Annotated in this window: 35 protein-coding genes and 1 pseudogene; 21 read left to right on the top strand and 15 right to left on the bottom strand. The window is 72.5% G+C overall.

The genetic code is table 11. The annotated features are described in order from the left end of the window. The first annotated feature begins 678 nt into the window (after positions 1-678). The 4 genes from H9623_RS04230 to H9623_RS04215 all read left to right on the top strand — a co-directional run bounded on the left by H9623_RS04230 (position 679) and on the right by H9623_RS04215 (position 9,873). Complete coding sequence (locus H9623_RS04230; protein WP_193718797.1) at positions 679-1,755, top strand: multicopper oxidase domain-containing protein; 1,077 nt, start codon at positions 679-681, stop codon at positions 1,753-1,755. Positions 1,756-1,931: 176 nt separating this feature from the next. Further along, the gene (locus H9623_RS04225) at positions 1,932-5,906 is read left to right on the top strand and encodes a ThuA domain-containing protein (RefSeq protein ID WP_193718796.1); all 3,975 of its coding nucleotides are present in this window, start codon (positions 1,932-1,934) and stop codon (positions 5,904-5,906) included. A gap of 102 nt (positions 5,907-6,008) precedes the next feature. Next, complete coding sequence (locus H9623_RS04220) at positions 6,009-8,174, top strand: OmpL47-type beta-barrel domain-containing protein (RefSeq protein WP_193718795.1); 2,166 nt, start codon at positions 6,009-6,011, stop codon at positions 8,172-8,174. Positions 8,175-8,334: 160 nt separating this feature from the next. Further along, positions 8,335-9,873 (top strand): aminopeptidase P family protein, encoded by a 1,539-nt coding sequence (locus H9623_RS04215; RefSeq protein ID WP_193718794.1) that lies wholly within the window; start codon positions 8,335-8,337, stop codon positions 9,871-9,873. A gap of 135 nt (positions 9,874-10,008) precedes the next feature. On the opposite strand, the gene H9623_RS04210 is transcribed toward H9623_RS04215, so the two are convergent. Further along, positions 10,009-10,758, bottom strand: coding sequence for a class I SAM-dependent methyltransferase (locus H9623_RS04210; RefSeq protein ID WP_193718793.1), 750 nt, complete (start codon positions 10,756-10,758; stop codon positions 10,009-10,011). Between the two features lie 127 nt (positions 10,759-10,885). Here H9623_RS04210 and H9623_RS04205 point away from each other — a divergent pair, with 127 nt between their 5' ends. From H9623_RS04205 to H9623_RS04195, 3 genes are all read left to right on the top strand, one after another. Beyond that, complete coding sequence (locus tag H9623_RS04205; RefSeq protein ID WP_193718792.1) at positions 10,886-11,911, top strand: ATP-binding cassette domain-containing protein; 1,026 nt, start codon at positions 10,886-10,888, stop codon at positions 11,909-11,911. Then, positions 11,908-12,744 carry an ABC transporter permease gene (locus H9623_RS04200; protein WP_227748111.1) on the top strand — a complete coding sequence of 279 codons (837 nt, stop codon included), beginning with the start codon at positions 11,908-11,910 and terminating at the stop codon, positions 12,742-12,744. The genes H9623_RS04205 and H9623_RS04200 overlap by 4 nt, the downstream gene beginning before the upstream one ends. 75 nt (positions 12,745-12,819) lie before the next feature. Beyond that, positions 12,820-13,815, top strand: a complete 996-nt coding sequence (locus tag H9623_RS04195) for a TetR/AcrR family transcriptional regulator (RefSeq protein ID WP_193718791.1) — start codon at positions 12,820-12,822, stop codon at positions 13,813-13,815. Between the two features lie 111 nt (positions 13,816-13,926). Here the strand turns inward: H9623_RS04195 and H9623_RS04190 are convergent, their stop codons facing one another. The 9 genes from H9623_RS04190 to H9623_RS04150 all read right to left on the bottom strand — a co-directional run bounded on the left by H9623_RS04190 (position 13,927) and on the right by H9623_RS04150 (position 22,825). Next, positions 13,927-14,763 (bottom strand): general stress protein, encoded by an 837-nt coding sequence (locus H9623_RS04190; RefSeq protein ID WP_227748110.1) that lies wholly within the window; start codon positions 14,761-14,763, stop codon positions 13,927-13,929. A gap of 135 nt (positions 14,764-14,898) precedes the next feature. Beyond that, complete coding sequence (locus H9623_RS04185) at positions 14,899-15,735, bottom strand: class II fructose-bisphosphate aldolase (RefSeq protein ID WP_193718790.1); 837 nt, start codon at positions 15,733-15,735, stop codon at positions 14,899-14,901. Continuing rightward, entirely contained in the window at positions 15,736-16,716 is a 981-nt protein-coding gene (locus tag H9623_RS04180) for a 1-phosphofructokinase family hexose kinase (protein ID WP_193718789.1), read from the bottom strand. Then, positions 16,713-17,762 carry an ROK family protein gene (locus H9623_RS04175; protein ID WP_227748109.1) on the bottom strand — a complete coding sequence of 350 codons (1,050 nt, stop codon included), beginning with the start codon at positions 17,760-17,762 and terminating at the stop codon, positions 16,713-16,715. The genes H9623_RS04180 and H9623_RS04175 overlap by 4 nt, the downstream gene beginning before the upstream one ends. Continuing rightward, a complete protein-coding gene (locus tag H9623_RS04170) occupies positions 17,759-18,655 on the bottom strand; it encodes an SIS domain-containing protein (RefSeq protein ID WP_193718788.1) in 897 nt (298 codons plus the stop codon). Before H9623_RS04170 ends, H9623_RS04175 begins: the two co-directional genes overlap by 4 nt. Positions 18,656-18,760: 105 nt before the next feature. Beyond that, positions 18,761-19,627, bottom strand: a complete 867-nt coding sequence (locus H9623_RS04165) for a DeoR/GlpR family DNA-binding transcription regulator (RefSeq protein WP_321575272.1) — start codon at positions 19,625-19,627, stop codon at positions 18,761-18,763. Further along, positions 19,624-20,538, bottom strand: a complete 915-nt coding sequence (locus H9623_RS04160) for a carbohydrate ABC transporter permease (protein WP_321575271.1) — start codon at positions 20,536-20,538, stop codon at positions 19,624-19,626. Before H9623_RS04160 ends, H9623_RS04165 begins: the two co-directional genes overlap by 4 nt. Next, complete coding sequence (locus H9623_RS04155) at positions 20,535-21,479, bottom strand: carbohydrate ABC transporter permease (RefSeq protein ID WP_193718787.1); 945 nt, start codon at positions 21,477-21,479, stop codon at positions 20,535-20,537. The genes H9623_RS04160 and H9623_RS04155 overlap by 4 nt, the downstream gene beginning before the upstream one ends. 104 nt (positions 21,480-21,583) lie before the next feature. Beyond that, positions 21,584-22,825 carry an extracellular solute-binding protein gene (locus H9623_RS04150; protein ID WP_193718786.1) on the bottom strand — a complete coding sequence of 414 codons (1,242 nt, stop codon included), beginning with the start codon at positions 22,823-22,825 and terminating at the stop codon, positions 21,584-21,586. A 319-nt stretch (positions 22,826-23,144) separates the two neighbouring features. Here H9623_RS04150 and H9623_RS04145 point away from each other — a divergent pair, with 319 nt between their 5' ends. The 13 genes and pseudogenes from H9623_RS04145 (at position 23,145) to galK (ending at position 38,291) form a co-directional block, all read left to right on the top strand. Then, positions 23,145-24,467 (top strand): magnesium transporter MgtE N-terminal domain-containing protein, encoded by a 1,323-nt coding sequence (locus H9623_RS04145; protein WP_193718785.1) that lies wholly within the window; start codon positions 23,145-23,147, stop codon positions 24,465-24,467. Next, positions 24,460-25,152, top strand: a complete 693-nt coding sequence (locus H9623_RS19270) for a DUF1003 domain-containing protein (protein WP_407671829.1) — start codon at positions 24,460-24,462, stop codon at positions 25,150-25,152. Before H9623_RS04145 ends, H9623_RS19270 begins: the two co-directional genes overlap by 8 nt. Before the next feature lie 9 nt (positions 25,153-25,161). After that, a complete protein-coding gene (locus H9623_RS04135; protein WP_193718784.1) occupies positions 25,162-26,367 on the top strand; it encodes an Mrp/NBP35 family ATP-binding protein in 1,206 nt (401 codons plus the stop codon). 279 nt (positions 26,368-26,646) lie between these two features. Further along, the gene (locus tag H9623_RS04130) at positions 26,647-27,669 is read left to right on the top strand and encodes an efflux RND transporter periplasmic adaptor subunit (RefSeq protein ID WP_193718783.1); all 1,023 of its coding nucleotides are present in this window, start codon (positions 26,647-26,649) and stop codon (positions 27,667-27,669) included. After that, a complete protein-coding gene (locus H9623_RS04125) occupies positions 27,666-28,553 on the top strand; it encodes an ABC transporter ATP-binding protein (protein WP_193718782.1) in 888 nt (295 codons plus the stop codon). The genes H9623_RS04130 and H9623_RS04125 overlap by 4 nt, the downstream gene beginning before the upstream one ends. Continuing rightward, on the top strand, positions 28,550-29,749 hold the full coding sequence (locus tag H9623_RS04120) for an ABC transporter permease (protein ID WP_193718781.1): 1,200 nt from the start codon (positions 28,550-28,552) through the stop codon (positions 29,747-29,749). The genes H9623_RS04125 and H9623_RS04120 overlap by 4 nt, the downstream gene beginning before the upstream one ends. A 428-nt stretch (positions 29,750-30,177) precedes the next feature. After that, positions 30,178-31,146 (top strand): hypothetical protein, encoded by a 969-nt coding sequence (locus H9623_RS04115; RefSeq protein ID WP_193718780.1) that lies wholly within the window; start codon positions 30,178-30,180, stop codon positions 31,144-31,146. Further along, positions 31,143-32,765 carry an efflux RND transporter periplasmic adaptor subunit gene (locus tag H9623_RS04110; protein WP_227748108.1) on the top strand — a complete coding sequence of 541 codons (1,623 nt, stop codon included), beginning with the start codon at positions 31,143-31,145 and terminating at the stop codon, positions 32,763-32,765. The genes H9623_RS04115 and H9623_RS04110 overlap by 4 nt, the downstream gene beginning before the upstream one ends. Positions 32,766-32,908: 143 nt before the next feature. Further along, positions 32,909-33,565: an ABC transporter ATP-binding protein gene (locus H9623_RS04105; protein ID WP_193718817.1), complete on the top strand. Its 657-nt coding sequence runs from the start codon at positions 32,909-32,911 to the stop codon at positions 33,563-33,565. After that, the gene (locus H9623_RS04100) at positions 33,562-34,860 is read left to right on the top strand and encodes an ABC transporter permease (protein ID WP_193718779.1); all 1,299 of its coding nucleotides are present in this window, start codon (positions 33,562-33,564) and stop codon (positions 34,858-34,860) included. Before H9623_RS04105 ends, H9623_RS04100 begins: the two co-directional genes overlap by 4 nt. Positions 34,861-34,935: 75 nt before the next feature. Next, entirely contained in the window at positions 34,936-35,769 is an 834-nt protein-coding gene (locus H9623_RS04095; RefSeq protein WP_227748107.1) for a DeoR/GlpR family DNA-binding transcription regulator, read from the top strand. Further along, positions 35,766-36,956 (top strand): annotated as a pseudogene (galT, locus tag H9623_RS19265) (galactose-1-phosphate uridylyltransferase); the annotation flags it as partial. The gene H9623_RS04095 and the pseudogene galT, both read left to right, overlap by 4 nt. Continuing rightward, complete coding sequence (galK, locus tag H9623_RS04090) at positions 36,933-38,291, top strand: galactokinase (RefSeq protein ID WP_407671831.1); 1,359 nt, start codon at positions 36,933-36,935, stop codon at positions 38,289-38,291. The pseudogene galT and the gene galK, both read left to right, overlap by 24 nt. Here galK and H9623_RS04085 read toward each other — a convergent pair. From H9623_RS04085 to H9623_RS04075, 3 genes are all read right to left on the bottom strand, one after another. Next, positions 38,268-40,457 (bottom strand): MMPL family transporter, encoded by a 2,190-nt coding sequence (locus H9623_RS04085; RefSeq protein WP_193718777.1) that lies wholly within the window; start codon positions 40,455-40,457, stop codon positions 38,268-38,270. The two genes, galK and H9623_RS04085, sit on opposite strands and share 24 nt — an antisense overlap. A gap of 195 nt (positions 40,458-40,652) precedes the next feature. Beyond that, on the bottom strand, positions 40,653-43,961 hold the full coding sequence (locus H9623_RS04080) for a family 16 glycoside hydrolase (RefSeq protein ID WP_193718776.1): 3,309 nt from the start codon (positions 43,959-43,961) through the stop codon (positions 40,653-40,655). Between the two features lie 178 nt (positions 43,962-44,139). Beyond that, positions 44,140-44,730, bottom strand: a complete 591-nt coding sequence (locus tag H9623_RS04075; protein ID WP_193718775.1) for a winged helix-turn-helix domain-containing protein — start codon at positions 44,728-44,730, stop codon at positions 44,140-44,142. A gap of 53 nt (positions 44,731-44,783) precedes the next feature. Between H9623_RS04075 and H9623_RS04070 the strand changes: the two genes are divergently transcribed. Continuing rightward, positions 44,784-46,076 carry an MFS transporter gene (locus H9623_RS04070; RefSeq protein ID WP_193718774.1) on the top strand — a complete coding sequence of 431 codons (1,293 nt, stop codon included), beginning with the start codon at positions 44,784-44,786 and terminating at the stop codon, positions 46,074-46,076. 51 nt (positions 46,077-46,127) lie between these two features. Here H9623_RS04070 and H9623_RS04065 read toward each other — a convergent pair whose 3' ends face one another. Continuing rightward, positions 46,128-46,931, bottom strand: a complete 804-nt coding sequence (locus H9623_RS04065; RefSeq protein WP_193718773.1) for an exodeoxyribonuclease III — start codon at positions 46,929-46,931, stop codon at positions 46,128-46,130. 98 nt (positions 46,932-47,029) lie between these two features. Next, on the bottom strand, positions 47,030-48,526 hold the full coding sequence (locus H9623_RS04060) for an MFS transporter (RefSeq protein ID WP_193718772.1): 1,497 nt from the start codon (positions 48,524-48,526) through the stop codon (positions 47,030-47,032). Positions 48,527-48,602: the final 76 nt, after the last annotated feature.

The raw sequence follows: 48,602 nt of genomic DNA, 5'->3' as shown, positions 1-48,602 counted from the left end.
GACTTCGACATCTCCACTAAGCCCGGAGGTCCTCCCTTCAACAACCGGAACTGACACCAACCTCCTGGCCGGGTACACCTAGTCGGCACCTGGGCGCGGCCTCGTGCCGCGCTCGTCGTCCCGGCGGCCGCACCCGCCCAGGAGCCCGGACGACCGGGCGGGCGGCACCGTCGGGTGTCACGTCGTCGCGCTCCCTGGCACAGGGCATTCCTTGATGACGACCCGAAGAACAGGGTCGTATTGTCGCCCCACAATTCGAAGTTTGCCACCTAAAGAACACCTTTTGCGTGTTCACAGCAGAACTTTCGCCTATCTGTTGACATAGCCCCAGACGTGCGTTCTGATGATTGACAGTTGCTCCTGGAAACCACCGGGAGTCCTGGATCTCCGGCTCGGGGCACGCCGGACGTCCGGACCGACGGTCGGCTCGCACGCATCGTCGCGTGCACCGGCTCGGCCACCCGTGGCCGCCTACCTCGCCCCGCGACGCGGGTCCCCACCGGTCATCGGTGGCCCCCGTCGCTGACGTCCGGCGAGCGAGGCCTGTCACGCACGCGGGACCGACTTCCTGCCCCGGGGTCGCTGCCCCGGGGTCCGTCGACCGAGAGGCGTGGCGCGGTGCGCCGCGGCGCACCGTCGCGCCGTGGGGACTCGCCGTCCGCGTCCGGAAGGACATCCATGAGCGACCCGACGTCAGAGCTCCAGCCCGCGAACCCGCTCTCCAGACGTTCCCTGCTCCTCGGAGCGGGCGTCCTCGCAGCGGCTCCGGTCGCCGCCTACGTGCTCGGGCCCGGCGGAGCCGTCGCACCGGCCGCCGCCGCGGCGCCCGCGCCGAGCGCCACCGTCCGGCGCATCACGATGTACGCCGAACGGCTCCCGGGCGGCATGGTCGGTTACGGGCTCGCCGCGGGGACGGCGACGGTCCCCGGACCGGTGCTCGAGATGTGGGAGGGCGAGACCCTCGAGATCACCCTCGTCAACACGACCGATCAGCGCCTGTCCATCCACCCGCACGGCGTCAACTACGACGTGGACAGCGACGGCAGCCCGTTCAACGACTCGTTCAACGAGCCCGGGGAGACGCGCGTCTACGTCTGGTCGACCGTCCCCATGGCCCGCGACCGCGGCATCTGGATGCCAGGGAGCGCGGGCTACTGGCACTATCACGACCACGCGTGGGGCGAGCACGGCACTCCCGGTGTCGCGGCCGGGCTCTACGGAGCCCTCGTCGTGCGCAGGGTGGGCGACGTCCTCCCCCAGAAGCAGTTCACGGTGGTCTTCAACGACATGCTCGTGAACAACAAGGCCGCACCGGACACCCCGATGTTCGAGGCGAAGCTCGGCGAGCGCGTCGAGTTCATCTGCATCGGCCACGGCAACACGTTCCACACGTTCCACCTCCACGCGCACCGTTGGGCCAACAGCCGCACCGGTCTGCTCCAAGGCAGGGACGACCCGAGCCAGGTCGTCGACAACCGCGACCTCAACCCCGGCGACTCGTTCGGGTTCCAGGTCGTCGCCGGGCTGGGCGTCGGGCCGGGCGCCTGGATGTACCACTGCCACGTGCAGTTCCACGCCGACGGCGGGATGGCCGGGATCTTCCTCGTCCGCAACGCCGACGGCAGCATGCCCCCCGGCGCGCAGGAGTCCATCGACCGATTCCGAGGCCACGGCGGGCATGCGGGCGCAGCCGTCGACCCCGTCGCGCCGCCCCTTCCCGACGAGAGCGGGCAGGCGGGACACCCGGGGCACTGACGTCCCCGCGTGTCCCCTGCACCGTGCACCACGACCTTCCACCTCGCACCACCTGTCCGGCGTCCGGGTCCCCCCGGAGCGCACCGCACTGATGACGAAGGAGTTGGAGAGTGCCATCCAGACGAGCTGTTCCCCCCACCACGAGAGGCCGTTCCCGACCAGGAGCCTGGCGAACCATGGCGGTCGGCCTGACGAGCCTCGCGCTCGTCGCCGTCGCGACCGTGACCCCCGCGGTCGGTCAGGTCGAGCGCTCCGTCGCAGCGGCCCCGCCGACGACGGCGACAGCGACCACCACGACCACCACGACCAGCACGGCACCCGACGCGGCGCGCGCTGCCGCAGCGGCGGCTGCTGCTGCTCCCGTGCGTGTCCTCGTGTTCCACGGAGCCCCTGACGCCCAGGACGATCCGGTCGTCGAGGCGACGCAGGCGTTCACCGAGCTCGGAGCGGAGCACGGGTTCTCCGTGGACGTCTCCTCCGACCCTGGCGTGTTCAGCCGGTCGGTGCTGGGCGAGTACCGCGGCGTCGTCTTCCTGTCCGCCGAGGGAGTCGAGCTCAGCGCCGCGCAGGAGGCGGACCTCAAGAGCTTCGTCAACGCGGGCGGCGGCTTCCTGGGCGTGCGCGACGCGGCGCGCGCCCAGGACTCCTCCCAGTGGTTCACGGGTCTGCTGGGTGCTCGGATCGCCGGTGCCCAGCCGGACGCCGAGGACGTCGCAGAGGTCACCGCGAGCGCCGAGAACGCCCCGAACGAGGGGGCCAAGAACCTGGTCGACGGCGACCCTGGCACCAAGTGGCTCGCGTTCAGGACGACGGCGACCATCACCCTGCGGCTCGAGGAGCCGGTCGCGCTCGCGCGCTACTCGCTGACGTCGGCCAACGACTTCGACGGTCGTGACCCGCGGTCGTGGACGCTCCAGGGCTCGACCGACGGCTCGACCTGGGTCGACGTCGACACCCGGAGCGACGAGGACTTCCCGCAACGCTTCCAGCGTCGGGACTTCGACGTCGCGAGCCCCACCGCGTACGGCTGGTACCGGCTCTCGATCACGCAGAACCGCGGCGAGAGCTCGACCCAGCTCGCCGAGATCTCGCTGTACGGTCCGGACGCGATCGAGCAGCCCGACCCCGAGCTCCCGGTCGAGGCGCGCACGGTCGACCTGATCGACCGCCAGCACCCGGCCACCGCGTCGCTCCCCCTCACCTGGGACCGCGAGGACAGGTGGCTGGGCTGGTCCGACAGCCCGGCCGGCGAGGTGCACACCGTCGCACAGCTCGAGCCGGGAACCGGCGCGGGGCCGACGACGTCACCGTTCGAGCCCGTGTCCTGGTGCCGTGACTACGACGGCGGACGCTCGTTCTTCACCGGCATGGGCGGCACGGCGGGCGGCTGGGCCGACGCGACGTTCCGCCAGCACCTGCTCGGCGCGCTGCAGTGGACGACCGGCGTCGTGCGCGGCGACTGCCAGGCGACGATCGCGTCGAACTACACCGTCGAACGCATCACCGCTCCGAACAGCGCCGGGGAGCTCGACCAGATCGGCGAGCCGCACGGCCTGACGGTCGCCCCGGACGGGAAGGTCTTCTACGTCGGGCGCGGCGCGTGCCCGACGGGTCCGATCGTCTCGTGGGAGAACCCCGACGTCGGCCTCGGTTGCGGCACGATCCACGAGTGGGACCCGGCCACGGGAGCGGTCAGCCTCCTGGGGACGCTCGACGTCATGGGCAACCGTGGCAGCGGCAGCGAGCTGGTCAAGAACGAGGAAGGCCTGCTCGGGATCGTCCCCGACCCGGACTTCGCCACGAACAGGTGGATCTACGTCTACTGGATGCCGCACGAGTCGATCGACCGCGAGCGCCGGGTCGGTCAGCGCACGGTGTCCCGCTTCACGTACGACCCGAAGGGCCCGCGCATCGACCAGAACACGCGTGTCGACCTGCTCGAGTGGGAGACGCAGATCCACAGCTGCTGCCACGCGGGCGGCGGCATGGCGTTCGACGACGCGGGCAACCTCTACGTCGGCTCGGGCGACAGCAACTCGTCGGGCGGCTCGGGCGGCTACTCCGGGAACAACTGGACCCAGGAGTACGCGGGCATCAGCTTCCAGGACGCGCGGCGCACGTCGGGCAGCACCAACGACCTCAACGGCAAGATCCTGCGGATCCACCCCGAGGACGACGGCACGTACACGATCCCGGAGGGCAACCTGTTCCCCGTGGGCGAGCACACGGCCGACAAGACCAGGCCGGAGATCTACGTGATGGGCGTGCGGAACATCTCGCGTCTGCAGATCGACCCCGACACCGACTGGCTGACGGCCGCCTGGGTGGGGCCCGACGCGACCCTGCCCGACCCGGAGCTGGGCCCCGCGAAGTACGAGACGGCGACGATCATCACGTCCGCCGGCAACCAGGGCTGGCCCTACTGCATGGGGAACGGCCAGCCGTACCGCGACCGGAGCAACGAGGACGCGAGCGTCCTCGCCGGGTGGTACGACTGTGACGACCTCAAGAACACGTCGCCCCGCAACACCGGCCTCGTGGACATCCCCCCGGCACGCGACAACATGATCTGGTACTCGCCCAGCGGCGGCGGACCGGTCTTCCCGGAGGGCGAGGGCGGCGTCCCGACCTACGTCGACGACGAGGCGACGTACACGATCCCGTGGCTGCGGGGAGGTGGACAGGCCGTCATGTCGGGACCGACCTACCGGACCTCGCAGGTCGACCCGAAGAGCGACGTCGCGTGGCCCTCGTACTGGGAGGGCAAGTGGCTGCTCGGGGACCAGTCGAACTCGAACAACCGCGTGGCCGTGACCGTCGACCCGCAGACCGTGAGCGAGCAGGGCGCCCCCGCGTTCATGGAGGACCTGCGCCGCATCGTCCCCGGCGGTCGCGGCGACGGCCTGGTGCAGAGCTGGATGGACGCGTCGTTCGGCGCCGACGGCGCGCTCTACCTGCTCGACTACGCGGGGGGCTTCTTCAGCCTCGACCCGAACCAGAAGCTGGTCCGCGTCACCTACCAGGGAGGGGCTCCCACCCCGGCCGTGGCCGCATCGGGGACGAGCGTCCAGGGGGACCCGCTCACGGTCGCCTTCTCCGGTGAGCGTTCCGGTGGCGTCGCCTACCACTGGGACTTCGGCGACGGCCAGACGTCACGTGAGGCGAACCCGCGACACACGTACGCGCGCGTCGGGTCGTACGACGCGACGCTCACCGTGACGTATGCCGACGGCAGCACGGCCACGGCCGGGACCGCCGCGGCCACGACGTGCACCCTGCCGGACACCCGGAGCACCGTGTGGTTCGGCGGGACCGACTCGGGCGTGACCAACGACGACCTGGGCGGGTGCACGATCAACGACCTGTTCCAGGACGAGAAGGAGTGGAAGAACCACAACCAGTTCCTGCGGCACGTCAAGGCCGTGGCGAAGGGCCTGGTCGACGACAGCCGCGTCACGGGCAAGGAGCGTCAGGCGCTCGTCAACGCCGCCGCGCGATCGCAGATCGGCGTGGAGCCCGGCGGGTACCGCACGATCTTCGACGGCACCCAGGAGTCGCTGTTCGACTGGGTCCAGCTGCCCGGTGGGAAGTTCGAGCTCCGAGACGACGGGTCGCTCCGGTCGTCCGGGGGGCTGGGGATGCTCTGGTACCAGGCGCAGGACCTCGGCGACTTCTCGGTCAAGCTGCTCTTCCGCGACGTCTCCCAGGGAACCGCGTACGCGAACAGCGGCGTCTTCACCCGGTTCCCCGACCCGACGGCACCCGGCGACGCCGAGTGCGCGCAGGGGCAGTCCCCGGCGTGGGTCGCGATCTCGTGCGGTCACGAGATCCAGATCTACGACGGCCCGACGGGTGAGCCGCAGAAGACGGGCTCGGTCTACAACTTCGACCCCGTCGCTCGTGGCGGGGCTGGGGTCACCCCCAAGGGCGAGTGGAACGAGTACGAGATCCGGGTGGTCGGACAGAAGTACACGATCATCCGCAACGGCGTCGTCATCAACGAGTTCGAGAACACGCCGGGCCAGCAGTCCTCGCGTGCGGGCGACCCGCCGACGGACCTGCGCCAGTTCGACCGCGGGTTCATCGGGCTGCAGAACCACGGGAACGCGGACCTCATCGAGTTCCGCGACATCCGGGTGGCAGACCTGTAGCACCCACCTGGTCGGCGGGGGCGGCCACGCCGCCCTCGCCGACCGGCACCCGACCCCGACCCCGACCCCGACCCATTGCACATCGACGAGGAGTGCACACCCATGGAACGAAGAAGCTCGAGAGCTCGCGGCGCACGACGGCTCGTGGCCGCCCTGGTCGCCGGCCTCACCGCCGCCACGGTCGTCTCCGTCGCCCCGGCGACGGCCGCCCCACCCGGTGCGAACCAGTCGTCCACGACGACCGCGACGACCGTCGCGGCCGAGCAGGTGCTGACCTGGACCGGTGACAACAGCGTCACCGACTACAAGACGTTCCCGGCGACGGCCACCGCCGGGAAGGCGACGATCGTGTTCGAGAACAGCGTCGCGACCGGCAGCACGTTCGGCATGAGCCACACACTGACCTTCGACACGTCGACCCCCGGCTACAACCACGACGTCACGCTCGACATCCTGGCGAGCCCGTTCGACACGAACGGCGGCAAGCACGTGGCCGAGGTCGTGCTGACTCCGGGCACGTACCGCTACTTCTGCGCGATCCCCGGCCACGGCGAGATGTGGGGCGAGCTCGTCGTGACCGAGGACGGCGGGGGCGGCGACGACACGACGGCACCGGCGGTCAGCGCCGAGGTGACGGGCGAGCGGGACGGCGCCGGTGCGTACGTCGGCGGCGCCACGGTCACGCTCGCCGCGACCGACGACGGGTCGGGAGTCGCGGGCGTGGAGTACGACCTGGACGGTGCCGGCTGGCGGGTGTACGACGCACCGTTCGTCGTCGAGACCGTCGGCGAGCACTCCCTCGGGTTCCGCGCCACGGACGAGGCGGGCAACACCTCGGCCCCGCAGACGGCGACGTTCACGGTCGTCGAGGGGGGCGGTGAGGAGGACACGGTCGCCCCGACCGTGACCGCCGAGGTCGCGGGCCACCAGGACGACGACGGTGCGTACGTCGACTCCGCGACCGTGACCGTCGCGGCCCAGGACGACGGGTCGGGTGTCGCCTCGATCGAGGTCGACGTGCACGGCGGGCACTGGATGCCGTACACCGCACCGGTCACCATCACCGAGCCGGGCGAGCACACCGTCTCCTACCGCGCGACCGACGTCGCGGGCAACGTCTCCGAGGTCGGTGCGTCGACGTTCGTCGTCGTCGCGGGTGACGGCGAGGAGGACACGACGGCACCGGTCGTGGCCGCCACGGTCAGCGGCGACCAGGACGGCGTGGGTGCGTACGTCGGGTCGGCGACCGTCACGCTCACGGCGACCGACGAGGGGTCCGGTGTCGCCTCGATCGAGTACGCGGTCGACGGCGGGGCGTGGACCGGCTACACCACGGCGGTCGTGCTGGACGAGCCGGGTGACCGCTCGCTCGCCTACCGTGCGACGGACGAGGCCGGGAACGTCTCCGAGGTCGCCTCCGTGACCCTGACGGTCGTTCCGGCCGACCCGGGCGACACCGTCGCTCCCGTGGTGACCGCCGGGGTCTACGGCGCCAGGAACAGCGCGGGCGAGTACGTGGGCAGCGCACAGGTCCGGTTGACCGCGACCGACGACGACTCCGGCGTCGCGACGATCGAGTCCCAGGTCGACGGCGGTACGTGGTACCGCTACGCGACCCAGGTGGTGGTCGCGACGCCGGGCTCGCACACGGTCGCGTTCCGCGCGACGGACCGAGCGGGCAACGTGTCGGCGCCGGGTACCGTCTCGTTCGTGGTGGAGTCGACCGTGCCTGCCGACACCGTCGCGCCCGAGGTGACGGCGACCCTCAGCGGGAGCCGGGACCTGCGCGGGGCGTTCCTCGGGAAGGTCACGATCACCCTGGTCGCGACCGACGCGGGCTCGGGGGTCGACCGGACCGAGCTCCAGGTCGACGGCGGCGCGTGGCAGCGCTATGCGGCGCCGGTGGTCGTCGCCACGGACGGCAACCACACCGTGACCTACCGCGCGACCGACGCCGCGGGGAACGTGTCGAAGGCCCGGTCGGTCATCTTCACGGTCGTCGTGCAGGGGCTGGACCGGTGCCCCGGCTCCGACGTCCGACCGACGGTCGTCATCGACGGCAACGACAGCACCGTGACGAACGTGGACACGGGCAACGGCTGCACCATCAACGATCTCGTCGCGGAGGACGACGACTACCCCAACCACCGGGCCTTCCTGCAGCACGTCAAGCAGGTCACGCGCGACCTCGTCGACGACGGCGTGATCCGGCCGGTCGAACGTCGACGGATCATCACCGCGGCCGAGCTGTCGGACGTCGGCCGCTGACGACGTCCACGCCCGCAGGGTGGACGACAGGTGGTCCCGAGCAGCTCGGGACCACCTGTCGCCGCTCCCCGCCCCTGCGAGGGCGACCTGACGGCCGGAGGGCGAGCGGCGCCGTCGGGCCGCACGCTCCCTCCCAGCGACCGATGGGACACTGGTACCCATGAGCAACGACACCACCCCCGTCAGCGCCCCGGTCACGGAGTCCGAGCAGGAGATCGCCGCCCGGAACGACAACCGGTCGCACCGCCCCGACTCCGAGGCCTTCAAGGCGTTCATCACGAGCGGCTGGGCCCCCCGTGCGAGCCACGACGTCGAGGCCGGCGTCGCCGCTCCGTACACGGCTGCCCGCCGCGCCGAGCTGTCCGCCGGCTTCCCCGGCGCGCGCCTCGTGGTCCCCGCCGGACCGCTCAAGGTCCGCTCGAACGACACCGACTACCGGTTCCGCCCGCACTCGGCGTTCGCGCACCTCACGGGCTTCGGCACGGACCAGGAGCCGGACGCGGTCCTGGTCCTGCACCCGGTCGAGCCCGGCACGGGTGACGACGGCTCGAACCACCACTCGGTCCTCTACGTGCGCCCCCTCGCGGCGCGCGACACCGAGGAGTTCTACGCGGACTCGCGCTACGGCGAGTTCTGGGTCGGCGCCCGCCCGAGCCTCGACGACGTCACCACCGTGACGGGCATCGAGGCCGCGCACATCGACGAGCTGCGCGACGCGCTCGCCAAGGACGTCGGCGAGCACGTCTCCCTGCTCGTCGTCACGGGTGCCGACGAGAACATCGAGGCCCTGGTCGAGGCCATCCGCCTCGAGAACGGCCAGGGCGACGACGTCGCCGACGCCGCGCTCGTCGAGGCCACCTCGGAGCTCCGCCTGGTCAAGGACGCGCTCGAGATCGAGCACATGCGCGAGGCCGTCGACGCGACGATCGCGGGCTTCGCCGAGGTCGTGCGGACCCTGCCCCGCGCGACCGAGCACCGCCGGGGCGAGCGCGTCATCGAGACGACGTTCGACGCGCACGCGCGCCTCGAGGGCAACACGGTCGGCTACGAGACCATCGCCGCCGCGGGCGAGCACGCCACGACGCTGCACTGGATCCGCAACGACGGCAAGGTCCGCCCGGGCGAGCTCGTCCTGCTCGACGCGGGCGTCGAGGTCGACTCGCTCTACACGGCCGACGTCACGCGCACCCTGCCCGTCGACGGCACCTACACCGACGTCCAGCGCCGCATCTACCAGGCCGTGCTCGACGCCGCCGACGCGGCCTTCGCGGTCGCCGTCCCGGGGGCCCGCTTCCGCGACATCCACGCGGCCGCGATGAAGGTCATCGCGGAGCGCCTCGCCGAGTGGGGTCTGCTGCCCGCGACGGCCGAGGAGTCCCTCGCCCCCGAGGGCCAGTTCCACCGCCGCTGGATGGTGCACGGCACGAGCCACCACCTGGGCCTCGACGTGCACGACTGCGCGCAGGCGCGTCGCGACCTGTACGTCGACGGCGTCCTGGAGCCGGGCATGGTCTTCACGATCGAGCCCGGCCTGTACTTCAAGAGCGACGACCTCACGGTCCCCGAGGAGTACCGCGGGATCGGCATCCGCATCGAGGACGACGTCCTGATCACGCAGGACGGCAACGAGAACCTCTCGGCGGCGCTCCCGCGTCGCCCCGAGGACATCGAGGCGTGGATGGCGTCGCTGCGCGACTGACGCACGCGTCGCGGCGGCGCTGCGCCGCACCACCGGCGCACCAAGGCGGCGGCCCCGAGGAGCTCCTCGGGGCCCCCGCCTTCGTCGTGCCCTGTGGTCGGCCCACGCGAGCGCGCCGTCCGGACGTCCGGCGGCTCAGACCGCGCGAGCGACCACGAGCAGCTCGCCGTCGCCCTGCCCGACGGCCTCCCTCCCCCACCCGCCGTCGACCTGCTCGACGACGAACCCGGCCGCCTCGACGCTCCGGCGCAGCGCGTCCTCGGTGCGGAACCGGAGCGTCGCGGTGCTCCTCAGCTCGTCCCCCTCCGGCATCGCGTAGCCGAGCGTGAAGTCGACGACGCCGTCACGCTCGCCGGTGACCTCGCTCCAGGTCAGCACCACGCGCCCGTCGCCCAGGTCGACCGGGTCGCGGTCGTCGGGCGCGTGCCACGACTCCCATGCGCGGTCACGGGGGTCGCGGGTGTCGAAGACGAGGACGCCGCCGGGCACCAGGGCCCGCCGGAGGTCGGCGAGGACGCCCGCCCACTCGTCGTCGGCGACGAAGAACTGGGCCACGTGACTCGTCATGAGGGCGACGTCGAACGCACCCGCGGGCGCGTCGGCGGAAGTCCCGTGGACCCAGGTCACGGTCTGGGCGCCGGGCCGAGGCCGGGCCGCGTCGAGCGACGCCCCCGCGGGGTCGACGCCGGTCACCGCGTACCCCGCGGCCGCGAGCGCCACGGTCAGCCGACCCGTGCCGCACCCGAGGTCGAGCACACGCCCGCCCGGGCCCTCGGCGGCGCGGGCGAGGAAGTAGTCGTCGTCCCGACCCCACGCGTTCTGGGCGTCGTAGACCTCGACGAGGCGGGCGTCACGGAACTCGGCCTGGTGCGTGGCGGTGTGCATGTGGTCACGCTAGCCAGCGGCTGCGGCCGTGGTCACGGGATTTCCCTCTTGTGTACGTCACACACAGTGCGTATGGTCTACACAGTGTAGGAGATACACACAGTCTGCGACGCACACGGAGGTAGCGATGTCCGACCCGATGATCGACGTCCGGGGGCTCACCAGGTCCTACGGAGACCACGCCGTCCTGCGGGGCGTGGACCTGTCCGTCCGACGAGGCGAGATCTTCGCGCTCCTCGGACCCAACGGCGCGGGCAAGACGACCGCCGTCAACGTCCTCACGACCCTCGTCCGGCCCGACGCCGGGACCGTGACCATCGCGGGGCACGACGTCGTCCGCCAGGCCGCCCGGGTCCGCGAGGTCATCGCGCTCACGGGTCAGTACGCCTCGGTCGACGAGTTCCAGACGGGCGAGGAGAACCTCGCGATGATGGCCACGCTCGCGCACCTGCCCCGCTCGACCGTCAAGGCCCGCACGGCCGCGCTCCTCGACCGCTTCGACCTGACCGACGCCGCCCGGCGACGCGTCGAGACCTACTCGGGCGGCATGCGACGCCGCGTCGACCTCGCGATCAGCCTGGTCGCGAACCCGCAGGTCCTCATCCTCGACGAGCCGACCACGGGCCTCGACCCGCAGTCGCGCTCCGAGCTCTGGGACGTGGTCCGCGAGCTCGCGGCCGACGGCATCACGGTCCTGCTCACGACGCAGTACCTCGAGGAGGCGGACCGGCTCGCCGACACCATCGCGGTGCTCGACGGCGGACGCGTCGTCGCGCGCGGGACCGCGAGCGAGCTCAAGGCCCTCGTCCCCGGCCAGCACGTGCGGGTCGACGTCGAGGACTCCCACGCGCTCGCGTCCGTCCAGAAGATCGGGCTGGAGATCTCCGGGATCGACGAGAAGGACCTCGCGGCGACGATCCCGACGACGGAGCCGCTCCGCACGGTCCGGGACGTCCTGGCACGTGCGGACGAGCAGGGCATCCCCGTCACGGGCGTGTCCGTGGTCAAGCCCTCGCTCGACGACGTCTTCCTCGCCCTCACGGGATCGCGCACCGCGCGAACCGCCGGGCCGCGCCGGAGCACCCCGACCACCCCGTCCGCCCCCACCCAGCCCGCGGCCTCCCCCGCGACGACGAAGGCAGGCCTGCGATGAGCGCCACAGCACCGACCACGCGGCGCCCCGCACCGAGCCGCGCCTCGCGCACGACCCCGGCGCGCGTCCGCCGGTCCCCCGCGACCGCGCTGCGCGACGTCTCGGCCATGACGGGCCGCGAGCTGCGTCGCACGCTGCGCAGCGTCGACGGTCTCGTCACGGCCCTCATGCTGCCCGTCCTCATCATGCTCGTGTTCGTCATCGTGTTCGGTGGCGCGATCGAGGACGACGGGAGCTACGTCGACTACGTCGTGCCCGGGATCCTGGTCCTGTGCCTGGGGTTCGGGTCGGCGACCGCGGCGCTCTCGGTGGCCCAGGACATGACGAGCGGCACGATCAACCGCTTCAAGACCCTGCCCATCTTCGGACCGTCGGTCCTGTGGGCCCACGTCCTGGCCAGCACGGTCCGCAACCTCGTCTCGGCCGCTCTCGTCCTGCTCGTGGCCGTCGCGCTCGGCTTCAGCCCGGGGGCCGACCTCGGCGGGTGGGTGGGCGTCGCGGGCTACCTCGCCCTCATGGTCCTCGCGTTCACGTGGCTGAGCTGCCTCGCGGGCCTGGTCCTGAGCGTCGACGCCGCGGCGAGCTTCAACATGTTCTTCCTGTTCGTGCCCTACCTGTCGAGCGGGTTCGTGCCGGTCGAGACCATGCCGACTTGGCTTCTCGGCTTCGCGACGCACCAGCCGTTCACGCCCGTCATCGAGACGTTGCGTGCGCTGCTCTCGGGGACGTCGACCGCGGGACAGCTCGTGCCGGCGCTCGCGTGGCTCGTCGGCATGTTCGTGGCCTCGTGCGTCGCGGCGTCGATCCTCTACCGACGTCGGACGGCGCACTGAGGTGATCGCCCCGTGCCGCCCGCGCCGTTCCCGCGCCGGACAGGCGGTCCCGACCGGACCAGCGATGATGTACCCATGACGGACACCACCGATCCCGGCCTGCCCCACGCCATCGCCCTGGCGTGGGGCGTGGCCGAGAACCCGCAGCGCGGCCCGCGCCGCGAGCTGAGCATCGAGCGGATCGTCGAGCAGGCCATCGAGATCGCCGACGCCGAGGGGCTCGGCGCGCTGTCGATGAGCAAGCTCGCGGCAGCGCTGGGGTACACGACCATGTCGCTGTACCGCTACGTCACGAGCAAGGACGACCTCCTCCTCCTCATGCAGGAGCAGGCGATGGACGTCGACCTTCCCTCAGGGGCGCACCCCGAGCTCACCGCGGTCATGGAGGGGCGGATCCCCGCGGGCGACGGGCCTACGTGGCGGCGCGGCCTGCGCGAGTTCGCGCTCGCGTCCCTCGCGGTCTACGAGGCACACCCGTGGTTCCTCGACGTCGCGGTCCAGGGCGTCCCGCTCACGCCCAACAACCTGCGCTTCGTCGACCTGGGCCTGCGCGCGCTGCACGACACCTCGCTGTCCGACGCCGACAAGCTCGCGATGATCATGCTCGTCACGAGCTACGCGCAGAGTGCCGCCCGGATCCAGCGCGAGCTGCGCGGAGCCCGGCAGGACCCCGGCGGACGCGACGTGAGCGGGGCAGCGTACGCCGAGGTCTTCTCCGAGCTCGTGACACCCGAACGGTTCCCGTACCTGCACCCCGTGGTCGCCTCGGGCGCGTACCTGAGCGACGACGACGGCGTGGACGACGTCGTGTTCGGCCTCGAACGGGTCCTCGACGGGATCGGGGTGTACGTCGAGCGCTCGCCCGCCGAGCGCGCCGAGTCGCCGCTCCCCCCGCACGAGGAGCGCGAGGCCGCCGAGCTCTACGCGCGCGACGCCAAGGTCAAGGAGGCGTCCAGGGCCCGCCGCGAGGCCGAGAAGGCCGTGCGCGAGGCCGAGAAGCGCCTCAAGGAGGCGCGCAAGCGCGAGCGGGAGGCGGCCAAGGCCGCCGCGGAGCGGGCCGCGCGGCAGTGAGGCGTCGGGCCGGACGCGACCTTCCGCGGCGCGCCCGCCCAACGCGCGGAAGATGGCCGGGATCCGTCCCGACCACCTCCTGACCGCGCCCGCACGGCGGGCGGCAAGGACCTAGCGCGTGCCCGACGACGTCTCGTCCGTCGCGCCGTCGGCCGCACCCGGGGTGTCGGTCGTCGGGGCGGTCTGCCCGTCGGCCGGAGCTGCGTCGGCGGGCGGCTGCGCCGGAGGCGTCACGTCGCTGCGCATCGCGCCGTAGCGCGGCTGACCCGACGGGGTGGTCCAGCGCGGGTCGGGCGTCCGGGCCGGAGGGGCGGGCCGGACCGGTGCGTCGGTGGGCGGCTGCGGCGCGGGAGCTGCGGGCGCCTGGGGCGGGGCCCCCCACGACTGGCCGGGCTGAGCCCACTGACCGGGCTGGGCGGACTGCCCGCCCTGCCCCGCGACCGGCGGGACCTGGCGGGCGAGGGCGGCGGCGCCGTCGGGCATCTGGGACAGCAGGCGGCGAGCGTCGCCCGCCTGCTCCGGGTGGCACAGGATCGAGTACGACGACGCGACGATCTGGCTCGACGACGTGAAGTCGCGCTTGCCCCCCGTGAGCGAGTACGACAGGACCGAGAACAGCAGGCCGAAGCCCGCGCCCAGGCCGATCGCGGCGACCATCAGGCCGCCGCTGCCGTCGAACATGTACAGCAGCAGACCCACGAACAGGCCGAACCACGCCCCGGACGCCAGGCCCGCGAGCGCCACCCGGCCGTACGTGAGACGGCCCATGACGCGCTCGACCATGCGCAGGTCGGTGCCGACGATGGTCACGAACTCGACGGGGAACTTGTTGTCGGAGAGGTAGTCGACGGCCTTCTGCGCCTCGAGGTAGGTCGCGTAGGACGCGACCTGCTCCCCGCTCGGCGGCGTCGGGACCTTGGGCGCGGAATTGGGACGAGTCATGCTCATCTGCCCAGTCTCCCGTACAAGTCGGCATGAGGCGAGGGCGTTCACTCAGGGGGTATCGCCGCGAGGGACCGCGTCGGGGGAGAGAGCCGGCACCCTCTCCCCCGACGACGCTCCTCGGCCTCCCGGGAGGACCCGTCAGGCCGCGTTCAGCACACCCAGCAGGCGCACGACCTCGTCGCGCATCGCATCACGGCCCGCACCGAGGTACTTGCGCGGGTCGACGACGGCCGGGTTCTGGTCCAGGTAGGAGCGCAGCGCCCGCGTCAGGGTGTTGTTGAGGTGGGTCGAGATGTTGATCTTGGTCATCCCCTCCTCGACGGCCCGCGTGAGGTCGGCGTCGGCGACGCCGGAGGACCCGTGCAGCACGAGCGGCACGGGCACGAGCGCCCGCAGCTCGGCGATCCGCTCGAAGTCGAGAGAGGCCGTGCGGTCGGTCATGGCGTGCGACGAGCCGACCGCGACCGCGAGCGCGTCCACGCCGGTCGCCGCGACGAACGCCACGGCCTCGGCCGGGTCGGTGCGCACTCCCGGGGCGTGCACGCCGTCCTTGCCGCCGACCTTGCCGAGCTCGGCCTCGACGAAGACCCCCCGGGCATGGGCCTCGCGCACCACGTCGGCTGTCGCCTCGACGTTGGCCTCGTAGTCGAGCGCGGACCCGTCGTACATGACCGAGCTCATGCCCAGCTCGACGGCCTCGCTCACGAGGGCGCGGTCCTCGGCGTGGTCCAGGTGGACCACGACGGGTGCGCTCGACGCACGGGCGATCGCGAGCGTCGCGAGGGCGATCGGCTCGAGCCCGCCGTGGTACTTCGCGGCGTTCTGGCTGATCTGCAGGACGACGCCCGTGCCGGCGCGTGCGGCCGCGGCTACGAAGGCCTCGGCGTGCTCGACCTGGATCACGTTGAACGCGCCGACCCCCCGGCGCCCGGCGCGGGCTCCGTCGATCAGCTGGCTGGCGGTGACGAGCGGCATTCAGTCCTCCGTGGTTCTCGGGATGTCGTTCACGGTCTCGGTCAGGACGCGGTCGGCGAGCCTCCGCACGTCCTCGGGGTCGACCTGGCCCGCGACGGGCTGCAGCACCGCTGCGGCCGACGTGGCGACGGTCAGCGCCAGGCGCTCGGCCCAGGGCCTGCCGACGCTCACCGCGAGCGCCGCCATGGCCGCGTCACCGGCACCCGTCGGGTTGCCGTGCACGGGGGCGTCGAGCCGGGCCCGCGCCACGGGCGCCGTGGACCCGGGCTCGAACGCCGCGAGCCCCTTCTCGCCGTCGGTCACGACGACGTCGTGCGCACCCAGGCGCTGCAGCACCGCCACGCCCTGGGCCAGGTCGTCCGTCCCGGTCGCCTCGGCGAGCTCGGCGCGGTTGGGCTTGATGAGGTCCGCGCCCGCCTGGGCAGCCCAGAGCAGCCCGGGGCCCGACGCGTCGACGTGGACCGGGCAGCCGGCCTCGCGCAGCGCGCGCACCAGACTGGTGAACCGGTCCTGCGTCGTACCGGGAGGCAGCGAGCCGGAGATCGTCACGACCGGGCGGTCCGCCGCGAGGCCGACCGCGGTGCGGACGAGCACCCCCCACTCCTCCTCGGTGAGCACGGCCCCCGGTTCGTTGAGGACCGTGGGGTGACCTCCGTCGTCGGGCCCGGGGTGCTCCGGGACGACCGCGACCGCCTGCCGCAGCGCACCCGTCACCGGGACGAGCGTCGCGGGCTGGCCTGCGGCCTCGAGGTCGGCCGCGAAGGCCGGTGCGAGGATGCCGCCCACCGGGGCGACCGCGACCGAGCCGCCACCCAGCGCGCGCACGACGCGCGCGACGTTGACGCCCTTGCCGCCGGCACGGGCCGTGACGGACCGGACCCGCAGGGCCTCGCCCGGGTCCAGACGGTCGACACCGTAGGTCACGTCCCACGCGGGGTTGGGCGTGAGGCACAGGACCCGGACCTGCCGGCCGGCCGTCACAGCGCCTCCAGCGCAGCAGCGGTCACGGCGTCCCACGCGAGGACCGAGGCCCCGTACGTGCCGGCCGCCGAACCGAGCGTGGCCGGGACGAGCCGGGGCGCGGGATGGATCGTGAGGTAGGAGCGCACCGCGGCGTCGAGCGGGACCATGAGGTCCTCGCCCGCTCGCACCAGACCGCCGCCGATCACGACGACCGGCAGTGCGAGGAGGCGGACCATGTCGGCGACGAGCTCGCCGAGCCGGTCGATCGCCCGGTCCCAGACCTGGCGAGCCACGGTGTCGCCCGCGTGGGCACGTGCCAGGACCTCGGCCGAGCCGGGGACCTCGTCGGCCGTCGCGCCCGTGAGCTCCCGGTAGCTGCGCGCGATGCCCGCGGCCGACGCGAACGTCTCCGCGCAACCTGTGCCACCGCAGGCGCACGGCGCCCCGCCGTGCGTGCCGCCATGACCGATCTCACCTGCGTACCCACCGCCCACGTAGACCTGGCCGTGGAGCACGACCGCCGCGGCGATGCCCGTGCCGATCGACACGTAGGCGTGGTCGGGCGCACCACGGCCCGCGCCCAGGCGGGCCTCGGCGAGGCCCCCTGCGCGCACGTCGTGGCCGAACCCCACGGGCAGGCCCGTCGCGTCCGCGACGACCTTCCGCAGCGGCAGGTCGACCCAGTCGAGGTTCTCGGCGCTCACCACGAGGCCTGCCGACTCGTCGACCGTGCCCGGCACCGCGAGGCCCACACCCAGGACCTGGTAGCCCGCGGGCACCTCGGCGCGAAGCGTCTCCACCGCCGCCAGGACCGCGGCGACCGAGGCCCCGGGACCGTCGGCCGCGCGGGTCGACGTGACCCGTTCGACGAGGATCTCGTCGAGCGCGTCCGGGTCGCTGCCACGCGTGACGATCGCGGACTTGATGTCGGTCCCGCCGACGTCGAGCGCGATCACCGCCCGACGCAGGCCCGCCCCCGGGGCCCCGGTCGCCGTCCCTGCGTGGGACGGCGGCCCGAGCCCCGGGACGGCGGGCACGGCGAGCTGCCCCTCCCCGACCATCATGATGCCGAGTCCTCCAGGATGATCGAGCGCGTCAGGTGGCGCGGGGCGTCGGGGTCCAGGCCCTTGCGCTCGGCGTTCGCGACCGACAGGAGCTGGCAGCGCACGAGCGTGAGCTGTGCGTCCTCGTCGAAGCGGACCACGAGGGCCCCCGTGCGCTCGATGTCCTCGACGAGCCCCGGGACCTCGGCACCGAGCAGGAGGACGGCGCTGGTCTCGTCGGAGATGCTGATGGGCCCGTGACGGTAGTCCATGGCCGGGTACGACTCCGCCCACGCGAGAGACGCCTCGCGCATCTTGAGCCCGGCCTCGTTCGCGAGCCCTACGGCCATGCCGCGACCGAGGAACGTGAACTGGGTGCGGGCCAGCACGGCCTCGGGGACCTCCCAGCCCACGACCTCTTCCGCCGCGGTCGCGAGAGACTCGATGTCGTCGCCCAGGCCTGCGCGCAGGAGCGTCAGCGCGGCCGTCGCGAACCGGGTCTGGACCACGGACTGCTCGTCGGCGAAGGGCATCACGACCGCGTCGTCCGCCGCGCTCGCGCCGGGCGAGGTCGGGTCGCCGACGATCGCCAGGGTCCGCTGCCTGCCGTCGAGCACCTCGAGGAGGTGCAGGATCTCGGTGGTCGTCCCGGAACGGGTGATCGCCACGACACGGTCGTACTCACGGCCCACCGGGTACTCGCTGCCCGCGAACGCGTCCGTGACCCCCTGGCCCAGCTCCTCGCGGCGGGCCGCGTAGGCCTGGGCGATGAACCAGGACGTTCCGCAACCGACGATCGCGACGCGCTCGCCCGGCTGCGGGAGGACCGCCGCGCTCTCGGCGGCGAGGCGGGCCGCCTCGCGCCAGACCTGGGGCTGGCTCGCGATCTCGGCGCTGACGTGGGAGGTGCTCATGGTGATGTCAAACCCTTCTGGTGTGGCCACCGGGGCTGCGCGGTCGGCGCGGTCCGGCGTCCGTCGTGGTGCGGACGTGTGGGGCGGGAGCGGCGCGGTCTCGTCCTAGACGACGATGACCTCGACGCCTGCTTCCCGCAGGGGCGCGAGCTGTTCCTCGGTCGCGCCCGAGTCGGTGACGAGCGTGGTGATGCGGGAGATGTCGCAGATCTGCGCGAACGAGCGCTCGCCGACCTTGTCGGAGGTCCCGACGGCGATCACGTGGCGCGAGTGCTCGACGAGCGCGGACGTGACCCCGGCCTCGTCGGGGTCGCCGCACGTGAGCCCTGCCTGGGCGTCGATGCCGACCATGCCGAGCACGAGCACGTCGAGCCACAAGGTGCGGGCCATGCTCACGGCCATGGGGCCCGTGAGCTCGTAGGACTGGGCGCGCGCCGTGCCGCCCAGGCACACCGTGCGCAGCTGCGGGCGCAGGACCAGCTCGGCGGCGATGTTGAGCGCGCTCGTCACGATCGTGTAGACGTGCTCGCCGGTGCGAGCCGCGTGCTCGGACCTCTGGTCCGAGAGCTCGCCGAGCGCCTTGGCGACCAGGGTCGTGGTGCGCCCGCCGTTGAACCCGATGACGGCCTGGTCCGCGTGGCGCTGCGTGACCAGGTGGGCCGCCGCCTCCGCGAGACGCTGACGGTCGTCGAGCTGCTTGCCGTACCGGCCGGGCAGGCCGTACGCGACCGAGGCCGCGACGATCCCCCCGTGGGTGCGGTGCGCGAGCTGGCGGTCGGCCATCTGGTCGAAGTCCCGGCGCACGGTCGACTCGGAGGTGCCGAACAGCTCCGCCACCTCGGTGACGGAGAGCCGGCGGCGGTCCGCCAGGAGCGCGAGCATGCGCTCCCAGCGGACCGACTTGCTGAGTCCACCCGACGGCTCGGCAGCAGCGCCGCCGGGCTCGTCGGTCGCGTCCTCGATGCGTGTCACTTGATGCTCCCTGCGGTCAGACCTCCGACGAGACGCTTCTCGATGATCGCGAAGAGGACGATGACAGGCACGATGGCGACGATCGAGACGCCGAACACGTACTGCCACGCCGAGTCGTACTGACCCACGAACTTCGTCAGCGCCACGGACAGCGGCTGGTTGCCTGCTGTCGAGAGAATGACGAGGCTGGCGGCAAACTCGTTCCACGCAGCGACGAAGGTGAAGATGATCGCCGTCACGATACCGGGCCAGACCAACGGCAGGTTGATGCGGAACAGCGTCGCCCAGCGCCCCGCGCCGTCGATCTGCGCGGCCTCGTCGATCTCCTTCGGGACGCTCGCGAAGAAGCTGTGCATGATCCACACCGCGAACGCCAGGTTGAAGGCTGCGTTGACCAGGATCATGGCGAGCCAGGTGTCGACGATCCCGAACGCGAGGAACTGTCGGAACAGGCCCGCCACGAGCACGGCCGGCTGGAGCATCTGCGTGACCAGCACGAGGAACAGGAAGGCCATGCGGCCCGGGAACCGGAAGCGGGCCGTGAAGTACGCGGCCGGCAGGGCCACGATCAGGACGAGGACCGTCGCCGCGACCGAGATGACGATCGTGGAGACGAGGTTCTGCGGGAGCGGCGTCTCGGGCGTCGACCACATGGTGACGTAGTTGTCGAGGTGCCACTGCTCCGGGAAGTACGTCGGCGGGATCCGCAGGATCTCGGCACGGCTCTTGAGCGAGCCGAACAGCATGATGCCGTAGGGCGCCAGGAAGAGCAGCGCCACGAGGATGCCCGCGACGACCCGCCCCGGGATCGACCCGCCCGAGCCGGGTCCGCCGGTCGCGTACCTCGAGGCCTTCTTGAGGGGCTGGGCGGGGCGGGCGTCGGGCTTGCGCGTCAGGACTGCGTTGCTCACTCGTCCACTCCCTTCATCGGCTTGACGATGCGCATGTAGAGCGCGATGACCGCGATCACGATCACGAAGTTCACGACCGACAGGGCGCTCGCCTGGTCGACCGCACGGTCGGACTGGATGAGCTTGAAGATGAGCGTGGTCGTCGTGTCCGCGTCGTACCCCGGGATCGAGCCCGTCATGAGTCGCAGGATCGGCAGCGAGTTGAAGACGTTGATGATGTTGATGATCGCGGCGACGGCGAGTGCAGGCTTGAGCTGCGGCAGGATGATCGCGAAATAGACCTGCCGGTGCGAGGCGCCGTCCAGGCGTGCCGCCTCGACCACGTCGCCCGGGATCGACTGGAGCCCGGCGAGGAGCGTGTACGTCGTGAACGGCAGCGAGACGAACACCGCCACGACGATCGCGACGACGAACGCCGACGTGGCGTTCTTGGTGAAGCCGAAGTCCGGGCTGTCGAGGATCCCGACGTCCGCCAGGAGCTGGTTGATGATGCCGTAGTTGGGCTGGAGCCCGTAGTAGACGACGGTCGTGGTCATCACGACGCTCGCGGCCCACGGGACGATGACCGCGAGGCGCACGATCTGCCGGCCCGGGAACTGCTTGTCGAGGAAGTTCGACAGCGCGAGCGACAGGACGACCGTGAGGGCGACGACCGCGACGACCCACACCGCGGTGTTCGCGAGCACGCGGGGCAGCGCGGGGATGGCGAAGACGTCCAGGTAGTTCTGGAACCCGGCGCTCCCCCGGTCGACGCCCGACTGCGAGATGTCACGGGTCGAGCTGAAGACCATGTACCCCGCAGGGAACAGGACGATCAGGGTGATCAGCGCGAGGCTGGGACCGATCCAGGGAAGCGCTGTGAGCAGGTCCCGGAACGAGCGGCGTGGCCGCTCGGGTGAACCGGCGGCTGGCGCCGGGGCGGTGGTGGTGGTCGAGCTCATCGAGGTCCTTCGGTGCCGGGTCCTGGTCCCCGCGGGGCGGCCGGGCGAGCCGGCCGCGCACCGCGGGGGACAGGACTGCTGGACGGGCAGTTACCGGTCCGGGGTCAGGAGTCGGCCTTGGCCTGGATCTCCTGGAGGACCGCTGCCGCGTCCTTGCCCTGCGCGACCTGTCCGATGAGCGACTGCATCGCCCCCTGGGTGGCCGACCACTGGGGGTTCGTCGACGGGTAGAACTGCGCGTCGGGCAGGAGCGCGAGGAAGGGCGCGATCGACTCCTTGGTCGCGAGCTCCTCCGAGCCGGACTTCGTCACGGGGATGAAGCCCTCGGCGTCGACCCACGGCACGTACACGTCGGGCGTGTAGTAGTAGTCGAGGAACTTCGTGATCGCGTCCTGCTTCTTGCCGTCGTTCTTGAAGGCCATCAGGTGGTCGGCGACGCCCAGCGTCACGGGCGATCCGTCCTTGGTCGCGATCGGCGCCGTGCCGTAGCTCAGGTCGGGGTTCTTCTCGGCGATCTGACCGATCGTGGGCGGCAGGCCCACGATCATGCCGATCTTGCCCTGGATGAACGTGTCGATGAGGGGCGTGCGGTCGGACGCACCTGCGTCGGGCTGCGTGAGGCCGCTCGTGGCGAGCTTCTGGAAGAACTGGGTCGCCTCGAGGTTCTCCGGGGTCTCGACCGTGATCTCCGACGCGTCGCCGTAGCCGCCACCGCCGCCGAAGAACCAGAGGCCGGCCTCGGCCTGGGCCTCCTCCGAGCCCAGCGGCAGGCCGTAGCCGTACACGTCGCCCAGCGCCGAGATCTTGGTCGCCGCTGCCGCGAGCTCGTCCCACGTGGTGGGGGGCGCCGTGACGCCTGCCCGCTCGAAGATGTCCTTGTTGTAGAACATGGTGCGGGCCGAGGCGATGAGCGGCAGGCCGTACTGCGTGCCGTCGATCGAGGCGTTCTCGACGAACGACTCCTGGAAGTCCGCGATGGTCTCGGGCGAGAGGACCTCGTCGGCCGAGTAGAGCAGGTCGTCCTCGACGAACCCTGCGAAGGCGTCGATGTTGAGGATGTCGGGGGCCTGGTTCGACTGGACCTTGGTGCGGACCACGTCGTTGATGTTGTCCCAGGACTGGACCTCGAGCTTGACGTCGATGTCCGTGTTCTCGGCCTCGAAGCCCTTGATCACGTCCTCCCAGAGCGACTTCGTCTGGTCGGAGTAGGTGGGGACCAGGAGGTTCAGGGTCGTGGCGCCGTCGGCCCCCGTGCTGCCGCTGCCGCTGTCGCCGCCGAAGCCGCACGCCGAGAGGGCGAGGCCCGTGACGATCGTCATGCTGACGAGCCGGATCGGGTTCTTCATGAGTACTTCCTCCGCTTCATTGCTTTGAGGTGTTGCTCGAGCTGTGTCGCCGCAGGGTGCTCCGCCGGCGATGAGGGCTCCGCCATATTCCGTCATCGATGATGACTGATCTTGATTGATTGCGCCCCATTGGCTCCACATACAAGCAGGTCCGACTCGTCTAGTCCAGTGGTTCCTCCCAGAAACAAGGTCACGACTTGGCCACGGTCCGCGCGGCCTCGCACGACGGCGCCCGTCGTGCGAGCGACGCACCCGACCGCACCCGCCTCGCGCGGCCCGTCGGGGAGCCACCCCACCGCGCGGTGCGTAGTCTTGCGACGTGAGTGCAACTACCCGCGTCTTCGTCGCGCGTCTGGCCGGGATCGCGGTGTTCGATCCTCTCGGCGACCAGGTCGGACGGGTGCGCGACGTCGTCGTCCTCCTTCGCCCCAAAGGAGCGCCCCGCGCCGTCGGCCTCGTCGTCGAGGTCCCCGGCCGCCGGCGCGTCTTCCTCCCCCTGACCCGTGTCACGAGCATCGACGCCGGGCAGGTCATCAGCACCGGGCTCGTCAACATGCGGCGCTTCGAGCAGCGCGCCATGGAGACCCTCGCCGTGAGCGAGCTGCTCGACCGGACGGTGCAGTTCGTCGACGGCTCCGGGTCGGCGACCGTCGAGGACCTGTCGATCGAGAAGCAGCGCACGGGCGACTGGCTCGTCAACCAGCTCTTCGTGCGGCGGCAGACGACCCCGGGCGCACTGGGCATCCGCCGCCGCGGTGACGCGTTCGTCGTCGAGATCAGCGCGGTCACGGGCCTCGCGGGGACCCCCGAGACCCAGGGCGCCGCTCGGCTGCTCGCCGCGTACGACGACCTCAAGCCCGCCGACCTCGCCGACGTCCTGCACGACCTGGGCGACACGCGCCGCCTCGAGGTCGCCACGGCCCTCGACAACGAACGTCTCGCCGACGTCCTCGAAGAGCTCCCCGAGGACGACCAGGTCGCGATCCTCTCCGGGCTCGACACCGACCGCGCGGCCGACGTCCTCGAGGCCATGCAGCCCGACGACGCGGCCGACCTCCTGCACGAGCTCCCCCAGGAGCAGGCGGCCGAGCTCCTCGAGCTCATGGAGCCCGAGGAGGCGCGCGACGTGCGACGGCTGCTCGCCTACGACGAGAACACCGCGGGCGGGCTCATGACGACCGAGCCCGTCGTCCTCAGCCCCGAGACCACGATCGCCACGGCCCTCGCCCAGATCCGGCGTCAGGACCTGCCGCCCGCGCTCGCCGCGATCGTGTTCGTCGTGCGCCCGCCCCTCGAGACGCCCACGGGGCGGTTCCTCGGCGTCGTGCACTTCCAGAAGCTGCTGCGCGAGCCACCGCACGTGTCGGTCGGGTCGGTGCTCGACTCGGACATCGAGTGGGTCCGTCCCGACGCCCCGCTCGGACGCGTGACGCGCCTGCTCGCCGCGTACGACCTGCTGGCGCTGCCCGTGCTCGACGACGAGAAGCGCCTGCTCGGCGCCATCAGCGTCGACGACGTCCTCGACCACATGCTCCCGGACGACTGGCGCGAGACCGACGACGACTCCGACGAGACGAGCCTCGGGACCCAGACCCCCGCGTCCTCGGCCTTCCCGGTCCGCCGAGGAGGTCGCCGTGGCTGAGCGTCTCGACACCCCCAAGGCCGCCCGCCGGTCCCTGCTCCCCCGGATGCGGGTCGAGCAGGACGCGTTCGGCAAGATCTCCGAGGGCATCGCCCGCTTCATGGGGACGCCTCGCTTCCTGCTGTACATGACCGTCTTCTGCCTCGCCTGGCTCGGGTTCAACACGTGGGGCCCCGAGTCGCTGCGCTTCGACTCGGCGGCGCTGGGCTTCACCGCCCTGACCCTGATGCTCTCGCTCCAGGCCTCCTACTCGGCCCCGCTCATCCTGCTCGCGCAGAACCGCCAGACCGACCGGGACCGTGTGAGCGCCGAGCAGGACCGTCAGCGCGCCGAGCGGAACCTGGCCGACACCGAGTACCTCGCGCGCGAGATGGCAGCACTGCGCATCGCGCTCAGCGAGGTCGCGACCCGTGACTTCGTGCGCTCGGAGATGCGCAACCTGCTCGAGGAGCTCGACGAGAAGGAGACCGAGCGCGCGGCGGAGGGAGCCGGGACGGGCCGCTCGTCGGCCGACGGCGCATCGACGGGGCGCGACGGGCACGAGCCGTCGTCCCGCACGTCGTCGGGGCGCGACGGGCGCGGCTCGAACCGTGACGGACGGCGCACGACGGGCCCCCGTCGCGGGCCCGAGACCTCGCCGGACCCCTCCACCGACGCGGCCGACCGGACGCGGGGGCCCGCTTAGGATGGAGCCATGGCTGGCGGCTCCGCAACACCCACGACCGACGTTCTCGAGGACCTCGTCCGGAAGGCCCTGACCCAGGTCATGGACCCGGAGATCCGGCGTCCCGTGACCGAGCTCGGCATGGTCCGGTCGGTCGACGTGACCCTCGGCTCGTCCGCAGCCGACGGGTCAGCGGGCGCGGAAGGGGCGACGGGCACGGAGGGCGCGCGCGTCGTCGTCGGGATCGACCTGACGGTCGCGGGCTGCCCCATGAAGTCGACGCTCGTCAAGGACGTCACGGCCGCCGCGCGGACCGTGCCGGGCGTCGGCGAGGTCAGCGTGGACCTGGGCGTCATGAGCGCCGAGCAGCGCACCGAGCTGCGCACCATGCTGCGCGGGGGCGTGGGCGAGCCCGAGATCCCCTTCGCCAAGCCCGACTCGCTGACCAAGGTGTACGCGATCGCCTCGGGCAAGGGCGGTGTCGGCAAGTCCTCGGTGACCGCGAACCTCGCGGTGGCCCTCGCGGCGGACGGACTCTCCGTCGGCGTGGTCGACGCGGACATCTACGGGTTCTCGATCCCGCGCATGCTCGGCGTGGACCGTCAGCCCACGCGGGTCGACAACATGCTCCTGCCGCCCGTCGCGCACGGCGTCAAGGTCGTCTCGATCGGGATGTTCGTGCCCCAGGGCCAGCCCGTGATCTGGCGTGGCCCCATGCTCCACCGGGCGCTCCAGCAGTTCCTCGCCGACGTCTACTGGGGCGACCTCGACGTCCTCCTGCTCGACCTGCCGCCCGGCACGGGCGACATCGCGATCTCGGTCGCACAGCTCCTGCCGACGAGCGAGATCCTCGTCGTCACGACCCCCCAGGTCGCGGCCGCCGAGGTCGCGGAGCGGGCCGGGTCGATCGCGACGCAGACCCAGCAGGGCGTCGTCGGCGTCGTCGAGAACATGTCCTGGCTGGAGCAACCGGACGGCTCCCGGCTCGAGCTGTTCGGCGCCGGGGGCGGCGCGCGCGTCGCGGAGAACCTGACGGCCGCGACCGGCGGACCCGTCGAGCTGCTCGGCCAGGTCCCGCTCGACGTGTCGCTGCGCGAGGCCGGCGACGCCGGCACTCCCGTCACGTTGTCCGACCCGGACTCGCCTGCCGCGCTCGCCCTGCGGGACGTCGCCAGGCGGCTCGCCACCCGCAGCCGCGGGCTCGCCGGACGACGGCTGGGGCTCTCCCCCGTCTGACCCGCTGCGTCGCTCCGGACGCCGATACGGAGACGTCGCTCCCTGGACGGAAGTCCAGGGTGTACTGTGCCCTCACCGCTCGTCAGGAGCGAGACCAACGATGGTCGTCCAGGGGGGCACCACACCACGTCACGGACCGGACCTCTACCCGATCGTGATCTTCTGCGCAGACATCTCCTCCTTGAGGTGGATACGCGGGCATCGCCGCCCTCCTAGGCTTCCCAGAGCTTGCCAAGACCTTGAGCCTTCCCGCTCATCGGATTCACCTGGAGACCTGCCGTGGGCATCACCCGCCGGATCATCTTTCCTGCCCTTCGCATCGTGATCTGGGCGGTGATCGCCGTGACCCTCGTGGTGATCGCGTTCAAGTCAGCGCCCCAGGCGGAGGGAGACACCCAGACACCGTCCGCGGTCCTCTCGCTGCCGCAGGTGGAGGTGGCCACGGGCGCCATCACCAACACGGTGTCCCTCACGGGGCAGATCGTCTCGGACCCGGCGAGCACGGAGAAGGTCACGCAGGCCGGCAAGGTGAGCGCGGTGCACGCCAAGGTCGGCGACGTGGTCGCGGTGGGCGCCCCGCTCCTGGAGGTCGTCCTCGAGGAGCCGCGGGAGCCCCTCGTGACCACGGACAAGGAGACGGGCGAGGAGACCGTGACCGAGCGTCGGCCCAAGGTCACCCGGTCCACCATGACGGCCACGACGGCCGGGACGGTCGCGACGTTCACCGCGCTCAAGGACCAGGAGGTCACCGTGGGCGACACGTTCGCCTCGGTCTCCCCGGGGACGCTGTCCGTCACCGCCTCGATGCTCCCCGAGCAGCAGTTCCGCCTCCTGACCATCCCGTCCGAGGCGAGCGTGACGGTCACGGGCGGGCCCGCTCCCTTCCTGTGCACGGCGCTGCGCATGGGGACGGCCGCCGCGGCCGACCCGGCGGAGGGCGCGGAGACGACGGGCGACGTCCCGGGGGCGGCACCGTCCGCCTCGATCACGTGCGCGGTCCCGGCCGGCGTCACGGTCTTCGCCGGGCTCGCGGCCAAGCTCGAGGTCACGGCCGGAGCCGCGGAGGACGCGGTCCTCGTCCCCATCACCGCGGTCCAGGGGTCGGTCGAGTCGGGCAACGTCTGGGTCGTGGGTGCGGACGGCGAACCGGTCGAGACGGCCGTGAAGCTCGGCATCACCGACGGCACCCAGGTGCAGATCGTGGAAGGCCTCGCCGTGGGCGACACCGTCCTCGAGTTCGTGCCGGGCGAGGACGTCGCCCCGGTCGACGACGGGATGATGTACGGGGGCTCGGCCGGATGAGCCTGCTCGAGCTGCACGGGGTGACCCGGTCCGTCCGGCTCCCGGACGACCGCATCCTCGAGATCCTCCGAGGGATCGACCTCACGGTCGACGCGGGCGAGCACGTCTCGATCGTCGGGCGGTCCGGGACCGGCAAGTCGACCCTCCTGAACATCCTGGGTCTCCTCGACACCCCGACCGCCGGGGAGTTCCTGCTCGACGGCGTGCCCATCGGCCGCCTGTCGGGGCGCGTGCGCGCCCGGCGGCGCGGAGCCGACTTCGGCTTCGTGTTCCAGCAGTTCAACCTGCTCCAGGCGCGCACGGCGCTGGAGAACGTCGCCGCTCCCCTGCTCTACGCGCAGGGCAAGCAGTTCTGGGCCCGCAAGCGGCTCGCCGCGGAGATGCTCGAGCGCGTCGGCCTCGGGGACCGCCTCGACACCATGCCGGAGAAGCTCTCGGGCGGTGAGCAGCAGCGGGTCGCGATCGCCCGCGCGCTGGTCCGCGGCCCGCGCGTCATCCTCGCCGACGAGCCCACGGGCGCGCTCGACGTCGACACTGGCGGCGAGGTCATGGACCTGCTCGACACCATCGCCCAGGAGAACGGGTCAGCCCTCATCGCCATCACCCACGACCTCGCGGTCGCCTCACGCGCCAAGCGTCACTTCCGGCTGGCCGACGGGGTCCTGACCCCCATCGCGATCGGCGCGCGCAGCGCGGGGTCGCTCGACGGCCTGAGCTCCTCGGTCGAGCGCGTGCCCCACGGCGACGACCACCAGGCGGAGCACGTCGCCGTCCCTCTGGACCCGGTGGCCACCTCGAGGGTCGGGGCCACGCCCGCCACCGGCACGACGGCTCCTGCCGCACGCGCCGACGACCTCCTCGACGACTCGGTGGCTGCCTCGTGACCGGGTTCTTCGGGGCCCTCGCCGAGGCCTGGGACGAGCTGCGGGTCCACAAGCTGCGTGTCCTGCTCGCGCTGATCGGGGTGGCGGTGGCGGTCTGCGCGATCACGACCATCACCGCGGCCGGTGACATGCTGCGCCAGGTGTCGACCGAGGTGAGCGAGCGCCAGAGCGGCCGCCCCGCGACGCTCGACATCTCGGCGTACCCGACCGGGCAGGAGGCGCCGGGCGTCGAGGAGTACGTCGCCGCGTACGAGGACATCACGGCCCGCTACGAGATCGAGCACTCCTCGATGACCATGTGGGCGCAGACGCCGATCCGCTTCCCCGGCGGGACCATGGAGGTGCAGACCAACGCTGTCAGCGCCGAGTGGGCGACGATGCACCGTTTCGTGGTCGACGGGGGCCGGTGGTTCACGGAGGCCGACGAGGGGAACCTGTCGCCCGCGCTCGTGGTCAACCAGGCGTTCCTCGACGCCCTGGGACAACGCATCGAGGACCACCCGACCGTCATGATCGGTGGCGAGAACCCGGTGCTCGCGACCATCGTCGGCTCCTACCCCAACACCTGGGTCGACGAGGGGCCGAGCGCCTACACCCTCGTCTCGTCGCAGCTGCGCTGGGCCACGCCGGAGTCGCTCCTGAACACGGGGCCCCCGCGGCTCGAGGTCTGGGTGCCGCCGGACATGGCCGACGCCCTGACGGAGGCGATCCGCCGTGACCTCGCCGGGGCCATCCCCGGGTCCCAGTCGGACGTGTACCGGATGGACAACCCCGAGATGGGCATGATGGACCAGGCCACGAAGTGGGTCATCCTCGGGGTCAGCGTCATCGCCCTGCTGCTCGGCGGGCTCGGGCTCGTCAACATCGCCCTCGTCACGGTGCGCTACCGCATCCGCGAGATCGGCATCCGACGCAGCTTCGGCGCCTCCTCGGGTCGAGTCTTCTTCTCGGTCCTCATGGAGAGCGTCGTCGCCACCGTCGTCGCCGGGATCGTCGGGGTCGCGCTCGCGATCGTGATCCTCCACAACGTCCCGCTCGACACCATGATGGGCCCGGCCGTCCAGGACCGACCGGGCTTCCCGGTCTCGGCGGCCGTGACCGGCATGGTCGCCGCCGTGGCCGTCGGCGCTCTCGCCGGCCTGATCCCCGCGCTCGTCGCGGTCCGGGTCAAGGTGATCGACGCCATCCGCTACTGAACCGAGGCTTCCTGCCGGGTCCCGCACCGTCGCGAGGACCCGGCGGGGAGCGATCGAGGGCGAGCGCACCTCGCCCACAGTGTCGACGAACTGTCCTAGGGGGGACACCGCATGGACGTACCCGTACCTCGCCGCACCCCGTCGCCCGACGTCGCACGTCGGGCAGCGGACCGGCCCGCCGCCCGGCACGTCGCACCGCCGACGTCCGCCCCGGCTGCGGAGCCGCCTGACCCCGGCGTTCCGCCTGGGCGCCGCGCGCTGACCGTCCGGTTCGAGGACGCCGACCGATGAGGGCCGGCCCGTCCCGCCCGCACCGTCGCGCCCACGGTCCCGACGCGGCCTCCCGCACCGGTCTTCTCGATCCCTCGCTCCTCGGCGTCGACACCTCCGTCGGCGCCGCCCGACCCGACCCAGCAAAGGACACCTCCATGCGTCGACCGTCGACCAGCACGACCGCCATCGCGACCCTGGGTCTCGTCGGGACCCTTCTCCTCACGGCGTGCGGGGGAACGGACGCCGCCGTCCCCGAGGAGGAGAGCCCGTTGACCATGTTCTACCAGTCCCTCACGGGAGACCTGAGCCGCGACGAGATGATCAGGAAGACCCAGGAGGACAACCGCAGGGCCGAGGAGCTCACGGCCGAGTGCATGGCCGCCGAGGGGTTCGAGTACATCCCGGACGAGCAAGAGGTGATCGTCCCCGACCCGGAGGAGTTCGACCCCGTGAAGGACGCCGCCGAGAACGGCTACGGGATGACGGTCACAGCCCAGCCGTCCGACGAGGAGCAGGCGGAGCTGGACTCGAGGGTCGACCCCAACCAGGCGATCGTGAACGCGATGTCCGAGAGCGAGATGACCGCGTACTACATCGCCCTGCAGGGCGACACGTCCAGCTGGGAGACCGACGAGGACGGTGCGAACGTCGACGTCCCGATCGCGGAGATGGGCTGCTGGGGACGCGCGCAGGACACGGTCAGCGGCGACGAGCAGGCCATCTGGGGCACCGAGGAGATGACGGCCTTCAACGAAGCCACGACCGTCATGTACGAGGCCATCCCGAACGACCCCCGCATGATCGACGTCGCGGAGAGGTGGGCCGACTGCATGGCCGACGCGGGCTTCGACTACTCCACCCCTGACGAGCCGGCGGAGTACTTCTTGCAGGCCTCCAACGAGCTCTACGGAGGCGAGTCCCCCGTGCACCCCGGCGACCCGAAGGTCGCCGAGCTGGCGGAACAGGAGAAGAGCACCGCGGTCGCCGACCAGGAGTGCCGGAAGGAGGTCGAGTACGACAAGGTCTACACCACCGTGCAGTTCGAGCTCGAGGAGACGTTCGTCGCCGAGAACAAGGACCTGATGGACCGCGTGGTCGCCGCCTCCGAGGAGATCGGTCAGTGAGGTCCGCCCGTTCCCGTGACGGTGCGCGGGAGAGCGGAGGGACGTCCGGCGCAGTCAGCGAACCGGCGTCTGCACGCGAGCAGGACGCCGCCGAAGGCACCTCGTCGCCGTCCGGGGCCGGCCTCCGGGGGCACCGCCTCATCTGGTTCGTCGCCGCGATCGCGGTCACGAGCCTCCTGGCGGGCATCCTCGTCAGTCGCCTGGTCGTGTCCCCGGCCCAGGCCGCCGCGGACGCGAAGGCACCGGACGCGGGGCTCATCACGGTCCCTGTCGAGAGCAGGGTGATCGCGAACGACGTGACCCTGCGCGGTGACGTCAAGTACGACGACGCCGTCCAGGTCAGGCTCGAGACCGGCGAGCTCGGCAAGGCCGTGGTGACGGGCAAGGTTCCCGCGGTGGGGACCGAGCTGGGACCGGCCGCGGTCGCGCTCGAGGTCACAGGCCGCCCCGTCGTGGTGCTGCCCGGCGACCTTCCGGCGTACCGCACCCTGCGCGTGGGGGTCTCCGGCCCGGACGTCCTCCAGCTCAAGGCCGCGCTCGTCGCCGTCGGGATCAACCCCGGGGCGGCGGACAGCGACGTCTACGACGCCGCGACCGCGACCGCCGTCGACAGGCTGTACGCGGCCGTGGGCTACCCGTCCCCGGCGAGCGACGACGAGGCGCGGGCCGGGATCGAGAGCGCGACCCAGGGGGTGCGGGACGCCGAGACGAGCCTCGACGCGGCACGGACCGCGCTCTCGGCCGCGACCGGGGGTGCGACCGAGGTCGAGAAGCTCGAGGCCGACAACGCGGTGCGTCTGGCGGAGCGAACCCTCGCGACGGCCCGGGCCGAAGGAGGGGACGTCGCCACGGCCGAGGATGCGCTCAGGCTCGAGCGGGTCAAGCGCGCCGCACTGGACGAGCCTCGCGACGCCGCGGCCGAGGAGGCCGTGGTCGGGGCCGCGCAGCGCCAGCTCCGTGAGGCCGAGAAGGCTCTCGGCGAGGCCCGCACCGCCGCGCTGACCGCGCTCCCGGTCGGCGAGGTGCTCTTCCTCCCCAGCCTGCCCCGCCGCGTCGACGAGGTGCTCGTCGAACGAGGAGGCACCGTCGAGGGCCCCGTCATGACGGTGTCCGGGGCCACCCTGGTGGTCGAGGCCTCGGCCCGCGCCTCCGACGCCGCGCTCCTCGCGCCCGGCGCCGTGGCGACGTTCGTCCTGCCGGACGACTCCGAGGCCACCGCGACCGTGACGTCGGTCGAGGCCCGCGCTGCCGGGGGCGGGAGCGGCGAGGACACGTCGGCCGACAAGGAGAAGGGCGGACGGTTCGCCGTCCTCCTGGCTCCGGGCGCGCTGACCCCGGAACAGGTCACCCTCCTGCAGGGCAGCAACGTCCGTCTCACCATCCCCGTGAGCTCGACCTCCGGCGAGGTCCTCGCGGTCCCGTTGGCCGCGCTCACCGCGGGCCCCGGCGGGGAGCTGCGCGTCGAGGTGCTCCGCACGGGCGCGGGGACGGGCACGGACGGCGACCGTGCGACCGATCTGGTGCCGGTGAAGACAGGCCTCTCGGCCGGCGGGTTCGTGGAGATCGTCTCGTCGGAGGAACCGCTCGAGGCGGGCGACAAGGTGGTGGTCGGCACGTGACGGGCGGGCTCGACGGGCTTGCGCGGAACAGCTCGGCCCGTCCGGGGGATCTCCTCGACGAGCTCACGGCGGTTTCCCGTGCACCGGCGGGCGAGGCGACGGCGGGCGGCCCGGCACGTCCGGCCCCGGCGGTCGTCGAGCTCGTGGACGTGACCCGCAGCTTTCCCGGGCCGCCCGTCGTGGACGCGCTGCGGTCGGTGAGCCTGCGGATCGAGCCGGGCGACTACCTGTCGGTGATCGGCCCGTCGGGTTCCGGGAAGTCGACGCTGCTGAACCTCCTGGGCCTGCTCGACCGCCCCACGTCGGGCGACTACCTCCTGGACGGTGTCCCCACCGGCCGCGCCTCCGAGTCCGTGCGCTCGGCCCTGCGTGGCGGGCGGATCGGGTTCGTCTTCCAGTCGTTCCACCTGCTGCCGCAGCGCACCGTGCTGGACAACGTGCTGCTCGCCACGCTCTACAGCGGGGTGCCCCGGGGCGAGCGCCAGGAGCGGGCCCGCGCTGCCCTGGAGCGCGTGCACCTCTCGCACCGCATCGGCTTCACCCCGACCACGCTCTCGGGCGGCGAGCGCCAGCGGGTGGCGATCGCCCGCGCCGTGGTCGCCAGCCCTCACCTGCTCCTCGCGGACGAGCCGACGGGAAACCTCGACTCGACCAACTCGGTCGAGATCATGGAGCTGTTCGACGAGCTGCACGCCGACGGGCTCACGCTCGTCGTCATCACGCACGACCCCGCCGTGTCCGCCCGCGCCCGGCGCCGGGTCCGGATCACCGACGGCCGGCTCACGGAGCTCGACCGATGAGGGCCACCCGCGCCCTCGCGCACCGGTGGCGCGGGCGGCGCGACCGAGGAGACCGACCGCGGCTCCTGCGTGGCCGGGCACGTGACCGTTTCAGCGCGCGCGACCTCTTCGCCGAGGCTGCCCACGGTATCGGGGCACGGCCAGGGCGCCTGGTCCTGACGATCCTCGGCACGGTGCTCGGCATCGCGTCGGTCGTGATCACGGTGGGTCTCGCGCAGACCGCCGCGGGCCAGATCACCCGCCAGTTCGACGCGGTGGCCGCGACGCAGGTCGTCGTGAAGCCGGCGACGTCAGGCTCCGGCGGGCAGGAACGGGCTGCGGGCGCCATCCCCTGGGACGGGGCCGAGCGCGTCGCGCAGATCCACGGCGTGATCGACGCGGGGCTCGTCGCGCCCGTCGGGATCGGCGACCTCAAGGTGACCGCGGTACCCGTCAACGACCCGTCGGTCGCTCCTCAGTCGAGCCCTCAGGTCTTCGCGGGCACTGCCGGGCTGCTCGAGGCCGTCCGTGGCCGGATCGTGACGGGTCGGTCGTTCGACACCGGCCACGACGCTCGCGCCGACCGTGTCGTGCTCCTCGGGGAGCGCGCCGCCGAACGGCTCGGCGTCAACCGGGTCGACAGCCAGCCGTCGATCTTCATCGGTGAGGACTCCTACACCGTGATCGGGATCTTCGCCGACGTGAAGCGACGCACGGACCTCCTCGACGGGGTGGTCCTGCCGGCCGGTACCGCGCGGCAGGACTTCGCCCTCGGCCCTCCCGACGAGCTCCAGATCCACATCACGACGGGAGCGGGCCCTCTCGTCGCGCGGCAGGCGCCCGTCGCCCTGGATCCCACCGACCCCGACGTCTTCGAGGCCAGTGCGCCGGCGAACGGGTCGGCGCTCCAGAGGAACGTCCAGGCGGACATCAACGCCATCTTCCTGGCGTTGGGTGGCATCGCCCTGCTCGTGGGTGGCCTGGGGATCGCGAACGTCACGCTGCTGTCCGTCATGGAGCGGGTCGGCGAGATCGGGCTGCGCCGGGCGCTCGGCGCGACCAAGCGGGACATCGCCGGTCAGTTCGTCGTGGAGTCCGTGGTGATCGGGCTGCTCGGAGGGCTGGTCGGTGCGTCGCTCGGGGTGTTCACCGTGGTGATCGTGTCGGTCGTCCAGGAGTGGACGCCCATCCTCGACATCCGGATGGCGATCGGGTCGGCGTTGCTCGGTGGGGTGATCGGGCTGCTCGCCGGGACGTACCCCGCCCTCAAGGCCGCGGCGATCGAGCCCATCGCGGCGCTGCGCGGGGGGATCTGACCTCCCGGCGCGCTCGGCCCACCACCCGCATGTTCAATATTGTTCGTTTCTGTTCGAATGTGTCAGGATGGCGTCATGCTCGCCACGCAGCGCCACGAACGCATCCTCGCGGGACTCCGCGACCACGGCGCCGTCCGGATCGCCGACCTGACCCAGGACCTCGGGGTGTCCGACATGACGGTCCGCCGCGACCTCGCCGAGCTGGCCGAGCAGGGCCTGCTCCGCAAGGTCCACGGTGGTGCGGTCTCGCCGCAGGCCACGTCGCACGAGCCGGGGTTCGAGGCGAAGAGCACGATCGCGCTCGCCGAGAAGCGGGCGATCGCCCGCGCCGCCGTGCGGCTCGTCTCCCCCGGGTCCTCGATCGCGCTCTCCGCAGGAACCACGACCCACCTGCTCGCGGTCGAGATCGCCGCCGACCAGCGCCTGCGCCCCCTCACGGTCGTGACCAACTCCCTGCCGGTCGCCGACGCGCTGCACCGCGCGGGCGACCCGCGGCTCGAGACCGTCCTCACGGGCGGTTCGCGCACGCCGTCGGACGCCCTGGTCGGTCCGCTGACCGAGGCCGCGCTCGCGAGCCTGCGCGTCGACCAGACCTTCCTGGGCGCGCACGGCGTGAGCGTCGAGGCCGGGCTGACGACCCCCAACCTGGACGAGGCCGCGACCAACCGTGTGCTCGTCGCGATCGCCGGGCAGACCGTCGTGCTGGCCGACCGCTCGAAGTGGCACACCACGGGACTGAGCGTCTTCGCGCGGCTCGACCAGGTCGACGTCCTCGTGACCGACGACGCCCTCCCGGCGCAGGACCAGGAGGCCGCGCGTGACGCCGTCGAACGCCTCGTGGTCGCCCCCGCCAACCAGACGCACTCCCCCCTGCCCGACGACACCCAGGACGGTCGTACCTCCCGATGAACCAGCACCTGCGCCGCACCCCGACCCGCCTGGCCGACGGCCGCGAGCTCGTCTACTTCGACGACTCGCCCGCGTACGTCTCGGGCGAGCTCACGCGTCGGCTCGACGACCCTCGCCCGCTGGGCGACCGGTTCGCCCCCGTCACCGGCCCCGACGGGCACGAGCACCCCTACACGGGCCCCGAGATGCGCCTCGACCCGCTTACGGGTGACTGGATCCCGATGGCCGCGCACCGCATGAACCGCACGTTCCTGCCGGCCGCGGACTCGTGCCCGCTGTGCCCGGCGCGCCCCGGCGCCGCGTACTCGGACGGTGAGGTCCCGGACACCGCGTACGACGTCGTGGTCTTCGAGAACCGCTTCCCGTCGCTGCAGTTCGTGCCGGGCATCAGCGACGGGGCAGACGCGCCCGACGGCTTCTTCGGTGGCGAGGGGACCCTCGAGACCCGCGCTCCGGCGTCGGGCCGTTGCGAGGTCATCGTCTTCTCGAGCGACCACTCCTCCTCGTTCGGCGCGCTGCCCCCGCAGCGAGTGCGCACCATCATCGACGCGTGGGCCGACCGCACCGAGGCCCTCGGACGCGAGCCCGGCGTCGAGCAGGTGTTCTGCTTCGAGAACCGCGGCCAGGAGATCGGCGTCACCCTGCACCACCCGCACGGCCAGATCTACGGCTACCCGTACGTCACGCCCACGACCCGCGCGATGCTCGACCAGGCCCGCGCCCACCACGAGCGCACGGGCGGCAACCTGCTGCGCGACGTCCTCGACGCCGAGCTCGCGGACGGCCGCCGGATCGTCCTGGAGACCGAGCACTGGGTCGCCTACGTTCCCTTCGCGGCCCGCTGGCCCGTCGAGGTGCACCTCGCTCCGCGCCGCGACGTGCCCGACCTGCCCGCGCTCACCGATCCCGAGCGCGACGACCTCGCGGTGACCTACCTCGAGCTCCTGCGCCGCCTCGACCTGTTCTTCGAGGGGCCCGACGGCGAGCCCGTCCCCCTGCCCTACATCGCTGCCTGGCACCAGGCCCCGGTGCGCGAGGGCCGCGAGCTCTCGCGCCTGCACCTGCGGGTGTTCTCGGTGCTGCGCGCGCCGGGCAGGCTCAAGTACCTCGCGGGCTCGGAGTCCGGCATGGGCGCATGGGTCAGCGACACGACCCCCGAGCGGATCGCGGCGCGCCTGCAGGCACTCCCTCCGACCCCCGCCGCGCAGTGGGTCGAGTCCTGGCCCGACGACGTCGGCGCGGACCGCGTCCGGCAGGCCTTCGCGGCGGCGTACCCCGCGGACGACGTCGACGAGGACGGGACGGACGCTCCGGAGGTCCGCGTCTACGCTGCTCCCGGGCGCGTCAACGTCATCGGCGAGCACACCGACTACAACGCCGGGCTGTGCCTGCCCATCGCGCTCCCCCACCGCACGTACGTCGCGCTGCGCCCCCGGACCGACTCGGTCGTGCGCCTCGCCTCGGCCCAGGAGCCGGGCGCGGCGTGGACCGGGCGGCTCGAGGACGTCGCACCGGGGGCCGTGACCGGCTGGGCCGCGTACGTGGCCGGGGTCGCGTGGGCGCTCGGGCAGCACCTCGAGGCGACCGGCGGCTCGACCGAGACCATCCGAGGCTTCGACGCCGTGGTCGACTCGTGCGTGCCCTACGGTGCGGGCCTGTCGTCGTCGGCCGCGCTCGAGTGCTCGGTCGCGGTCGGGATCGACGACGTCGCGGGCCTGGGGCTCGCGGCCACCGACGCCGGGCGCGCGACGCTCGCGGCCGCCGCGATCCGCGCCGAGAACGAGGTCGCAGGCGCCCCGACGGGCGGCATGGACCAGTCGGCGTCGCTGCGGTGCGCCCCGGGTCACGCGCTGCTCCTCGACTGCCGCCCGGGGCTCGACCCGGTCGACGCGGTCGAGCAGATCCCGTTCGACCTCGCGGCCGAGGGGCTCGCCCTGCTCGTGATCGACACCCGGGCCGAGCACGCGCTCGTCGACGGCCAGTACGCCCAGCGCCGGGCGACGTGCGAGGCGGCCGCCGCGACCCTCGGCCTCGCGAACCTGCGTGAGCTCGCGGACTCGGTCGCCGGTGCGGCTGCCGCCACGGGCGACCCCGCGGCCCGGGAGGCCGCGTTCGCCGACGCCCTCGGCGCGGCGCTCGACCGCCTGCCCGACGACGTCTCGCGCCGCCGCGTACGCCACGTCGTCACGGAGATCGCCCGGACCCAGGACCTGGTGGCGCTGCTGCGCGCAGGGCGAGCCTCCGACGTCGGGCCGCTCATGGACGCGTCCCACGCGTCCCTGCGCGACGACTACGAGGTCTCCGCGCTCGAGCTCGACGTGGCGGTCGAGGCCGCGCGCGAGGCGGGCGCGCTGGGGGCCCGCATGACGGGCGGCGGGTTCGGCGGGTCCGCGATCGCGCTGGTCCCGGCCGAGCGCGCGTCCGCGGTCGCGGACGCCGTGGCCGGAGCCTTCGCCCGCGCCGGCCTCGCGGCCCCCGGCTTCCTGCTGGCCGTGCCGTCAGCCCCTGCCGGCGCCTGCTGACGCACCGCTGCCCACGAGGGTGCGCGGCGAGGCCTCCTCGCCGCGCGCCCCGTCCGGCTCGGTGCCGCGGGCCGAGCCTCTCCGTCCTCCCGGGAACCACCAGTTCCAGCGCCCCAGGAGCGACATCGAGGCCGGGAGCAGCAGGCCGCGGACGATCGTGACGTCGAGCAGGACCGCGACGGCCATCCCCACGCCGATCTCCTTCATGGCCACGAGGTCCCCCAGCGCGAAGCCCGCGAACACGATCCCGATCGACACGGCCGCGACCGTGATGACCGGACCCGAGGCCACGATGCCCGCGAGGACCGCCCGGTCGTTCGCGCGGCGGTCGTCCCCGGTCCGTCGACGCCACTCCTCCGCGATGCGCGCGAGGAGGAACACCTCGTAGTCCATCGACAGGCCGAACAGGAAGACGAACAGCAGCGCGGGACTCGTCGCGTCGATCGTGCCCGTGGGCTCGAAGCCCAGGAGCCGCGCCCCCCAGCCCCACTGGAAGACCGCGACGAGCACCCCGAGCGACGCCGTCAGCGCGAGCAGGTTCAGGACCAGCGCCTTGAGCGGGACCACGACGGACCGCGTGAGCCGGCCCAGCAGGAGCATGGCCGGCAGCACGACCGCGGCGAAGGCCCACGGGAGCCGGTCCCGGGACTGCTGGGTCGCGTCGACGAGCTCGGCCGCCGGCCCCGCGACCTGCACGGGGAACGGCACGTCGAGGCCGCGGACGTACCGGACCACGGACTGCGCCTCCTCGCCTGCGGCCGCGCCCACGGGCGTCACCTCGGCGACCGTCACGTCCGCCGGGAAGTCCACCAGGTGCTCGACGTCCTCGACACCCGGCAGGGCGTAGACCGCGTCGAGCAGCGACCGGACCTGCGGGTCCTCGACCGACTCCCCCAGGACGAGGGTGACCGGCTGGACGCCCAGGACGTCGAAGTCCTGCTCGATCCTCTCCTGCGCCACCCGCTCCGGGGTCCCCGGCGGCAACGACCGCGCGTCCGAGCTCCCCAGCGCGAGCGAGGCCAGCGGAGCGCTCAGGAGCAGGAGCACGGCCGTCGAGCCGAGCGTCACGGCCACGGGGCGACGCTGCGCGAACGACGCCGACCGCGCCAGCAGCCCGGTCCCCGTCCCCGTCCGGCGGCGAGCCCAGGTCCGGGTCCGCGGCGCAGGGATCGAGCGGTGCAGCACCGCGACCAGGGCAGGGACGAGCGTGAGCCCGGCGAGCGTCGTGAGCCCGACCACGAGCAGACCGCCCAGGGCCATGCTCGCCAGCAGCGGGTCGGCGAGGACGAGCAGCCCCGTGAGCGCCGACGCGACCGCGAGCCCCGAGACGAGGACGGCCCGGCCCGCGGTCGTCACGGTCCTGGCCAGCAGCTCCTCGAGCGGGGCCTCGGGTGCGCGGTCACGCTCCTCCCGGAACCGCACGATCACCAGGAGGCTGTAGTCGACGGCCAGCCCCAGGCCCAGGAGCGTCACGACGTTGACCGCGAACTCGCTCACGGGGACCGCGCCGGCCAGCGCGCTCAGCGCCAGCAGAGAGGCCGCGATCGACGCGAGCGCGGCGGCGACCGGCAGCAGCCCGGCGCGCAAGCCGCCCAGCACGAGCACGAGGACCACGCACAGCACCACGAGAGCGACCGACTCGCCCACGACCGCGTCCGCCGTCGCGATGTCGGCGAACGTCCGCTCGGCCATGAGCTCCCCGCCCACGACGACCTCGGGCGCGTCGAGCGTCTGCAGGACCGCCACCACACGGTCCCCGACCTCGAGCGCCTGCTCGTCCGTGAGGTCGTGGTCGAGCTCGACCACCACGAGCGACCCGAACCCGTCGTCCGAGATCAGCCCGCCCGCCGTGAACGCGTCGGTCACCTCCAGGACACCGGGGATCTCACGGACCTCCTGCATGACGCGGTACCCGCTCGCGACGAGCGAGGGCGTGAAGAAGTCGACGCCGCCGACGACCGCCGTGAGCGTCTCGCCCTGCGGGTCGAGCTCGTCGAGCAGCGCCTGCGCCTGCGCGGCCGGAGCGCCGGGCGGCAGGCTGTCGACCGCGGTCGTGCGGTCGAAGACCCCACCGCCGATCACAGCGCCCAGCAGCGCCAGCACGGCCCAGAGGGCGAGGACGGCAGCGCGGTACCGGGTCACGGCCCGTCCCAGGTGCGCGAGCATCGTTCGACCACCTCTCGACGGCACGGCAGGACGTCGTCGTCGATGCCCTGGCAGATGGTGACAGACGCCGCGCTGCGGCGGCAAACGAGGATGCGGCCGCGCTGCGCGGCCCGCCGTCGTCCCGGGTGCACGACACGGCTGCGGCACGCCGTGCGTGCCGCAGCCGAGTCATGCACTCAGCGAGGGGAGGGCGCGTCAGCCACAGCTCGACGCGTCGTAGGCCGTCTCGACCACGACCTCCCTGTCCCCGGCGCTCGCCGACACGGTGGCTGTCCCGGCCTCGACCGAGGTCGAGCGCGTCGAGAACGTCTGCTGGGCGGACTTGCCCGGCAGGACGCCGACCATGGTCTTCGTGCCGAACGGCGTCCTGAGCACGACGTCGACCGGCACCGTGTCGTCGTTGACGGCACGGACGCTCAGCGAGACCTTGCCCGCGAGGCACTTGGCCTGGACGGTCACGGACACCGCGACCTCGGGCTCGGGCTCGGCGCCCAGGTCCTTGACGCGGATGTTGCGGTAGGAGACCGTCTCACCGTTGCCGTGGTTCTGGATCCCGATGAACCCGCTCGACAGGTCACGAGCCGGGTCGGTGCTCGTGAAGTCGTTGACGAGCACGTCGTTGAGGTAGATCCGGATACGGTCCCCCTCGACGCGGATGTCGTACGCGTTCCACTGCCCGACGGGCTTGAGGGCCGCGGTCACGGCCGCCGCGTCGGCGCCCTGGAACGTGTAGATCGCACCGGTCGTGCGGTCAGCGGCGTCGCTCGCGTCGATCTGGATCTCGTACCCCTTGTTGACCGCGACCCAAGGGTCGTTGCCGGGGTTCGGGAAGCCGACGAACACGCCGCCGTTGTCGTCCTTGACGAGCTTCCAGTCGAGCTTGAGCGAGTACTCCTCGAGCTCCTCCGCCGTGTACCAGAGCAGGCCCATGCCACCGTTGGTGCGGATCGAGCAGTCGTCCTGACGCCCGAACGTGCCGGCACCGGCGAGGCTCCAGTCCGCAAGGCTCGCGAGGGTACCGTCGAAGATGCCGCGGTAGCCGTCCTCGACGTCCGCCGGGGAGCAGATGTCAGGGTTCTGCCCGATCGACAGCACGTCGAGGTTCACGTTGCCCTGGTCGCCCTGGTCGTACTTCAGGGTGACCGTGTTGTGGCCCGCCACGAGGGCGACCTCACGGGTGATCGTGTCCCACTTCTTCCAGTCGCCGGTCGTGGGCAGCGTCCACGGGCCGACCTTCTGACCGTTCACGTAGAGCGACACGTCCTTGGAGCGCAGCTCGGTGTACGGGTGGATGCCGTTGGCGTAGCGCAGGTTGAGCGGGTAGGTGCCCGCCTCGGGGACCGTCACGGAGAACTGCCGACCCGAGCCGACGTTCTGCATCCCGGCGGCGAAGCCCGTGCCGGAGTAGTTGCTGTGGTCCGAGCCGAGGCTCGAGCCACCGAGCGGCTGCGCTTCCTCGGCCTCGTACCAGCCACGCTCGGCCGGGGCGACGTAGCCCGGCAGCGAGTTCAGCGTGTACCAGGCCTCGGTGCTCAGGAGCTCGGCCCCCTCGTTCGAGGCGAACGGACGCGGCGAACGCAGGTGCACGACGTGACCGGGCTTGAGCCCGTCGACCGTCAGCGTGACCGTGGTGCGGTCCTCGGACACGGTGGCGTCCGTGACGAACAGCGGCTGCTCGTCGACCTTGGGGCCGCCGTACTGCTGGGTCGGCACGTAGCGCCACTGCGTGAGGCGGTAGGCGTCGGCCAGCTTCGCGACGACGGCGTCGGACACCGGGTCGGTGTACTCGATCTCGAACCCGCCCTCGACGACGCGCATCTCCACCATGTCGAACGAGTCCTCGTTCACCGTGGTGAGCTTCTGCAGGCCGAACCGCAGCTTGCCGGACTCACCCCAGTTGCCGCCCTCGCCCGTGCCACCGACGTACAGCGCACCGTCGGGGCCGGTGATGACGCGGTTCGCACCGACCTCGAGGCCCGCGGTGTGGCGGAAGACCGCACCCTGGAACTCGCCGTCGACCTTCTCCAGGAACGCACGCTGGAGACCGCCGTACGTGACGTCGCCCAGGAGCATCTGGCCGGCGAACTCGCCGTCCTGCACGAGGATCGGGTTGCCCGGGGAGTTGGCGATCTCGTTCTGCGGGAGCCACAGCGCGGGCTGGGAGACGGGGTTCGCGTCGAACGGACCGGCCGGCGTGGTGAAGTGGTTGAAGAACTTGTCCTGCTCGATGTGCACGAGCTTGTTCGCGGGCAGCCATGCGCCCTGGTTGTCCGTCCCGAAGATCTCGCCCTCGGGGCCGAAGCCGATCCCGTTCGGGGTGCGCAGACCACCCGCGACGTACGTGACCTCGCCCGTCGCGCGGTCGATCTTGATCGACGTGCCTCGGTTGGCGGCGGGCTGCGGCGTGGTCGTCGCGCCGCCGTTGTCGATCGCGACGGAGAGGTTGACGTAGAAGTAGTCCTCGTCGTGGATCAGGCCGAACGCGAACTCGTGGAAGTTCCCGCCGTCGGGCCACCCGGCGATCTTGGTGTGCGTGTCGTAGAAGCCGTCGCCGTCCGGGTCGGTGAGCTGCGTGAGCTGGTACCGCTCGGAGACGAAGATCGAGTCCTCGATGACCTCGATGCCCATCGGGTTCAGCAGCTTGTCCGCGACCTTCGTGACGGTGACGTCCTCCGGTCCGGTCGCGTCGATCACACCGTCGAGGAGGTACACCTCACCGGTCGTCGGGTCGGGCCGCCATCCGCCGGAGCTCACGTCGCCCGTGGTCACGACGGCAAGCTTCTCGTCCGGGGTGAAGGCGAGGCCCGAGACCTTGGGCTCGAAGCCCGCGGGGCGCAGGTCGACGAGCTCGTAGTTGGGGTTGACCGCGTCGAGGCGCAGCCCGTCGCCCGAGCTGTCCGTCGCCCCCTCGCAGTACTTGTTGCCGGGCGCGGTGACGCGCACGACGTTCGCCTCGGTGCTCAGGGCCGACGTCGGGACGACCACGAACGTCGACGACCCCGGGGTCTTCCACGCGAGCGTCAGGCGCTGCTTGTCCGTGCCCTCGTAGTACTCGACCCGCAGGTCGTGCGCTCCTGCGGTGAGGGTGATCGCCCCCTCGACGGACGTCGAGTCGTTCGGGCCGTCGTTCTCGAGGAGGAGCTGGTCGTCGACGTAGACGAGCGCGCCGTCGTCGTTCGTCACGCGGAACGTGTACTCACCCTCGGTGGGGACCGTGAGCGTCGCGAGGGCGTGCGTGATGAAGCGGTCCGACGCACCGAACTGCTCGGGCGTGCTCCAGTCGATGGTCGGCATGAGCTTGTCGACGTTGGGGGTGGTGCCCGACTTGAGGGTGCACACGGACCCCGGGTCCTGAGCGAGCTGGAAGGTGCGCAGCGTGACGCCGGGCTCCATGGTGTCGGCCGCCTGTGCGGCGGGGAGCGCTCCGGCGAAGGCGAGCGGGACGAGCAGGGAAGCTCCGAGCAGGCCTGAGAGACCTCTTCGATGACGCGGTGAGGTGTGCACGAGTGTTCTTCCTCCTTGAAGACGGGTCGGCAGTGACCACGTCGGAGCCTAAGGAGGCTTTTGCCTACTGTCAACCAAAAGTCCTATGGCGGCCAACAGATTTGACGGGGCGGCGGGGCGGCCGGGCGGCCGGGCGGCCGGGCGGCCGGGCCGCCTGGCAGCCAGGCGGCCGGGCCGCTCAGCGCGGCTCGCGGCTCGCGTCGTGGTGGATCGCGATGAACACCGACCAGGGCTCGCCGTCCGCCGCGGGCTCGCGCTGCCGGAAGTCCTCGAGGACCTCGTTGAGTCGTCGCGAGAGCTCGTCCCTGCCCTCGGCGTCGAGCCGCAGGCCGAGCCGACCCATGTCGACGCGCGCCGGGTCCGCTGCGGACAGCTCCTCGAGGAACGCGTCGAGCAGCACCCGGTGGCCGCCAGGGCCCAGGTCTGCGGTCCACGACTTGCCCGTCGCGAGGTACGGCACCTCGCGCGCGCCCCGCGCCCCCGTACGGGCGGGCTGCGCCGCGAGGAACCCCCGGGCCACGAGCGTCCGGACGTGGTGGAGCGTCGTCGCCGGGTTCTTGCCGAGGGCCTGGGCGATCTCCTTGTTGGTCCGCGGCTCGTCGAGGCAGATGCGCAGGATCCGCACCCGCAGGGACGACGCGAGCGCGCGTGCGTCCGCGTCCCGCTCGGCGTCCGAGCCGGCCGCCCTCGGCAGGCCGGCGGTCGGCGCGTGCGCACCGCGTCGCGCGTCCACGGGCGACGGGTCGGGGACTGCGCGCGAGGGGGGCATGCCCCCAGGCTAACCGATTGACAGTTCCCAATCACTTGCACCACGCTGTCCCCATGACGCCCGACGGACCGGTACGCGCCACCGCGCCGCCCCGCAGCCTGGTCCACCACCGGGACTTCCGCCGCCTGTGGGGCGGCGACGCGCTCGGGCAGCTCGGCGCCCAGCTCACGGGCTTCGTCCTGCCCGTCTTCGCCGTGTCCCACCTGCACGCGACCGCGTGGCAGATGGGCGCCCTCAACGCCGCCGAGACCGCGGCGTTCCTGCTCCTGAGCCTGCCGGCGGGCGCGTGGGTCGACCGCCTGCGCAAGCGCCGGGTCCTCGTCGCTGCCGACCTGGCGCGCGCGGCGATCCTCTCGGTCGTCGTCCTCGCCGCCCTGACCGGCCACGCGAGCATGGGCCTGCTCATCGGTGCCGCCGTGGTCATCAGCGCGTTCAGCCTCTTCTTCGACGTCGCGCACCAGAGCTACGTCCCCGGCCTCGTCGGGCTCGACCACGTCGTCGAGGGCAACTCCAAGCTCCAGGCGACCCAGTCCGTCGCGATGATCGCAGGTCCGGCGATCGGCGGGTTCGCGCTGCGCGTCCTGTCCGCCCCTCTCGTCATGGTCGCGACCGTCGGGACCTACCTCGCGAGCGCGCTGGCGGTCTCGCGGATCGGCCACCACGAGGACCTGCCCGACCCGACCGTGCGACGTCCGCTGCGCACCGAGATCGCCGACGGGCTGCGGTTCGTCGCGAGCGAGCCGCTGCTCCGACGGATCCTGGCCTGCACGGCGCTCAGCAACCTGGGCGGGGCGATCGGCAACGCCGTCCTGGTGATCTTCGCGCTGCGCACGCTCGACGTCGGGACCTCGACCTACGGCGTCGTGCTCTCGGCGAGCGCAGCGGGCGGGCTGCTCGGCGCCGTCCTGGCCGACCGGGCGTCCCGCTGGGTCGGCCCCGCCCGGATCATCCCTGCCTCCGCCGTGGTCACCGGGCTGTCCTACGCCATCACGCCTGCGGCGGCCGTCGTGGCCGTGACCGGCGCACCGGCCGCCGTGGTCCCGGTCGTGCTCGTCGTCGGTGGCTTCGTGTTCAACCTCGCGGTCGTGGTCTACAACGTCGCGCAGGTGAGCTTCCGTCAGCGGCTGTGCCCGCCCGCGCTGCTGGGGCGCATGAACGCCTCGGCCCGCTTCATCGTGTGGGGCCCCCTCCCGATCGGCGGTCTGCTCGGCGGGTGGATCGGGTCGGTGTGGGGCGCGGCCCCTGCGCTGTGGGTCGGGGCCGTCGTCATGACGCTCGGCGCCCTGCCCGTCGTCCTGTCGCCGCTCGCGCGCACGACCGAGCTCCCGGTCCCCGCCCACGACTGACCCCGGACGCCCCGAGCGTTCGCGGCCGGACCCTCGCTCGAGGCGTCGGCGTCAGAGGTCGTACGTCGCGACGAGTGCGGCGTGGTCGCTCCAGCGGCTCTCGTAGTCGTCGGCACGGTCGACCTCGACCTTGACGGCGTGCTCGGCGAGCGCGGGCGTCGCGAGCTGGTAGTCGATGCGCCAGCCCGAGTCGTTGACGAAGGCCTGACCACGCCAGGACCACCAGGTGAACGGGCCGGGGCCCTCGCCGCCGTGCTTGCGGCCGAGGTCCACCCAGCCCAGCTCGTCGAACCAGGTGTCGAGGTACGCGCGCTCCTCGGGGAGGAAGCCGGCGGACTTCTGGTTGCCCTTCCAGTTCTTGATGTCGACGTTCTTGTGCGCGATGTTCAGGTCCCCCGCGACGACCGCGAGCCCGCCCGCCGCGGACAGCTCGCGCAGCCGCTCGGTGACCTTCTCGAGGTAGGCGTACTTCTCGTCCATCTTGGGCGTGCCAGCGGTGCCGGAGTGGATGTACGTCGAGACGACCGTCAGCTTCTCGCCCGAGGCCAGCTCGAGGTCGGCCTCGACCCACCGGCCCGTGTCGACCGGGGGCTCGGGCTCGCCCTTGCCCAGCCCGATGCGCACCGCGGTCACGGGCAGGCGCGACGCGACCGCGACCCCTGCGCGGCCCTTGATGTCGCACGCCTGGTGCGCGACGTGCCAGTCCTCGCCGACGAGCTCGTTCAGGATCTCGTCGGGAGCGCGGACCTCCTGCAGGAGCATGACGTCCGGGGTGCGCGCGGCGACCCAGGCGTCCATCCCCCGGCGGTAGGCGGCGCGGATCCCGTTGACGTTGGCGTTGGCGATGGTGAGCACCTCGACATCAAACCCCACGCCACCCACACGGGCGAAGCCCGGCGGGCGAGACGCTGGTCACGACCCGCCGCGGACCCGGTGCGCGCGTGGCGTCGAGGTCACGCCCGTCCCGGCGGGTCGGCCGGGAGCGCGGCCTCGCGGAACCTCCCCGCGAGGAGCACGGTCGCGAGCGCCAGCACGGCGAGCACCCCGAACCCGATCCGCAGCGCGTCCGTCGTCGCGAAGACTCCCGTCATGACGCCGCCGAGCACCGCGCCCACGTACGTGAAGACGTTGAGCCGGGCCACCGCCCGGTCCGTCGCCTCCTCGACCGTCGGGGCCGCCGGGGCCGTCGGGGCCGCCGGGGCCGTCGGGGCCGTCGGCGTCACCGCGCCGGCCAAGGGCCGCGCACCCGCGACCGCGGCGACCGACTCGGCGGCCCGGTCCCCCGCGGCCGAGAACGCCATGGGCGCCACGACCCCGAGCCCGAGACCCGTCGCTGCGAACCCGAGCACCGCGAGCGGCCACACCGGCGAGACCGCGACGAGCCCCAGCCCGAGCACGCCCACCGCACCACCCGACGCCACGACGCGCACGCGCCCCCACCGCTCGACCGCGCGGTCGCCCAGGAGCCGCGAGCAGATGAGCATCGCCTGGTAGGCACCGAACCCCAGCGGCCCGACGACGGCGCTCGCCCCGAGCACGCCCTGCAGGAACGTCGCCCCCCAGCTCGAGACCGCGGAGTCCGCGACGGGGAAGGCCAGCATCGCGGCGCCGAGCACGAGGACGGTCCCCGCGCCGACCATGCCTGTCGCACCCCGCGCGCCCCGCGCGGCGGATCCCCTCGCGGCGGCACCTGGTTCCCCCTCCCCGCGCTCTGCGGCACCGCCGCCTGCCCCCGGGACGGGAGCGGCGCCGTCGGGCACCGCCGGGGCGCGCCCCTTCCGCGACCCCACCACCTCCCCCGCGGCCGCGACCGCCGCGGTCCGCGAGAGCAGCCCCGCCCGCAGCACGAGCACCGCCACCACGACCACCCCCGCGACCAGCGCGAGCGACACCGGCAGCGCGAGCCCCAGGGCCGCGGCCCCCGAGACCGCGAGCGACCCGACGACACCGCCCGCGGCGTTGGCCGCGAAGAACGCGGCGATGAGGCTGCGCCCGTAGGCGCGCTGCACGTCGATGCCCTGCATGGACGTCGAGGCGTCGACCGACCCGAGCGCCAGCCCGTACACCGCGAACGCGACGAAGAACGCCCCGAGCAGCCCGGCCCCCGCGCTCAGACCGACCGCGAGGATCCCCGCCGCCGCCAGGAGCAGCCCGCCCGTCACGACGCGCGCCGACCCGAACCGCGCGGCGAACCACCCGGACAGCGCGCTGCCGGTCGCCGCGCACACGCAGACGCCCAGGATCACGAGCGTGATGACGTCGGGGCCGATGCCCAGGTAACGCTCGTACGTGGGGACGTTGGTCAGCATCACGGCGAAGCCGAAGCCCTGCGCCGCGTACGCGGCCGTGGCGCTGCGGCGCGCGCGTCGGACAGGGACGGGGACGGCGTGGGGCGCAGGGACGAGGGCCGCGATGCCGTCGTCTCCCCCGGCCCGGGACGCGGGGGTCATGGCGGAACACTAGTCCTGCTCGGCGGCTCGGCACGACAGCGCGTCAGGAAAGGACGGGACGGGCGCGACCCGGAGG

The organism is Oerskovia douganii (genome assembly GCF_015142735.1).
Classification (GTDB): domain Bacteria; phylum Actinomycetota; class Actinomycetes; order Actinomycetales; family Cellulomonadaceae; genus Oerskovia; species Oerskovia douganii.
The sequence above is the reverse complement of the archived record's forward strand: the minus strand, read 5'-3'. Positions and strand labels throughout refer to the sequence as shown.

Bases quoted from the DNA above. Each gene is read 5' to 3' on its own strand.
- H9623_RS04215 (WP_193718794.1), top strand. From the start codon at position 8,335: ATGAGCAACGACACCACCCCCGTCAGCGCCCCGGTCACGGAGTCCGAG.
- H9623_RS04230 (WP_193718797.1), top strand. From the start codon at position 679: ATGAGCGACCCGACGTCAGAGCTCCAGCCCGCGAACCCGCTCTCCAGA.
- H9623_RS04125 (WP_193718782.1), top strand. From the start codon at position 27,666: ATGAGCCTGCTCGAGCTGCACGGGGTGACCCGGTCCGTCCGGCTCCCG.
- H9623_RS04070 (WP_193718774.1), top strand. From the start codon at position 44,784: ATGACGCCCGACGGACCGGTACGCGCCACCGCGCCGCCCCGCAGCCTG.
- H9623_RS04155 (WP_193718787.1), bottom strand. From the start codon at position 21,479: ATGAGCTCGACCACCACCACCGCCCCGGCGCCAGCCGCCGGTTCACCC.
- H9623_RS04210 (WP_193718793.1), bottom strand. From the start codon at position 10,758: ATGCACACCGCCACGCACCAGGCCGAGTTCCGTGACGCCCGCCTCGTC.
- H9623_RS04200 (WP_227748111.1), top strand. From the start codon at position 11,908: ATGAGCGCCACAGCACCGACCACGCGGCGCCCCGCACCGAGCCGCGCC.
- H9623_RS04185 (WP_193718790.1), bottom strand. From the start codon at position 15,735: ATGCCGCTCGTCACCGCCAGCCAGCTGATCGACGGAGCCCGCGCCGGG.
- H9623_RS04225 (WP_193718796.1), top strand. From the start codon at position 1,932: ATGGCGGTCGGCCTGACGAGCCTCGCGCTCGTCGCCGTCGCGACCGTG.
- H9623_RS04150 (WP_193718786.1), bottom strand. From the start codon at position 22,825: ATGAAGAACCCGATCCGGCTCGTCAGCATGACGATCGTCACGGGCCTC.
- H9623_RS04175 (WP_227748109.1), bottom strand. From the start codon at position 17,762: ATGATGGTCGGGGAGGGGCAGCTCGCCGTGCCCGCCGTCCCGGGGCTC.
- H9623_RS04205 (WP_193718792.1), top strand. From the start codon at position 10,886: ATGTCCGACCCGATGATCGACGTCCGGGGGCTCACCAGGTCCTACGGA.
- H9623_RS04095 (WP_227748107.1), top strand. From the start codon at position 34,936: ATGCTCGCCACGCAGCGCCACGAACGCATCCTCGCGGGACTCCGCGAC.
- H9623_RS04060 (WP_193718772.1), bottom strand. From the start codon at position 48,526: ATGACCCCCGCGTCCCGGGCCGGGGGAGACGACGGCATCGCGGCCCTC.
- H9623_RS04075 (WP_193718775.1), bottom strand. From the start codon at position 44,730: ATGCCCCCCTCGCGCGCAGTCCCCGACCCGTCGCCCGTGGACGCGCGA.
- H9623_RS04170 (WP_193718788.1), bottom strand. From the start codon at position 18,655: ATGAGCACCTCCCACGTCAGCGCCGAGATCGCGAGCCAGCCCCAGGTC.
- H9623_RS04115 (WP_193718780.1), top strand. From the start codon at position 30,178: ATGCGTCGACCGTCGACCAGCACGACCGCCATCGCGACCCTGGGTCTC.
- H9623_RS04085 (WP_193718777.1), bottom strand. From the start codon at position 40,457: ATGCTCGCGCACCTGGGACGGGCCGTGACCCGGTACCGCGCTGCCGTC.
- H9623_RS04195 (WP_193718791.1), top strand. From the start codon at position 12,820: ATGACGGACACCACCGATCCCGGCCTGCCCCACGCCATCGCCCTGGCG.
- H9623_RS04135 (WP_193718784.1), top strand. From the start codon at position 25,162: ATGGCTGGCGGCTCCGCAACACCCACGACCGACGTTCTCGAGGACCTC.
- H9623_RS04220 (WP_193718795.1), top strand. From the start codon at position 6,009: ATGGAACGAAGAAGCTCGAGAGCTCGCGGCGCACGACGGCTCGTGGCC.
- H9623_RS04100 (WP_193718779.1), top strand. From the start codon at position 33,562: ATGAGGGCCACCCGCGCCCTCGCGCACCGGTGGCGCGGGCGGCGCGAC.
- H9623_RS04190 (WP_227748110.1), bottom strand. From the start codon at position 14,763: ATGAGCATGACTCGTCCCAATTCCGCGCCCAAGGTCCCGACGCCGCCG.